This is a genomic window from Streptomyces sp. NPDC001348, from assembly GCF_053597535.1.
Window position 1 is genome coordinate 1 of sequence record NZ_JBSFIK010000044.1, and the last position, 55,401, is coordinate 55,401.

Consider the following 55,401-nt stretch of genomic DNA (forward strand, 5'->3'; position numbering starts at 1 on the left):
CTGGAGCCCGCGGTCGAGCGGGAGATGGCGAAGGGCGACGCCGTCATCCTGAGCGAAGTACTGCGTCCCTGGCGGCAGAAGTACCCCGACGTCGAGGTCGTCGAGCAGTCGCACTACGGCAGCCCCTCGCTCCTCCTGGTCGACGCCTCCCACGAGGCGTCCCTGGTCGTCGTCGGACGGCGCATCCGCAGGGCCTCCACCGGCGCCCACATCGGCACCGTCACCCACGCCGTCCTGCACCACTCCACCGCCCCCGTCGCCGTCGTCGCCCACGACTGACGCACCCCTGGCCTGAGAGAAGAGGAGAGAACAGACCATGAAGGCAGCGGTCGTACGAGCCTTCGGCGAGCCCCTGGTCATCGAGGAGCGCCCCGACCCCGAGCCCGGCCCCGGCCAGGTCCGCGTCCGCGTCGAGGCCTCAGGGCTGTGCCACACCGACATCCACGCCGCCCACGGCGACTGGCCGGTCAGGCCCAACCCGCCCTTCGTCCCCGGCCACGAGGGCGTCGGCACGGTCGAGTCCCTCGGTGACGGCGTCACCCACCTGACCGTCGGGCAGCGCGTCGCCGTGCCGTGGCTGGGCAAGGCCTGCGGGCGGTGCGAGCACTGCCTGTCCGGCTGGGAGACGCTGTGCGAGCAGCAGACCAACACCGGGTACGGCTGCGACGGCGGGTACGCCGAGAAGATGCTCGCCTGGGCCGACTTCGCCCAGCCCGTGCCCGAGGGCGTCACCCCGTTCGACGCGGCCCCGCTGACCTGCGCGGGCGTGACCACGTACAAGGCCCTCAAGGTCGCCGACGTCCGGCCCGCACAACTCGTCGCCATCTCCGGCGTGGGCGGACTCGGCCATCTCGCCGTGCAGTACGCGAAGATCGCCGGGGCCACTGTCGCGGCCATCGACGTCACCGACGACAAGCTGGAACTTGCCGCGGAACTCGGCGCCGACCTCGTCATCGACGCCCGCAAGCAGGACGTCGGCGAGGAGCTGAGGAAGCACGGCGGCGCCCACGCCGCGATCGCCCTCGCGGTGAACCCGGCCGCGTTCGAGGCCGTCAACTCAGGTCTGCGGCGCGGCGGCAAGCTCGTCATGGTGGCCCTGCCCGCACACGGCACGATCCAGGTTCCGATCTTCGACACCGTCCTGAACGGCACCTCGGTGATCGGCTCCATCGTCGGCACCCGCCAGGACCTCGCCGAGGTCTTCCAACTCCACGCCGCCGGCCGGACCAAGGTCATCTACGAGACCCGCCCGCTCGCCTCCGTGAACGAGTCCATCGACGCCGTGCTGCGTGGTGACATCAAGGCCCGGATCGTGTTCGACCTGGGTGCGGAAAGGTGAGCACGATGGAACTGCCCCTGGTCGTCGGCGTCGACGGCTCCGAGCCGAGCCTGCGCGCCGTCGACTGGGCGGCCGACGAGGCCGCCCTGCGCGGGCTGCCGCTGCGGCTGGTGTACGCCTCGCTCTGGGAGCGGTACGAAGGCGCCTCACTCGCTGCGGATCTCGGCAAGCCCTCCGAACAGGTGACGGCCGAGGACATCGTCGATACCGCCGCACACAGGGCCCGTACCCGCCGACCCGTCGTGAAGGTCACCACCGACGTGCTGCCCGAGGAACCCGAGCACGCGCTGGTACGGGAAAGCCGCACCGCCGCTGCCGTGGTCCTGGGCTCGCGGGGCCGGAGCAGCCTGGCCGAGGTGCTCCTCGGCTCCGTCAGCGTGGCGGTGGCCGGCCACGCGCACTGCCCCGTGGTCGTGCTGCGCGGAAACCACGACAACCAGGCCGTACCCGGCAGGCACGACCGCATCGTCGTGGGCGTCGGCGAGAAGGCGGCGGATACGGCGGCGATGCGCTTTGCCGCAGAGGAGGCACGGAGCCGAGGCGTGCCGCTGGAAGCCGTACGAGCCTGGCGCTGTCCCGCGCACGAGACGACCGACCACCCTCTGCCGGCCGGCGAGCCTGCCCGGCTGCACGAGCAACAGGCCGTCGACGCGCTGGCGGCGGCCTTGCAGGAGATCCCGGCCGACGTCGAAGTGCACCGACGCACCGTCGAGGGCCACGCCCGCAACGTGCTGCTGGACTGCTCGGCCGACGCCGACCTGCTCGTGGTGGGAGCCCGGCGCCGCGAGGGCCACTACGGCCTTCAACTCGGCCGCGTCGCGCACGCGGTGCTGCATCACTCCGCCTGCCCGGTCGCCGTCGTACCCGAGCCGGCGTGAGAGAGGCGACCGGCAGCTCAGAGACTCGCCGCGTGGTCGGGGACGCAGGTCCGCAGAACACGCGGCAAACGCTCGTAGCCGGTCGACGGCGGCCGGTGCGGCAGCTTTGCCGTCCTCGCCCGCCGCGTCCGCCCCTCGAAGACACGACCAGCCGGGCGCCCTCCGCCTTCACCCACTCCTGCAGCCTCACCAACGCCATCCGCAGGCGGAGCAGTTCCTTCTCGTACACCTCGAGCGGCACCTTCGCGCATTCTTGCCGGCCACGCCGCCTCCAGTACCGACGACTCTCGTGTCACGCACGACCACGGTGGTCCCCGACTGACCACGGTGGTCCCCGACTGTAAGAAGGAGTTCATCACCATGACCGTACGTGTCGGCATCAACGGCTTCGGCCGCATCGGCCGCACCTATCTCCGCGCGGCCCTCGACCGCGCGGAAGCGGGCACCCAGGACGTCCACGTCGTAGCGATCAACGACATCGCCCCGCCCGCCACCCTCGCCCACCTCCTGACGTACGACTCGACGTTCGGGCACATCGGACGTGAGGTCGTTCACGACGACAGCTCCCTCACCGTCGACGGTCGACGTATCACCGTTACCGCCGAGCGTGACCCCGCGGCCCTGCACTGGTCCGACTACGGAGCCGACATCGTCATCGAGTCCACCGGACGCTTCCGCGACCGCGACGCCGCGGCCCTGCACCTGAAGGCAGGAGCCCACACGGTGCTCCTGTCGGCGCCCGGCAAGGGGGTTGACGCCACCATCGTGATGGGCGTCAACGACGACACCTACGACCGTCACCGCGACCGGATCATCTCGGCTGCCTCCTGCACCACCAACTGCCTCGCACCGATGGCCAAGGTGCTCGACGACACCTTCGGCATCGACCGCGGCCTGCTGACCACCGTCCACGGCTACACCAACGACCAGTCCCTGCTCGACGCTCCGCACAAGGACCTGCGCCGGGCCCGATCGGCTGCCCTGAGCATCATCCCGACGAGCACCGGTGCCGCCCGCGCCGTCGGCCTCGTGCTGCCGGAGCTGGCCGGCGCTCTGGACGGGATCGCCCTCCGGGTACCCGTGGAGGACGGCTCGCTCACCGACCTGACGATCGTGCTGAACCGCGAGGCCACGGCCGACGAGATCAACGCGGCCTTCGCCGAGGCCGCCGACGGCCCGCTGAACGGCATCCTGCGCGTCTCGACGGCGCCCATCGTCTCCCGCGACGTCATCGGCGACCCGGCCTCCTGCGTCTTCGACGCCGCCCTGACCCAGGCCAACGGCACCCTGGTCAAAGTCTTCGGCTGGTACGACAACGAGTGGGGCTACACCAACAGGCTGCTGGACCTCACCGCGCTGGTCGCCGGTGACTGACGGCCATGGGAGCGAGTGATTCCCCTGTGCCCCGACATGGGCACAGGGGGGGCGGACCCGTTGCCCACGCAGGCATTGAGGTGAGGCACTCGGTGCCGCGGGGCAACTGACAGCAGCCCTCGACTGTCGCTGGAAGCCGGTCAACGAGAACGGCGCAGCACCCGCGCCACACGGGCCAGGTTCACTCCGTATCCGACGCCGAAGGCGTGCGGCGTGAAGAAGGCGTCGCCGTCGGGATCCAGAACTCGCGGGCGATCTACTCCGGTGCAGGGCGCAGGAAGTCGTACGGGAGCCCGAAGACGCGTCCTGTCCAGGTGCGCGCCTTTGGCGGTTTGCGTAGTTCGTTCGCCAGGACCGCGGTGACCGCGCCGACGGCAACGAACGCCACGTTGCTTTGCAGTTGCCTGTTCATGGGCGGACGCCACGCGGCGTCCAGGCGCGAGGCCAAGAGCACGGCGGAGCACGACCTGGCACCCGCGGAACAGGTGCTCCGGCCGCCTGCGCCACGAGCCGGACCTGCAGCGCCGCGCCCCTGGGAAACACACACCTTGACACCGTGGTGAAGGCGCCTGTGCGTCGTTGCCCGTCGCTGTCCCCCCGCCGCCGACGCGCAGCCGCGCGACGCGAGAAATCAGGGCCGACCGGCCCAACGCCCAGCCCCGGACAGCCCCTGGGCCTGTCCTGCCGTCAGCTGGATGCTCGAACCAACGAGAGGCTTGGAGGGGATCCCGGATGTCGGACGCCGTGCTCAACCGAGCCGACCTCGAGGGACTGGAGCAGCTGCTGTCGCGTCTGTCCCGTATGGCGGCCGACCTGCCGCAGCTCGCCGAGGTCGACTCCCAACCCCGTGCTCGCGACCACGGCCGACGTCTGCGTGCTCGACGCGCGGGTGCGGCTGGTGCCGCGCACGCACGCCCCAGGACCCCTGTCTGCGCCGACTCCGCTGAGTCGCCGAGGAGGAACCAGAGATGAAGCACAACAAGGTCGGCTCCGTGATGACCACGGACGTCGTCCGCGCCTCGTACGGCACCCCCTTCAAGGAAGTGGCACGGCTGCTCGCTCACCACAGGATCAGCGGACTGCCGGTCGTGGACGAGGACGAGAAGGTCATCGGCGTCATCTCCGAGACCGACTTGCTGGCCCGCCAGGCCGAGACGCCTGACCCGTACGAACCGAAGCACCGCTTCCGGGCCTCGGCGTTGACGCGCCGTGGCAGGCGGAGGGCCGCCAAGGCGGCGGCACGCACCGCCGGCCGGCTGATGACCGAGCCGCCCGTCACCGTGAGCGCCGAGGACACCATCACCTCGGCCGCGCGGACCATGGCCCAGCGGCGCGTCGAGCGGCTGCCGGTCGTTGACGGGGAGGACCGGCTCGTCGGCATCGTCACCCGCCGGGACGTGCTCCAGGTCTTCCTTCGGCCGGACACCGAGATCCGCGACGAAGTGGTCGAGGAAGTCCTTGTCCGCTCGCTGTGGCTGCCCGCGCGAAGCGTCGACGTCTCCGTGGCGGAGGGTGTGGTCACGCTCGCCGGCCAGGTGGAGCGCAGGAGTGAGACGGAGATCGCCGTCTCCATGACCAAGCAGATCGACGGCGTGGTCGCGGTGGTCGACAACCTGACCTACCGCCTGGACGACAGCCACGTCCAGCCCGCCGAGCCAGCTCTGCATGGCGTGGCCGATGACTGGCTGCGCAGGCTGTGAGGGGAGGCGGACCGCCATGACCGGCAAGGTCCTGGTCGCCTACGGGACGACGAACGGATCGACCGCGCGGATCGCCGAGGCCGTCGCCCAGGTCCTGTGCAAGGAGGGGCTGACGGCCGAGGCACGGCCTGCGCCGTCGGTGGCGAGCATCGAGATGTACGACGCTGTGGTTGTCGGGGGAGCACTGTATGCCGGGCGCTGGCACAAGGACGCGCGCGCCTTCGTGCGCCGCCACCGCCGCGCCCTGGCCGAACGCCCGTTGTGGTTCTTCAGCAGCGGGCCGCTGGACGCTTCGGCCGCGCAGCGGAACATCCCGCCCGTGTCCGGTGTGCAGCGAGCCATCGACCGACTCGGCGCCAGGGAGCACATCACCTTCGGCGGCTGTCTGGAGGAGGGCGCACGGGGGAGAGTCGCACGGATGATCCGGCGCAACGGCAAAGGCGGCGACTTCCGCGACTTCCCCGCGATCGAGGCCTGGGCGCAGCGGCTATCAGAGGAACTGACGGCTGCTTAGGCCATCACTTCCTCGCTCTGGCCCGTGCGCTTCACGGCACGATGGCGACCGGACACCGGGCTTCGCGCACCAAGGCGTGCACGAAGCCCGGGCCCCCGCCGAAGCCGCGCCCCACAACCAGGAGTGCGGCGCCCTCGGCATGGTGGAGCAACGCATAGGCGGGGTCGAGCAGAACGACATCCTCAAGCACCGGAACCCGCGGGTACTTCACCCGCCACGGCCGCAGCGCGTCGGCCAGCAGTTGCACTTCATGGTCTTCCCAGGTGGCGCGGTCCTCCTCGGGAATACCGAAGGGCAACCCGGCGGCGCAGGCGGGAAGTTCCCAGACGTGTACGGCGTGCAGCCGTACACCCCGGATCTGAGCGGCGTCGAAGGCGAAGTCGACGGCCGGCTCCGCCGGGTGACGGGCATCAATCCCGAGGATGATCTGCGTGGCCCGGCGTGCCGGAGCCGCGACGGGAACGATCGCGTGCGGTACGAGTACCACGGGGCACGCGGAGGCGGCCGTGCGGGCGAGTACGGCCGGGATCGTTGCCGGTCCGGTGGTGTCGTCCTGCGCCGCGGGCAGGTCGAGCACGAGCATCGCCGCGGTACTCAGCTCGTTCGGCGGTGCGCCGTACCGTACCTCGAGGGACAGGTCGCGCAACGAAGCCTCGTGCGCCGCCCACTCCACCATATGGCCACTGCCTCGCCCGTTGACGCAGGCAATGATGACTCGACTCACGACGATCCGCCTCCATGGCACACGGGTGACGCGCTCTACCTCCAACCGTGCCAAGCACGCCGGAACCGAGTGCAGGGGCCGAATGGACCTGGCAGAGCCCAGGCGGCCCATACCCGACCGCGTCATCTCAGGACGACGCTGGTAGTGCCAAGCAGAACAAGCGCAGGAGGTGCGCACCATGCTGTCGCCCGTCATCGCCGGAGTGGACGGATCGACCGAGAGCCTCGCCGCCGCCGAGTGGGCCGCCCGCGAGGCCGTACGTCATGGCCTGCCGCTGCGTCTGGTGCACGCCTGGAACTGGCATCCGCGCCAGACGGAAGGGGAGCCGGCGAATGCCGCGCAGCGGCATCTGGGGCGTCGCGTCCTGCGGCAGGCGGAGGACCGCATCCGCAGCGTCGTCCCCGGCGTGCACCTCACCGACGAGCAGGTCGAGGGCCCGGCGACCGCGGCCTTGGTGCAGGCCGCCGAACAGGCCGAACTGCTGGTCCTGGGCTCGCGCGGGCTGAGCGGCTTCACCGGACTTCTCGTCGGCTCCGTCGCCCGGGGGGCGGTCGCCAAGGCCACCCGCCCGGTGATCCTCGTACGGTCAGGGGAGGAGGCAGAGAACGAGCACTTCCCGGCGGACGACGGCAGCTCGTCCACCCGGACCGGCTACCGCGATGTGGTGCTCGGTATCGACCTCGCTGATGCCTGCGACGAGGTGATCGAGTTCGCGTTCCGGGAAGCCGAGCTGCGGCAGGCCCGGCTACGTGTCGTGTACGCCTGGCAGCCGCCGTCCGCGATCAGCCTCGGCACGGGCGACATCGCTCTGGTCAACGATCCGCAGCGGGCCGAGGAATGGCAGGGGTTCCTGCACGCGGTGCTGGCGGTGTGGCGGGACAAGTACCCCGACACCGAGGTCCTGGAGACCGTCGTGGAGGGCAGGGCCTCCACCGCGCTGGTCCGGGCCGCCTCCGCGGCAAGCCTCCTCGTCGTCGGCCGCCGCCTGTCCGAGCGACCGACGCTTGCGCGCATCGGCCCCGTCACCCACGCCGCCGTCCACCACGTCGGCTGCCCACTGGCCGTCGTGCCCCACGAGTGAGAGACCGGAGAGCCCGATGAGCACACCGACAACGTACGTGTACGCATTCGCCGAAGGCAGCCGGGAGATGGTCGGCCTGCTGGGCGGCAAGGGAGCCGGCCTGGCCGAGATGACCCGGCTGGGGCTGCCCGTACCGCCGGGCTTCACCGTCACCACGGAAGCCTGCAAGGTCTATCTCGCCACGGGTAAGGAGCCGTCGGAACTCGCCATTGAGGAGGCCCGCGCCCTGGCCGGCCTGGAACGGACCATGGGACGCACCCTCGGGGCGCCCGACGATCCGCTCCTGGTCTCCGTACGCTCCGGCGCCCGCTTCTCGATGCCCGGCATGATGGAGACCATCCTCGACATCGGCCTCAACGACCAGTCCGTCGCCGGGCTGGCCAAGGCGTCCGGACAGGAGCGGTTCGCCTGGGACTCCTACCGACGGCTCGTGCAGATGTTCGGCCACACGGTGATGGGCGTCGACGGCGACCTCTTCGAGCAGGCCATCGCCGCGCACAAGGCGCAGCGCGGAACCGGCGACGACCACGACCTCGACGCCGGGGAACTCGCCCTCCTCACCGAGGAGTTCAAGGCGATCATCCGCCGCGAGACGGGTGCGGACTTCCCCCAGGAACCCGTCGAGCAGCTCCAGCGCGCCATCCGTGCGGTCTTCGACTCCTGGAACGGCGAACGCGCCCGCGTCTACCGCCACCGCGAGCACATCCCCGACGACCTCGGAACCGCCGTCAACGTCCAGGCCATGGTCTTCGGCAACCTCGGCCCCGACTCCGGCACCGGTGTCGCCTTCACCCGCGACCCCGCCACCGGCGCCCGCGGCATGTACGGCGACTACCTGCCCGACGCCCAGGGCGAGGACGTCGTCTCCGGAGTCCGCGACGCCATACCCCTGACCGAGCTGAAGACCCTCGATCCCCGTTCGTACGTCGAGCTCGGCGACCACCTGCGCACGCTGGAGAACCACTACCGCGACCTGTGCGATGTGGAGTTCACCGTCGAGCGGGGCCGGCTGTGGATCCTTCAGACGCGGGTCGGCAAGCGCACCGCCGAGGCCGCCTTCCGCATCGCCCACGATCTGCGCGAGGAGAAGACGATCACGGCCGACGAGGCGCTGGCCCGAGTCGACGGCGCCGAACTGACCCGGCTGATGTTCCCCCGCTTCGACACCACCCCCGCCGACGTGCCCCTGGCGCACGGCGTGCCCGCCTCACCCGGCGCAGCGGTCGGCGTCGCCGTCTTCGACTCCGCCGAGGCACAGCGCCGAGCCGCTGCCGGCGAGAAGACGATCCTCGTACGGCGTGAGACGACCCCCGACGACCTGCCCGGAATGATCGCCGCTCAGGCCGTCCTCACCAGCCGTGGCGGCAAGACCAGCCACGCCGCCGTCGTCGCACGCGGCATGGGCAAGGTCTGCGTGTGCGGGGCCGAGTCGCTGACCGTCGACCCGGTCGCCCGCCGGCTCACCACGGACACCGGAGTCGTCGTCCGCGAGGGCGACACTGTGTCCGTCGACGGAACGGCGGGCACGGTGCACCTGGGCGCGCTGCCGCTCACCGCCTCCGACGTCGGTCGCGCGCTGGAGACGGGTGAGAGCACCGGCCCGCTGACCGAGGCGGTCCTGGCAGCCCTCGCGCGCGCGGACTCCGTCCGCCGTCTGGGGGTGCGGGCGAACGCCGACACGCCCGAGGACGCGGTACGCGCTCGCAGGCTCGGAGCCCAGGGCATCGGCCTGTGCCGCACAGAGCACATGTTCCTCGGCGACCGCAGGAGGCTGGTCGAGGCGATGATCCTGGCCCGGGACGACACGGCCCGCGAGGAGGCCCTCGCGGCGCTGTTGCCGCTGCAGCGCGAGGACTTCATCGGCATCCTCGAAGCCATGGACGGGCTGCCGGTGACCGTTCGGCTCATCGACCCGCCGCTGCACGAGTTCCTGCCCGACCGCACGGCGCTGGCCGTCCGACTGGCGAGCGCCGCCCACCCGGACGTCCACGACCGCGAACTGCTCGATGCCGTCGAGCGCCTGCATGAGCAGAACCCGATGCTGGGTCTGCGCGGCGTCCGGCTCGGACTGGCCGTTCCCGGCCTTATGGCCATGCAGGTCCGCGCGATCGCCGAGGCCGTCGCCCAACGGCTGTGCGAGGGCGGCCGACCGTGCGCCGAGATCATGATCCCACTCGTCGGAACGGTCGAGGAACTGCGGCTGGCCCGGACGGAGACCGAGCGTGTGCTCGCCGAGGTCGGGGCCGAGACGGGGGAGTCCCTGGACCTCCCGATCGGCACGATGATCGAACTGCCCCGCGCCGCCCTCACCGCAGCGCGCATTGCCGAAGCCGCCGACTTCTTCTCCTTCGGTACCAATGACCTCACCCAGACGACCTGGGGGCTGTCCCGCGACGACGCCGAGGCGTCGTTCTTCCCGCTGTACCTGGAGAAGGGGATCTTCGCCGTGTCGCCGTTCGAGACGATCGACCAGGAGGGCGTCGGCAGGCTCGTGGAACTCGCGGTCGAGGCCGCTCACGCGGTCACCCCCCGGCTGGAGACAGGGGTGTGCGGCGAACACGGCGGTGACCCGGCGTCCATCCATTTCTTCCACCGGATCGGCCTGGACTACGTGTCCTGCTCGCCGTTCCGTATCCCGGCCGCTCGGCTGGAGGCGGGACGAGCAGTCCTCAGGGAAACCGAGGACAGCGACAGCAGGTGACGGATCACGCTCACGCCTGGCGTCGCTGGTGGGGGCGGCCTGCGGCTCACCGCGCTCACCCGTGCCGCCGTCCTCGCCGGCATCGTCTTCGCCGCGGCACCGCTGGTGTCCAAGATCCCGCTCGCCGCACTCGCCGGTGTCCCGCTCGCCACGGCGATCCGCATGGTGGAGGTCGGCTCGCTGCGGGCGATGTTCCCGACACCACTGCCTGGACGCCAGCGGTCGCGGTCAGTGACTGTCCGGCAACCTCCCCGGCACCGGCGCGCTGATGACGTTCAAGGACTCCAACTGGCTGATGTCCATCGTCGTCCCGCACGCCCCGCACTTCGAGGGACAGCCCGAGGACGTCTACACCCTGTGGGGCTACGGCCTCTTCGTCGACAACGAGGGTGACTTCATCGGCAGGCCGATGGCCGCGGCCACCGGCCGGGAGATCCTCACCGAACTGCTGGGCCACCTCGGCATGTCGGACATCGAGGAGCAGGTCGCGGCGACCACGACCGTGATCCCGGTGATGCTGCCGTACATCACCAGCCAGTTCGCCCCACGCACCGTCCACGACCGGCCACTGGTCATCCCGCGCGGCGCCGCGAACTTCGCCTTCCTCGGCCAGTTCACGGAGATCCCGGAGGACGTCGTCTTCACCGTCGAGTACTCCGTGCGCGGCGCGATGCACGCCGTCCACGGCCTGCTCGGCCTCGACGACCACGACATCCCCGGCATCTACCACGCCCTCGCCGACCCGAGGACGGCTATCGGCGTACTCAAGGCCGCCCTGGCCTGAGCTGTACCAGTCCGCGGCTACGAGGTCCCCAGCAGGCCGGAGCCCGCGCGTCCAAGGCCTCGGCCATGAGTGCTCGGTTCGCGGCGGGGGCCGGCCGCCCCAACCGCCGTCGGGCGGACTGGCTCTCGGCCTCGGGAGCCGTCCGCCCGGCCTGGTCTGTCGCCCGAGCGAGGAGGAAAGGGAGATCCGGTGAGCGACCCGCCCATGCCCCGCACCTGCGAGACGCCGTCCGCACCCATGGCACACGCGCCCGGCCGGCTGCTCGGCGGTGGGCTGCTGGTCCCGGCCGCGCTGCTGGTGACCACCACGCTGCTCGGACCGGTCGGATTCGCGGCGATCCGGTACCCGATCCCGGACGGCGGGGCGTTCATGAGCCGGCTCGTCGCGCTGGACATCTTCGCGGTCGCGGTCGTCGCTCCGCTCACCCTGTGCGCCGCCGTCCTCGTGTTGCGCCAACGCCCCCTCGGCGGCGTGCTGGCCCTCTCTCCGAGCGTGTATACGGCGTACATGGTTCCGCAGTACGTGCTCGGACCGGAGTACCTGCGCTACGACGGCGACAGCGAGGCGTTCTTCCCGCTGCAGCCGGCGCCGTTCGTGCTCGGCTGGACCACGGCGCTCCTGGCCTGGCAGCAGATTCCCACGGTCACCTGGGCGCCGCCCGGCCGACGGGAACGCATCACGGGCGGCGTGCTGATCCCGCTTCTGGCGATCACGACCTTCACGCGGTACGTGCCGGCCCTCCTCGACGCCGCCGGCGCCCGCCCGGACTGCCGTGGCCGTCGTCCTTCGCGGCCGGCTCCCGGTTCATGTCGCTGATGTTGGAGAGCTGCTGGTGGGTCCGCTTGACCGCCCTGAACACAGGGGTCGTGCTGCTGGCGCTCCCGCTGCCCGGCGTTGTCGGCACGGTGGGCCTGCTGCCGGCCGCGGCGTCCGCAGTGGCGTTCCTCGCTCCGACGACCCGAGTCCTGGTTCGAGGCCTCGGCCGCGCCGGAGAGGGCGGCTCGTCGCGGCGGCCGGTCCTGCTGGGCTCGGCGGCGGGTGTCGTACTGATCGTGCTGGCTGTCATGGTGGCCGACAGCGGTGGGCAGCACAGACGGCCCAGCCGTCGCCGCCGGGACGGGGAGCGGCGTCGCCACCGTTTCCCGTCCCGTCAATGTCACCCTGGCCAACCTGCGTATCCAGCCCGGCCGGATCGAGGTCACCAAGGGAACCGGGCTCAAGCCGAAGGCCACGAACAAGGACGCCCAGCGTCACGACCTGAAGGTCGGCGGCGGCCCCACCACCCCGCTCCTCTCTCGGGGGGAAAGCCGCACGCTCGACCTCGGGCAGGTCACCAGGAACCGCACCGCCTGGTGCACCCTGCCCGGACACCGCGCCGCCGGAATGACCCTCGACACCGTCGTGAAGACCGGCAGCGGGGAGACCACCGCTGGACACGACGGACAGATGTCCATGGCCGCCGGCAGCGGAGGCCTGGACCTCGCAGCCGCCTTCTCGCACGGCCGGAAGTCCCGCGACGCCTCACTGGCCCCGGTGGCCGGCGGAGCGGTGCACCGGATGCCCGGGCCGTCCGGTCCGCAGGGGGGGACGGACGGCCCTCGTCATGCGTCTGTGTGACGACCGAAGGTGGAGGACAGACGGGGAGCTCCGCACACCCTTGCGGCCCGTCGAAGGAGTTGAGGAGCCGCGCATGCAGACCCGGGAGATCGACGCCGGCGTGCTGGAGACGCTGATGGCCGCTGCCGTCGCGGCACCGTCGATCCACAACACGCAGCCGTGGCGCTTCGGGCTGCGGGCGGCCACCCGTTCCATCGAGGTGCGCGCCGACAACAGGCGAACACTGCCGCTGGCCGACCCCGACCGTCGGGCCCAGCATCTGTCCGTGGGCGCTGCTGTCTTCAACCTCCGGGTCGCCGTCGCGCACCTGGGCTGGGACCCCGTGGTCCGGCTGCTGCCTGATCCCGGGGAGCGGGACCTGCTGGCCACCGTACAGCTGACCACGCCTGCTGGGGAGTTGCCGGACTGCCGGTGGCTGTACCCGGCTGTCGAGCGGCGCCACACCAGCCGGATGCCCTTCACCGGTCGCCCGGTGCCCGAAGCGGTCGTGGCGGAGATGACAGCGGCCGCACAGGCCGAGGGCGCGCGACTGTGCGTGCCGGACTTCGCCGGCACCCGTCTGTTGCTCGGGCTGACCGCGGCGGCCGAAGCGCGCAACCAGGCCCGCCCGGCACGTACCGCTGAATCGCGCGCCTGGATCACCGCACCCGGTGCCAACGTGCCGTACGGCATCCCGCTCACCGCTCTCGGCCCACAGGACGCGGACGGGCGGATTCCGATGCGTGGTTTCACCGGCCGACTGCCCATACCGCACCCGCCTGACCAGCACTTCGAGCGCCACGCCCAGGTGGCCCTGCTGTGGACGGCCCACGACCGGCGAGAGGACTGGCTGCGGGCGGGGCAGGCCCTGGAGCACGTGCTGCTGACCGCGACCGCGCACGGGGTGCGCACCTCGATGCTGCACCAGGCGATGGAGTGGCCGGATCTGCGGGCGGCGGCCTGCCTGCCGCAGCGGCGCTGCTGCCCCCAGGGGCTGATCAGGTTCGGCTACGGACCGGACGGCGGCCGCACACCGCGTGCCTCCACCCAGACGGTGCAGCCGCATGGGGATTGAATGAGCCGGTGCGACTCCTGTGGAGGGGGGCGCTGGCTGCGGTGGACGGGAAGGGGCCGGGAGCACGACCGTAACGCGGGATGCTCGGTCAGTCCGTGCCGGGCGTGCCGGTGATCTCCCGGCCGGTAACCACCTCGGCCTCGATGCGCAGGAAGATCCAGTCTTGGGAAACCACCCAGGAGAGCGGTCCGGTCCAGGAGAGGGCGCTCGTGTTCGGCGGGATCGGTCTCCGCGGTGGCGCGGCCGGTCCGCGCACGGACACGCGGTCAGGGTGCCGCCGGATCTGGGCAGCCCGGTGCCGCTGCCTGCATCACCGCCGCCCGATCCGCAGGCGGTCAGCAGAACGCTGGTGGTCACAAGGGCGGTCAGTGCCGCCCACCGAGGGGTTCTGACGTGGGGAAGTGCAGTCACGGAGGGCTTCTCCTGCTCGTGTCGCCCGGCACGGTGGTTGCACAGGACATGTCCGTGCGTGGGCGTGCGGCCTCGGTCGGCGCGATGCCGACGCCGGGGGAGAGCTGTGCAGACAGGGAACGGGGAAGTGCGAGGATCAGGCGCAGACGGACGCGGCGAGGACCGGTGCCGGACCGCGACCAGCGCTGGGAAGGCCCGTCAGGCCTGACAGAGACAGCTGGTCGAGCGCTTGAGGTCGATGTGGCGCCGACGCGAGAGTCGGGAGAACACGGTGGTGCCGGCGAAAGAGGCGCTGAGTTCACCACCGTGCCGCATATCGGGCCTCCACCTGTCCCGCCCCGGTCACGGGGCCACGCGCTTGCGGGATTTTCGGTGATCCCGCCGGGCTCTCACCTGGAGCACCCCACCGCGTGGGAGGGTTGCCGGTCAACGAGCCAGGGCTTGATGCTGACACTCAATGCCGCTGTTGATCGTACGGAGAGATCTTGCCGTTGGTCAATGGCCGAGCCCGGCTCAGGAACCGCCGCGCTCGCGGGGGATCTTCTGGCCGGCCTCGATCGCCACCGGCAGCCGGTTCTCGGCCGGGGGCAGCGGGCAGGTGGCCAGGTCCGTGTAGGCGCACGGCAGATTTGCGGCGCGGTTGAAGTCCAGGACGACCGTGCCGTCGGCGGCGGGCGGCTCCAGGGCGAGGACCCGGTTGGCGGCGTAGGTGGTGACCCCGGAGGTCGCGTCGGTGAACAGCACCATCAGCCGGCCCGCACCATGGCCGGGGAAAGTGGTCAGCGACAGCGGGCGCCCGTCCAACTCGAACTCGACCCTGCCCGGAGCGTCGTACACGTGCTCAAGGCCCTCGACGGCGGCGCACACGGTGGTGGGTCGTGGCGTGTCGAAGGGGATGTAGCGGCCCGTCACGGCCCAGCGCGGGTCGGGGGCGTAGGCGGGTGTGCCGGTGAAGGCCGTGCGCAGCGGCGCGTCCGGGTGCCGGGGGCGCACGATGTCGTTGCCGCCACGCTTGGCGACCTCGACGACGGCGTCTCCCCAGACCGCGTCGACGCCGCCGCGTTCGGGAAGCACCCCGAAACGGTGTTCCCCGTGCACCGGCGTTCCGTCGACGAGTAGTTCCTCGCCGCCGTCGAGGTCCACGACGACCCCGTCGGGGCCGGTGCGCCACGTACCGGGCGCGTCCGGGAAGCGCTGGGGCCGGTCGTCGAGCCAGTGCAGGCCGGTGATCGCCAGGAACCCGTGCGGGGCGGAGAGCCGGGCCTCTTGGGCGCGGTACCACTCCAGCCAGTTCTCGGTGAAGGCACGGAAGTCGGTCGTGGTGGCCTCGGTGGTCATGGGTTCTCCTTCGTCACGGGGTGCAGGGGGCCCGGTCGGGCCGTCGGTCCGGCCGGCGTGTTCAGCGGGCCAGTTCACCGAGGAGTCGCCAGGTGCGTCGGCGGTCGGCTTCTCCCGCGATCTCGGTGCCCGAGAACACGACCTCGGTGGCGCCTGCGTCGCGGTAACGGTGCACCTCGGCCTCGACGGTCCTCTCGTCGCCGATCACGGCCAGGTCGGCGGCCCGTCGGACGCCGGACAGTCCGATGACCCGTGCGTAGGACGGGATCTGTTCGTAGAAGGCGAGGTTCTCCGTGGCCTTGGCCCGCACCGCCTCCACGTCGTCGGTGACCACGCCGGGCACCAGGGCCACGATCCGGGGCGCGGGGCGGCCGGCGGCCTCGGCCGCGGTGGTCAGGGCGGGCACGATGTGTTCCGCCAGGGTGCGCGGCCCCGCCAGGTAGGGCAGGATCCCGTCCGCCAGCTCTCCGCTGACCCGCAGCGCCTGCGGCCCCATCGCGGCGACCAGCAGGGGGACACCGCTCTCGGCACCCGGTACCCGCGCCGGGACCGGGGTGGTCGCGGTGAGCAGCTCACCGTGGAAGTCGGCCGTGCCGGTCTCGGTCAACTGCCGCAGTGCGGTGAGGAATTCACGCAGTCGGGCGATGGGGCGTTCGAAGGGCAGGCCGAAGCCGGTCTCCGTCAGCAGTTTCGTGCCCAGGGCAAGACCGAGGTGGTAGCGGCCGTGGGTCGCGGCCTGGGCGGTCTGAGCCTGGCTGGAGACCAGCAGCGGGTGGCGGCCGAAGACGGGGATCGCGGAGGTGCCGACCTGCAGTCCGGGCACTTCGCGCCCGACGATCGCCGCGAGCTGGGGTGAGTCCGCGCCGAAGGTCTGCCCGAACCAGGCCGACGTGACACCGAACTCGGCGGCCTCTCGGGCCAGTTGTACGGTGGCGTCGACCTGGTTCGGCGCCTCCGATGCGTTGAGCGCTACTCCAACAGTCATGTCAGTCAGAACGGGCGTCGGTCGAACCCGCATTCCGGTCCGTCTGTGACAGCTTCTTGTCAGTCATGTGTACTCGGTCCTGAGCCGAAGGTCATCCGGGTACTCAGCCCGCCTGCTGTCGGTCCCGCGTGGCCCGGTGCGTGAGCGGTTCGCGCAGGCCGAGGTTCTCACACAGGGTGGTGCCGGTGTACTCGGTGCGGTAGATGCCGCGTTCCCGCAGTTCCGGGACGAGCAGGTCGACGATGTCGTCGCATCCGTCGGGGATGAGGTACGGCGTGACGTTGAAGCCGTCGATCGCGCCGTGCCGCACGAAGTGGGCGATCTTGTCGGCCAGTCCGGACGGAGTGCCGACGTGCCCGCGCTGCGGGCCGAGCGCGATGACGGTCTCGCGCAGCGACCAGCCATGCGCCTCCGTCTTCGCCCGCCATTCGGTCACGACCGTGCGTGGGTCGGCGATGCGCCGGGCGCCGAAGGAGCCGTCGTTCCCGGCGACCACCGGATCCTCCTTCGGCAGTGGCCCGTCGGGGTCACGGTCCGAGAGGTCGATGTCCCACAGCAGCCCGGCGACCCCCGACGCCGACCCTCGTCCAGGCCAGCGGACGCAGTCGTACGGACTTGCGGGGCGATCACGCCCGACCCCGTGGGCCTGCCCTCCCGGTCGTTGCTGCAGGAAGGTGGTGTGAGCGAGTCCCGAAGATGCGGAGACGTTCTCCCTGTCCGCAATGCAAGACCTGTCCGGGAAGTTCTTGACCAAACTGGTGGACATCTGCTGAACTCCCGAACCATGAACCCGCGCGTGGACCTCACTCGGCGGCGCCACATCGATCTGGCGCACGTCTCCAGCGCGTTTTGTTGTCGCTGACCCGGGAAGTGCTCCCCGGCGGCGGCCGGTGTGCGCCCATGGCGTGTGCCTGGCAGCGGCGGTGTAAAGCCGCCGACGCTGAGATGTCTCCCCGCGGGATCGTCGTCTCCACCTCCTGAGGGCTCCCCGTCTCCCCTCCTTCACGTGTGAGCCGGGAGCCTGTTCGCGCACGCCGACGCGATCCCCGAGAGCGCGGCTGTAGCGGTCCTGCGGCCACATGTCTTCTCTCCGGTCCGCCCAGCCCAGCGTTCCGCGTGTGGTCGATCAGCCCTGCGCAGTACCAGCTCATTTAGCCAACGTCCCGTTTTCCAGCACCCCTTGGCGTGCCTGTCTGCCCGGGAGGGACCCCTCATGCCTCCGTCCGTCCGCAAACTCACTGGCCGCATCGGCGCGGTCGTCGAGGGCGTCGACCTCACCGCGCCGCCCGACCCCTTGACGGTCACGGCGCTCCGTGACGCCCTCAACGAGCACAAAGCGATCGTGTTCGACGACGTGAACCTCGACAACGTCGGTCAGGAGCGTGTGGCCGGCTGGTTCGGCGAACTCACCACCGCCCACCCGACCGTGCCGGCCACCGACGGTACGACGAACGTGCTCGCCGTCGACAGCGAGACGTCCAAGGCCAACGAGTGGCACACGGACGTCTCCTTCGTGGTCAACCCGCCGCAGGCCACCACGCTGCGGTCGGTCGTGACCACGCCGTACGGCGGCGAGACGCTCATCGCGAACGCCGCCGCGGCCTACCGCGACCTGCCCGAACCACTGCGCGCCCTCGCGGACTCGCTGCGCGTCGTACACACCAACCAGTACGACTACGCCCGCCCCTCGGGCGCGACGGCGCAGCGGCAGGAGTACGACCGCGTCTTCGTCTCGACGACCTACGAGGCCGAGCACCCAGTTGTGCGGCTGCATCCGCTGACGGGGGAACGTGGGCTGTTCATCGGCGGGTTCGCCAAACGCATCGTCGGCCTGTCGAACAGCGATTCGGCGGATCTGCTGCGCATCTTCCAGTCGTACGTGACCCGCCCGGAGAACATCCTGCGCTGGACATGGTCGCCCAACCAGCTGCTGATCTTCGACAACCGGATCACCCAGCACTACGGGGTGGACAACTACGACGACCACCCCCGCCGCCTCAACCGGGTGACGATCGCCGGAGACGTCCCGGTCGGCGTCGACGGACGCCACAGCGAGCAACTCGCCGGCGACGCCTCCCACTACAGCAGCGTGCTGGCGGTGGCGGCATGACCGAACTCAGCCTCAAGGCGCCGGCCCTTACCACCAGCCCGGCCGCCGAGACGACGGGCGCGCGGGAACGCGAGGTGTTCCTGCCACGCGACGCCCGCCGCCGAACGCCGTTCAGCACACTCCGCGAGCGCCTGCGCTGGCCGCTGGGCATCTACACGACTCCCGTCGTGATCCTCATCGCCTGGGAGGTCCTCGCCCGGGCCGGAGTGCTGGCGAAGACCTACGCTCCGGCACCGACCTCCATCGTGAAGTCCGCCGCCGATCTGTGGCAGCAGGGCGTCCTCGGGCCGGACCTGGCCATCTCGCTGCAGCGAGCCGGCATCGGTCTCGCGATCGGTCTGACGGTGGGCATCGTCACCGGAGTGCTCGGCGGGTTGCTGCGCAGCGGTGAGTACCTGTTCAACGGCCTGGTGCAGGTGCTCAACACGATCCCGCTCCTCGCGGTGCTGCCCTTGATGATCGTGTGGTTCGGCATCGACGAACTCACGAAGGTGCTGCTGATTTCCTTCGGAGCCGGCGTGCCCATGTATCTCAATCTGTTCGCCGCGATCCGGGGTGTCGACCAGCGGCTGATCGAGATGGCGCGGACGACGGGCGCGGGCACCTGGCGCCTGGTGACGCGCGTGCTGGTGCCCGGAGCCCTGCCGGGATTCCTTGTCGGGCTCCGGTTCTCCCTCGCGTACAGCGTCCTGGGACTCGTCGCCGCCGAAACGGTCAACGCCGACAAGGGACTCGGCTTCCTCATCACCCAGGGGCAGACCTATCTCCAGACCAACCAGGTCTTCGTGGGCCTGGTGATCTACTCGCTCCTCGGTCTGCTCGCCGACCAGTTCGTCCGGGCTCTCGAGCGGGTGCTGCTGCGGTGGCGACCCGGTTATGAGGCGTCATGAGCAGCGCAGTCGCGACCGAGCCCCGACGGCAGACCGGGGTCGCCGTCGAGCAGGTGGTCCGTCGGTTCGGTGACCGGGTGGTGCTCGACCACCTCGACCTCACCATCGACGGCGATGAGTTGGTGATCCTGCTTGGCCCCTCGGGCTGCGGGAAGAGCACCCTGCTGCGGCTGCTCGCCGGACTGGACCGGCCCGACGGCGGGCGCGTGGAGGTCCCGGCGAAGCGTGCGATCGTCTTCCAGGCCGACCGGCTGCTGCCGTGGCAGCGGGTCCTGCGGAACGTCACGCTCGGCCTGCACGGGCCCGACGCGGAACAGCGGGCCCGCGACGTGCTGGCCGAGGTCGGCCTCTCGGGCCGTGAGAAGGCATGGCCCAAGGAACTCTCCGGCGGCGAGGCCCAGCGGGTGTCGCTCGCGCGGGCACTGGTATCGGAGCCCGAACTCGTGCTGCTCGACGAGCCGTTCGCGGCCCTCGACGCCATCACCCGGCTGCGCATGCACGACCTCGTACGCGCCCTGCGGACCAAGCACCATGCCGCCATGCTGCTTGTCACCCACGACGTCGACGAGGCGATCGCCCTGGCGGACCGCGTCGTCGTCATGAGCAACGGCCGCATCGGCACCTCGCACGAGGTGCGCCTCTCCGCCGCGGACCGCGAAGCGAGCGTCGCCCGCGAGGAACTCCGCGCCCGGCTGCTGGAAGACCTCGGCCTCGCCGGCCAGCACTGACTCCCCTCGAACCACCCTCACCCAGCACAGGAAGCACACACCATCCCATGCGTAAGAGAACCAGCAGACTCATCGGAACCGTCGGCTCCCTCGCCCTGGCGAGCACCCTCGTCGCCTGCGGATCGTCGTCCTCGGACACCGCCGCGCCGCTGAGCAACGCCGCCGACGCGAGCGACGCCAAGCACCCCGAGTGGAGCAAGTACACCTTCACCATCGGCGACAACGGCGGTGACGGCAGCCAGGAGCTGGCGAAGATCACCGGCGTGTTCGACAACGCGTCCTACAGGGTGAAGTTCGCCCGCTTCACCTACGGCCCGCCGCTCGTGCAGGCCGCCGCCTCGGGCGACATCGACCTCGGAAGCGTCGGCGACGTACCACCGATCACCGGTGCCGCGAAGGAGTACGGCTTCAAGGTCGTCGCGGTCAACCGCTCGCTCACGCCCACCCAGTCCAACGAGAACATCATCGTTCCCAAGGGGTCGCCGCTGAAGACGCTCAAGGACCTCAAGGGCAAGAAGATCGCCGTCCCGCAGGGCAGTTCGGCCCACGGCCTGGCGCTCAACGCGCTCAAGAGCGTCGGTCTCACTCCCAAGGACGTGCGGCTGGTCTTCCTCGACCCGGCGGCCGGCGCCACGGCCTTCAACACGGGCAAGGTGGACGCCTGGTCGATCTGGAATCCCCAGTCCGCGATCGCGGTCAAGAACGGCGCACGGATCCTGGCCAAGGGGCTGCCGCCGATCGACCAGACGAGCAGTTACTACGTCGCCAGTGAGAAGTCGCTCAATGACAAGACGAAGCGGGCGGCGCTCACGGACGTCCTGAAGCGCCTGGCCGGCGAGTTCGCCTGGGCGATCAAGCACGAGGACAAGTACGCCGAGGCCCTGTCCAAGGAGGAGGGCATCCCGCTGGACGACGCCAAGGCCTCCGTGAAGGCCTTCGAGACCCGCGTGACCCCGGTGGAGACCGCGGACATCGCAGCCGAACAGAAGCTCGCCGACGCCTTCCTGGAGGCGGGCCAGATCACCAAGACCGTCGACGTCAAGTCGATCACCGACAACCTCCTCCCGGCCGGCTACGACAGCTCCAAGCTGAAGGTCACCTCATGAGCGAGAGACGGCAACTCCACCTCAACGCCTTCCTCATGGAAGCGGGCCACCACGAGGCGGCGTGGCGGCTCCCGCACAGCAATCCCCGGGCGGACTTCGACCTGCGGCACTGGATCGAACTGGCGCGGCTGGCCGAGAGCGCCAAGTTCGACTCGCTGTTCCTGGCGGACGGCCCGGCCCTCATCGGCACCGGTGAGTTCCGGCCGCCGGGCCAGCTCGAACCGCTGACCCTGCTGACCGCGCTGTCCCAGGCGACCAGCAGAATCGGCCTCATCGCGACCGTGTCCTCGACGTACAACGAGCCGTACAACCTCGCCCGTCGGCTCGCGTCCGTCGACCATGTCAGCGGCGGCCGCGCAGGCTGGAACATCGTCACCTCGGCGGGCGCGGACGAGGCGGCCAACTTCGGCCTCGACGACCGTCCCGGCCACGCCGAGCGCTACGCCCGCGCCGACGAGTTCCTGAAGGTCGCCAAGGCACTGTGGGACAGCTGGGAGTCCGAGGCCGTCCTGGCGGACAGGGCCACGGGACGCTACGCCGACCCCGGGCGGCTGCACCGGCTCGGCCACCAGGGCAGGTACTTCAAGGTGGCCGGCCCGCTCAATGTCGAGCGTCCACCGCAGGGTCACCCGCTGCTCGTCCAGGCCGGCTCCTCCGAGGACGGCAAGGACTTCGCGGCCCACCACGCCGAGGCGATCTTCACCGCGCACACGACGTACGAGCGCGCGGCTGCCTTCTACGCCGACATCAAGGCCCGCACCAGGGCCGCGGGGCGTGACCCGGACGGCGTCATCGTCCTGCCGGGCATCGTCCCGTACATCGGCTCGACCGAGGCGGAAGCCCGGGCGCTCGCACGGCAGTTCGACGAGCTGCGGATTCCGGAATACGGGCTGCGCCAGCTGGCCGCCGTGTTCGAGACGGAACCGTCCGTCTTCCGACTCGACGCGCCCCTGCCGGACTTCATTCTCTCAAGGCCGAAGCTGGAGGGCTCCCAGAGCCGTTCCGACCTGATCATCGACCTCGCCATGCGCGAGCAGCTGACGGTTCGCCAGATCATCTCGCGGCTCGGTGGCGGGCGAGGGCACTTCGAGTTCGTCGGCACGCCCGAGCAGATCGCGGACACCATCATCGCCTGGTTCGAGGGCGGTGCCGCGGACGGGTTCAACATCATGGCGCCCGCCCTGCCGTCGGGCCTCGCTGCCTTCGCCGAACACGTTCTGCCGATCCTGCGCGGCAAGGGCCTGTTCCGCGAGGAGTACGAGGGCGCGACCCTGCGCGAGCACTACGGACTGCCGGTCCCGGTGAACCAGTTCCATGACTGAACCGCTTCCCGTGGGCGTTCCGCTCGCGACTCCTGCCGCTTCCACTTCCCGGAGCGGCGGGAGTCCGGCTGCGTTGCGGGTCGAGGGCCTGCGCAAGGCCACGAAGACGACTTCACCGCGGTGGCCGGGCTCGACCTGGACATGCCGGACGGCGCCTTCTTCGGGCTGCTCGGGTGAACGGCGCCGGGAAGACCACGCTGATCGGCTCGGTGCGCCCCCCGCTGCCAGTGCCTGGAGACCACCGGAGGGCCATCCGCATCCTGGACTGGACGGCCCACGCCGTCCGCCGGCCGTTCCACCTGCTGGACCGGCGTTGACACACGTTCGGGAAGTTGTCTTGACTACCGCACAGAAAGGTCATGAGCGTCAGCGACAAGCCCTGGCTTGCTGACCGGCAACCCTCGCACCGCGGTGGGGTGCCCCAGGTGACGACCCGGCCGATGAAGTTTCGGTAAGCGCGAGGCCCCTGGGGCCGGAACAGTGACGGTGACGCATGTACGCAGCTCCGAGGACGGCCGCACGCCGCTCCCGCGGCTGCGTACCGTCGTACGCGAACCTGCTCGTCGCCGACCGTGCCGTCGATCTGCTCCGCGTGAACAGCGCACTGTGTACCGCACCGGGCCGCGCCCGCTGTCGGGGCTGACACCTCCCCGCAGCCCCCGCACATCCTGACGAACACCGCGCCCGCGGTGTGCCGTTGCCCTCCCCGCCCCCGGAACCTCGCCGTCGTGTGCGTCCCCCCATGCCGCCGTGCCTCCGGGGTGCTCCCACCCAGCCGGAGCCCACCATGAGTGAACCCCCTGGTGCCACCGTCACCCTCGCCGATGCGCCGACCACCGACGTACCGGCAAAGCCCCTCACCCCCCAGCGAGTTCTTCCGCTGCGGCGGCCAGGCCGCTGGATCGTCACCGCGGTCGTGCTGGTCCTCGTCGCCCAGTTCGTACACGGGCTGGTCACCAACCCCTTCTACCAGTGGGGCCGCTGGAGCTACTGGTTCCTGCGCCCCGCCATCCTCGACGGCCTGCTGATCACCCTTCAAGTCACCGCTTACAGCGCGGTGCTGGGGCTTGCCGGAGGCATCGTACTGGCACTGGGCCGGCTCTCGAAGAGCCCGGTGCTGCGCGCGGTCAGCTGGACCTACGTCTGGGCGCTGCGCTCCATCCCGCTCATCGTGGTACTGATCTTCCTGTACAACTTCAGCGCCCTGTACAAGACGTTGAGCGTCGGCATCCCCTTCGGCCCGGCCTTCTTCTCCTTCGACGAGTCGAGACTCGCCACCGACATGGTCGTCGCGGTCGTCGGCCTCAGCCTCAACGAGGCTGCCTACGCGGCCGAGGTGGTCCGCGGCGGCATCCTCTCCGTCGACCAGGGCCAGCACGAGGCGGCCGCGGCGCTCGGTCTGCCCAAGGGGTACCAGTTCCGCAGGATCGTCTTCCCGCAGGCGCTCCGCTCGATCATCCCGAACTACGTCAACCAGCTCATCGGTCTGATCAAGGGGACCTCGCTGGTCTTCTACGTCTCCCTGCTCGACCTGTTCGGCTCCGCGCAGACCATGGGCTCCACCTACCCCGGCGACATCGTGCCGCTGCTGCTGGTCGTCACCGTCTGGTACCTGATCCTGACCAGCGTCGTGTCCGTCATCCAGTTCTACATCGAGCGGCACTACGCCCGCGGTGCCACCCGCAGCCTGCCGCCGACACCGTTGCAGAAGCTCCGCACCGGACTTTCCGACCTGAGGGCCCGTAGCCGCCGGGAGGCCGCCGTATGACCGCCGAGACGCTCGAAGCACTGGCGGACGTCGAGGCCGCCACCGTCGAGGTCCACGACGTGCACAAGTGGTACGGCACCCACCGGGTGCTGGACGGCGTCGACCTGACCGTCCGCCCCGGCGAGGTCACCGTCATCCTCGGCCCCTCCGGCTCCGGCAAGTCGACCCTGCTGCGGATCATCAATCACCTGGAGAAGCCGGAGATCGGTTACGTCAGCATCAACGGCGAACTGATCGGCGTGAAGCGGCAGGGCGACCGGCTGAAGGAGCTGAGCGAGCGGGCCATCCTGACCCAGCGCGGCCGGATCGGGTTCGTCTTCCAGAACTTCAACCTCTTCCCGCACCTGACCGTGCTGGACAACGTGGCCGCGGCTCCCGTCGCCACCGGCAGACTCGGCAAGCCCGAGGCACAGGAACTCGCCCGTGAACTCCTCGGCCGCGTCGGCCTCGCCGACAAGACCGGCGCCTATCCCCGCCAGCTCTCCGGCGGCCAGCAGCAGCGCGTCGCCATCGCCCGCGCCCTCGCCCTGCGCCCCGGCGTCGTCCTCTTCGACGAGCCCACCTCCGCCCTCGACCCCGAACTGGTGGGTGAAGTCCTCGCCGTCATCAAGGACCTGGCGGCCAGCGGCACCACCCTCGTCATCGTCACCCACGAGATCGGCTTCGCCCGCGAGATCGCCGACAGGGTCGTCTTCATCGACGGCGGCAAGATCGTCGAGCAGGGACCGCCCTCCGAGATCCTCGACAACCCCCAGCACGAGCGGACCAGGGACTTCCTCAGCAAGGTCCTCTGACCGCCGGCATACCAGACGCCCCCTGCACCACCCTCATCGACTTCAGCGACAAGGAACGGCCATGTCTGCCCACTTCTCCCGACGCAGCCTGATACGCGGCATTGCCGCGGCGACCGTCGTCGCCTCCCTGGTCACCGGGCTCGCCGCCTGCGGTGGCAACAGCGACGCGGCCACCTCCACCGACGCCGCCAAGGCCGGCGAGGTAGTCATCGGACGGGTCGCCAACGGCGCCGCCCAACAAACCACCATCAAGGTCTCCGAGGTCAAGGCGATCAGCGCCGAACTGCCCGCCGCCGTCAGGAGGGGCGGCAAGCTGGAGATCGGCATCGGTGCCCTGCCCGCCGGGTTCCCGCCGCTGGCGTACGTCGGCAACGACCAGAAGACCCTCACCGGCTCCGAGCCCGACCTCGGCCGCCTGGTCGCCGCGGTGTTCGGGCTCAAGGCCGAGGTCAAGAACTCCACCTGGGAGAACCTCTTCGTCGGCATCGACAGCGGCAAGGTCGACGTGGCCTTCTCCAACGTCACCGACACCGAGGAGCGCAAGAAGAAGTACGAGTTCGCCTCCTACCGTCAGGACAACCTCGCCTTCATCGTGCCGAAGAAGAGCACCTGGAACTTCGACGGCGACTACGAGAACCTCGCCGGCAAGACGATCGCCGTCGGCTCCGGAACCAACCAGGAGAAAATCCTCCTGGAGTGGAAGGACAAGCTGGCCAAGGAGGGCAAGAAACTCACCGTCAAGTACTTCCAGGACAGCACCAGCACCTACCTGGCCCTGAACAGCGGCAAGGTCGACGCCTCGTTCGGTCCCAACCCCGGTTTCGCCTACCACAACCGCCAGGTGGCCAACACGCCCAACGCCACGCGTACGGCGGGTACTTACTCAGGTGCCGGCGCGAGTCTGCAGGGCCTTATCGCGGCCACCGCGAAGAAGGACAGCGGCCTGGCCAAGCCGCTCGCCGACGCCGTCAACTACCTGATCAAGCACGGTCAGTACGCCGAGTGGCTCAAGGCGTACAACCTCTCCAACGAGGCCGTCGCCAAGTCCGAGGTCAATCCGCCCGGCCTGGCGCTCGACAACTCCTGACCACCAGGTGCCGGGGACTCCGCCGCCCCGCGGTGGAGTCCCCGGCACGCCGGACACCCCGAGCCGCACCCCGGAGACCGCCACACCATGTCCGTCACCACCATCGACGCAAGCTCCTCGCACATCCTGGACAACCCCGCCTGGGCCGCTCTCACCGGCCCCCACGCCCACTTCGCCGAACGGATCGGCCACGCCGCCCGCTACCACCAGGACGTGGCCCCCTTCCACGCCGTCTCCGACGAGGACGACCCGCGCGCCTGGGTGGACCTCGCCGCGCTCGTCGGCCCCGGCGGGACCGCGTCGGTGCGGGGCGTCACCGAGGCACCGGAAGGCTGGGAGGTCGTCGGCACGGGACTCGGCGTCCAGCTCGTGGACACCGGCCTGCGCGCGGAGCCCGACCCCGAGGCCGTAAGGCTCGGCCCCGTCGACGTGCCCGAGATCCTCGACCTGGTCGCCCGCACCGAACCCGGCCCCTATCTGCCCCGCACCGTCGAGATGGGCACCTACCTGGGCATCCGCCACCGGGGCCGCCTGATCGCCCTGGCCGGTGAACGCCTCCACCCACCCGGCTGGACCGAGATCAGCGCCGTGTGCACCGACCCGGCGTATCGCGGCCGGGGGCTGGCCACCCGCCTGGTCCGTGCCGTCGCGGCCGGCATCAAGGAGCGCGGCGAGCGGCCCTTCCTGCACGCCAGGGCCGACAACGCGAACGCGATCCGGCTGTACGAGTCGATCGGCTTCACCCTGCGCAGTCGTACGGTCTTCTCACTCGTACGGCCGACTGGGGTCGCCGTCCTGGAAGAAACGGCATAGCCGTGCCGTTGTCCTTGCCGAAGGCGATGACTTGGAGGTGGGCCGCGTGACACGTGTCCTGCGTGCGGTGCGCCTCCACAGCCGGCCCCACATCGATCTCCAGCGCGTGGCCGGCGCCCTCTGTTGTTGTTCCTGAGCCTCCGCCAGCCTTTGGCCGGGGGGACACCATCTCCATCTCCCTGCGGTCGCCCACCGCCGTGCGCCCCACTCTGCGGGCCGGCGCTCCAGTACGGACCTCCAGGAAGGCACCCTCGTGTCCTCAAAACCCGCTTCCCACCTGCACCTTGCCGTGGCACTCGACGGTACCGGCTGGCACCCTGCCTCCTGGCGGGAGCAAGCGGCCCGCCCCCGGGACCTGTTCACGGCCGGTTACTGGACCGATCTGGTCGCCGAGGCCGAGCGCGGCCTGCTCGACTTCGTCACCTTCGAGGACGGGCTCGGCCTGCAGTCCTCGCACTACGGCGTCCTGGACGGCCGCACCGACCAGGTCCGCGGCCGCCTCGACGCCGTACTGATCGCGTCCCGCATCGCGCCGCTCACCCGGCACATCGGCCTGGTGCCGACGGTGGTCGCCACGCACACGGAGCCCTTCCACATCTCCAAGGCCATCGCCACCCTCGACTACGTCAGCACCGGCCGGGCCGGCCTGCGCGTGCAGATCAGCGCCCGCCCGCACGAGGCCGACCACTTCGGCCGCCGCACCTTCCCGCCGATCAGCCTGGAGGAGTTGCGGACGCCGGCCGGGCAGGAGCGCCTCACCGATCTGTTCGACGAGGCCGCCGACCACGTCGAGGTCGTGCGGCGGCTGTGGGACAGCTGGGAGGACGACGCCGAGATCCGGGACGTGGCCACCGGCCGCTTCGTCGACCGGGACAAGCTGCACTACATCGACTTCGAAGGGCGGTTCTTCAGCGTCAAGGGTCCGTCCATCACCCCGCGCCCGCCGCAGGGGCAGCCGCTGGTCACCGCCCTCGCCCACCAGACCGTTCCCTACCGGCTCGTGGCCCGTCAGGCCGACGTCGGCTACGTCACCCCGCACGACGCCGAGCAGGCCCGCGCGATCGTCGCCGAGATCCGCGCAGAGCAGGAGACGGCCGGACGAGCAGGCGAACTCCTGCATGTGTTCGGTGACTTGGTGGTCTTCCTGGACGATGACCGGGCCGCTGCGGAGGACCGGCGCGCGCGCCTCGACGCCCTCGCGGGGGAGCCGTACACCAGCGACGCCCGGATCTTTGCCGGTACGCCCAGCCAACTGGCCGATCTGCTGCAGGATCTGGCAGCGGAGGGTCTGACCGGTTTCCGGCTGCGGCCCGCCGTCGCCGGCCACGACCTGCCGGCCGTCACCCGTGGCCTGGTCCCCGAACTCCAGCGCCGGGGCGTCTTCCGCACCGCCTACGAGGCCGACACCCTCCGCGGCCTGCTCGGCATGACCCGCCCCGCCAACCGCTACGCCGCGACCGCCTGAGCCGGAAGGACCGCACCCGTCATGAGCAAGCCGCTGAAGCAGATCCACCTGGCCGCGCACTTCCCCGGTGTCAACAACACCACCGTGTGGAGCGACCCGGCCGCCGGCAGCCACATCGAGTTCAGCTCCTTCGCACACTTCGCCCGGGCCGCCGAACGCGCCAAGTTCGACTTCCTGTTCCTCGCCGAGGGCCTGCGGTTGCGCGAACAGGGCGGCCAGATCTACGACCTGGACGTCGTGGGCCGCCCCGACACCTTCACCGTGCTCGCCGCGCTGGCCGCCGTCACCGACCACCTCGGCCTGACCGGCACCATCAACTCCACCTTCAACGAGCCCTACGAGGTGGCCCGCCAGTTCGCCAGCCTCGACCACCTCTCCGGCGGCCGCTCCGCCTGGAACGTGGTCACCTCCTGGGACGCCTTCACCGGCGAGAACTTCCGCCGCGGCGGCTTCCTGCCGCAGGAGCATCGCTACTCCCGCGCCAAGGAGTTCCTGGCCACCGCGAACGAGCTCTTCGACTCCTGGCACGGCGACGAAATCCTCGCCGACAGGGTCACCGGCACCTTCCTGCGCGACGCGAAGGCCGGCGCCTTCGTGCACCAGGGGCAGCACTTCGACATCCATGGCCAGTTCGACGTCCCGCGCTCGCCTCAGGGCCGTCCCGTCATCTTCCAGGCCGGTGACTCCGAGGAGGGCCGCGAGTTCGCCGCCTCGTCCGCCGACGCCATCTTCAGCCGGCACGCCACCCTGGAGGGCGGCCAGGCGTTCTACACGGATGTCAAGAAGCGTCTCGCCAAGTACGGCCGCCGCAACGACCAGCTGCTGATCCTGCCCGCCGCCACCTTCGTCCTCGCCGACACGGATGCCGAGGCCCAGGAACTGGCCCGTGAGGTGCGCCGTCGGCAGGTCAGCGGGGCCACCGCCATCAAGCACCTGGAGTTCGTCTGGAACCGGGACCTGTCCGCCTATGACCCGGAAGGGCCGCTGCCCGACATAGACCCGGACGTCAGCGACAACCACATCTCCAAGGGCCGCGCCCAGGTCCGGATGTACCGCGACCCGCTGGCCACCGCCCGCGAGTGGCGCGCACTCGCCGCCGCGAACAACTGGTCCATCCGCGACCTGGTCATCAACACCGGCAACCGCCAGACCTTCGTCGGCTCCCCGCAGACCATCGCCAAGACCATCAACGACTACGTCCAGGCCGACGCCGGCGACGGCTTCATCCTCGTCCCGCACATCACGCCGACCGGTCTCGACGAATTCGCCGACAAGGTCGTCCCGCTCCTGCAGGAGCAGGGCGTCTTCCGTACCGAGTACGAGGGCACGACCCTCCGTGACCACCTGGGTCTCGAGCACCCCGACTTCGTCGACGACCGGGTGGCGTCGTGAAGTTCCTCGCGATCACTCTGATCGTGCACCGACCGGATCCGCTCACCGGGATACAGAAGTCGACCGAGGACCGCCTAAGCGCGAAGCACTCGACAACGCCGTTCGGGCACACCGTGCTCCACCCGCACGCCGAGGCGGGCGGGCTGACGGAGCACCAGCACCGTGCCTCCCTCGAGCTGTTCCAGTCCAAGATCGCGCCCGTGCTGCGCCGTGAGATCCCGGACCCCCCGTTCGCATGGGGACCCGTGCTTCCGGCGTCACCGCTCACCCAGGAGTCCGTCCATGTCTGACATTGCCCTCGGCGTCCTCGACCTGGTCCCGATCCCCTCCGGCTCGACGGCAGCCGATGCCCTGCGGAACTCCATCGACCTCGCACAGCAGGCCGAGCGTTTCGGATATGCCCGCTACTGGTTCGCCGAACACCACCTCAATCCGGGCGTGGCAGGTACGTCCCCGGCGGTCGTCCTGGCCCTGACCGCGTCCGCCACCTCCACCATCCGGCTCGGTTCCGGTGCCGTGCAGCTCGGGCACCGCACGGCACTGTCCACCGTGGAGGAGTTCGGTCTGCTCGACGCGCTGCACCCGGGCCGCTTCGATCTGGGCCTGGGCCGCTCGGGCGGCCGCCCGCCGGGACAGCCGGCCGCACCGTTGCCGACGGCGACCCCTGTCGTCGACGGCCACACCCCGAACGGCCTGTTGATCCCGCCCCGCTTCTCCTTCGACCATCTGCTCGGTTCACCCCGCATCGCGCTGCAGCGCAGGCTGCTTCTGCTGCCGGGTGCCGAGTCACAGGACTACGCCGAGCAGATCGACGACATCCTCGCCCTGCTCGCCGGCACCTACCGCTCCCCGGAGGGCATCGAGGCGCACGTCGTGCCGGGGGAGGGCGCCGACCTGGAGCTGTGGATCCTGGGCAGCAGCGGTGGTCAGAGCGCCGCTGTCGCGGGCGGCAACGGTCTGCGGTTCGCGGCGAACTACCACGTCAGTCCGGCCACGGTCCTGGAGGCGGTGGAGGGCTACCGGTCGTTCTTCCAGCCTTCCGAGTTCCTCGACAAGCCGTACGTCAGCGTCTCGGCGGATGTCGTCGTCGCCGAGGACGACGCCACCGCCCGCGACCTTGCCACCGGCTACGGCCTGTGGGTTCGCAGCATCCGCACCGCCGAGGGCGCCATCGAGTTCCCGACGCCGGAGGAAGCGCGTGCCCATACCTGGACCGATGAGGACCGTGCCCTCGTCCAGGACCGCCTCGACACCCAGTTCGTCGGCTCACCCGGCCGGGTGGCCGACCAGTTGGAGCAACTCCAGGAGGCCACGGGCGCGGACGAGCTGCTCATCACGACGATCACCCACGACCACGCGGACCGGGTCCGTTCGTACGAACTGCTCGCGGAGGAATGGCGTCGACGGGGTCACTCCTTCCAGCCGAGCTGATGCGGTGGAGTACCCCACCGAACGCTGCACGGGACGCTTCGGCGCGGTCCGCCTTGTCACCGCGCCGACAGCGGAAGGCTTATTTGGCGGACGTACGCGACGATTTGGCCGAGCCGGGCGCTTGCACAGCCGCCCGGTACCAGTCAGGCCGACGCCAGGCCGCTGAGGAGCAGAGCCAGTGACTGGTGCGGGCTCCGTCCCGCGGTGTCGACGACGACGCGCTCGCGGTCCCACGGTTCGTACCTCCGGTCGACGACCTGCTGCCCGTCCGGCAATGGCAGACCTGGCATGTCGGCCGACCGCGAGGTCACGCGGCGCCGGTGCTCCGCCGGATCCGGGCAGACCACCTCCACCTCGACGACACGCCCGCCCGTCCCGACGGCCGTGTGCCGCCAGGCGTCACGCATCACACTCAGTGGATTGACCGATTCCGCGATCACGGTCAGCCCTTGCCGCAGATGTTCCTCGGCCACGGCATGTCCGACGGCGTAGCCCACGGAACCAACCGGGTGCCGGGCCACGCCGGAACGGACGATCGCCCGCTCGATGGTGCCGACCCGCAGAGGGACCGCATCGATCCGGGTCGCCAGGAGACGGGCGAGCGTGGTCTTGCCGATGCCGGGCAGGCCGCCCATGACGATGAGCACAGGATCACCCCTCCGTCAGCCGTCGCGAAGAAACGTCGTACGCCCGCGCGTTGCGCACGAAGAGCTCGTGCAGGTCGCGGACCGCCCGCGGAACGGAGCCGGAATGGCGGCGCTGCAGTACCAGCAGTACGTCGGTGGCATCCCCCGCGAGCGACCGCACAGTGATCGCGCCCCGTCGCTCCAGCGGGTCGCCGACGACGCTGAAGTCCGGCAGGACCGTGGCCCCGAGCCCCTCGGCCACCATCAGCTTGCCCATCTCCGCGCCGTCGGTGGAGTACGAGAACGACGGAGTCCGGCCGCGGAGCAGCCGGTGCACGAAACGGTGCATCACATAGCCGGACCGCATCACGACCAGCGGCTCGGCCAGAAGGCTGTCCGCGTCCACCGCATCCAGGGCCGCCAGCGGGCTGTCCGGACGCACGCACACCACCGGCCGGCCGCAGAGCAACTCCGTCGTCTCGAAGCCGGGCGGCATGTCGTCGCCCCGAAGGTAGTTCACAAGTCCCAGGTCGAAGGCGCCCTCCAGCAGCCCGCGGTGGATGTCGGCCTGCTGTGCGCCGACCAACTCCACCTGGGTGACCGGGTGCGAGGCCCGGAACTCGCGTACGGTCGGGATGACCAGCGGCACGGTAGCCGTGTTCACCGTGCCGAGGCGGACCATGCGGCTGATGCGGTGCTGGTCGCCGGCCGCGCCGCGCAGCCGGTCGACCGAGTCCAGCACGCTCATGATGTGCGGCAGCAGCTCGCGTCCCTCGTCACTGATCTTCGCTCCTGACCGCTTGCGCTCCAGCAGGTCCACGCCGAGCTCGCGCTCCAGGTTGCGTACGGTCTCGCTGAGCGCCGGCTGGGACAGGTGCAGCTCCTCGGCGGCCCGCCGCAGCGAACCGAGCCGTGTGACGGCAGCGATGTATTCGAGCTGTTCGATACGCACGAACAGGAGACTGCGCCTTCCTGAGGACCGGGTTCAAGGGAATCCCTGTCACAACCTCGTGAATACCGACTCTCACCATGTGGAATCTCATCCGGGCATTCTTGACCGGCCGGACTTCCTCCTGGTTCGATCGGTGGCATGAAGCGACAGGACCTCACGCGGCGGCGCCACGTCGACCTTGCGCGTGTCTCCAGTGCCTTCTGTCGCTGTCGGGTCTGAGCGCACCCGAGGGTAACCCTCCCACTCGCTCCCTCCACGACTTCCTTCCGTGAATTCCGATCCCGGCTTCTTTCCGTCGTGACGCCGGCTTTCCCGGAAACGCCGCTCCAGCGTGTCTGGTTTCCCCGAGCTCATTCGTCCTGCCGGCGCAGCATTCCCCCGCGAGGAGTTCCCATGCCCGCGTCCTCCGTATACCCCGGATCCGATCCCGTCCGTTTCGCCTACTGGGTGCCGAACGTCAGTGGTGGTCTCGTCACCAGCAAAATCGAGCAGCGCACCGACTGGGGCTACGACTACAACCGCGAACTCGCCGTCCTCGCCGAGCACAACGGCTTCGACTACGCGCTCAGCCAGGTCCGCTACATGGCCAGCTACGGCGCCGAGTACCAGCACGAGTCGACCAGTTTCAGCCTTGCCCTGCTGCTCGCCACGCAGCGGCTGAAGGTCATCGCCGCCGTGCATCCGGGCCTGTGGCACCCGGGTGTGCTGGCCAAGCTCGGAGCCACCGCCGACCACCTGTCGAACGGCCGTTTCGCCGTCAACGTCGTATCGGGCTGGTTCAAGGGGGAGTTCACCGCTCTCGGCGAGCCCTGGCTGGAGCACGACGAACGCTACCGGCGCTCCGAGGAGTTCATCCGCGCCCTGCGGCAGATCTGGACCGAGGACCATGCCGAACTCGCGGGTGACTTCTACCGGTTGCGTGACTTCTCCCTCAAGCCCAAGCCACTCATCACCCCTGAGCGCCCGCACCCGGAGATCTTCCAGGGCGGCAATTCGACCGCCGCCCGTGCCATGGCCGGCCGGGTCTCCGACTGGTACTTCTCCAACGGCAAGGATTTCGACGGTGTCACCGAGCAGATCGACGACGTCCGTGTCTCCGCCGCCCGAGCGGGCCGTACGGCACCGAGGTTCGGCCTCAACGGCTTCCTGATCGCCCGCGACACCGAGGCCGAAGCCCGCGAGACGCTCCGCGAGATCGTCGTCAAGGCCGACGCCCAGGCCGTGCACGGCTTCCGCGACGCCGTCCAGCAGGCCGGCCGGTCCACCGGCGACGGCAAGGGCATGTGGCAGGACTCCGGGTTCGAGGACCTCGTCCAGTACAACGACGGCTTCCGGACTGGTCTGATCGGCACCCCTGAGCAGATCGCCGAGCGGATCGTCGCCTACAAGCGGCTCGGGGTCGACCTCTTCCTCCTCGGCTTCCTGCACTACCTGGAGGAGGTCGAGTACTTCGGCAAGCGGGTGCTGCCCCTGGTGCGCGAACTGGAGACACAGGAAGCCGCGTCCGAGCCCGCCGCCGCCCGCGCCTGACCGCGCCCGCACACGAAACGACGAACCGAAAGGTCCCTCCCATGGCCACTGTCCTGTCCGTCTCCGGAAGCCCCTCCGCCACCTCCCGCACCGCTCGGCTGCTGCGCCACCTGGACGAGCGGCTCATCGCGCAGGGGCACGAGGTGATCGCGCTGGACGTTCGCACCCTGCCGGCCGAGGCGCTGCTCGGGGCCGACTTCGGTCACCCGGCGATCGTCCGGGCCACCGCCCTGTTCGACCAGGCGGACGGGGTGGTGATCGGTACCCCCGTCTACAAGGCCGCCTACTCCGGGCTCCTGAAGTCCCTGCTGGACCTGCTGCCTCAGTACGCGCTGGCGGGCAAGACGGTCCTCCCGCTGGCCACCGGCGGCACCACCGCCCACGTCCTGGCCATCGACTACGCACTGCGCCCGGTGCTGGCCTCCATGGGCCCTGCGCACATCACACCGGGCTGGTTCACGCTCGACAAGGACATCACGGTGGGCGAGGACGGCACACTGGCCGTCGCGCCGGGATCGGCCGCGGCCCTGGCGCAGGTCACGGACCAGTTCTCGGCGGCGCTGGGTGGCCGTACGACGCTGCTGGCGGCCGCCGGATGAGCGTCGCGCACGTCATCGCGGACGACGCCGAGGCCCTTGCCGTGGCCGCGGAGCTGGCCGCCGGCTTCCGCAAGGGCGCCGCCGAGCGGGACGCGCGGCGCAGGCTCCCGCGCACGGAGCTGGAGCGGCTGTCCGCCTCCGGGCTGCTCGCCGTGACGGTGCCCGCCCGGTTCGGCGGCGCCGATGTCCGTGCGGACACGCTCGCCGAGATCTTCCGACTGCTGGCCGCCGCCGACGCCAGCCTGGCCCAGATCCCGCAGAGCCACTTCGTGTACGTCAACGTGTTGCGCCGGCAGGGGACCCACGAGCAGCAGGAGTTCTTCTTCGGCGAGGTACTGGCCGGCAAGCGGTTCGGCAACGCCCAGTCCGAGGCGGGCACCCAGCACGTCCAGGACATCCGCACCCGCCTCGCCCGGCTCCCGGGCGGGTCGTACGTCCTCGACGGCGTCAAGCACTACTCCACCGGCGCGCTGCTCGCCCACTGGATCCCCGTCCTCGCCCGCACCGAGGACGACACCCTGCAGGTGGCCTACGTACCGCGCGACGCCCCCGGCCTCACGGTCGTGGACGACTGGGACGGGATGGGACAGCGCACCACCGCAAGCGGAACCGTCCGTCTGGAGTCGGTGGCGGTGCCCGCCGACCGTGTCGTTCCGCACCATCTCACCTTCCAAGGTCCCCAACTCCACGGCGCGGTGGCTCAGTTGCTGCACGCGGCCATCGATGCCGGGATCGCCTCCGGGGCGCTGGCCGAGGCGGTGGAGTTCGTCCGTACGAAGAGCCGCCCCTGGTTCGAGAGCGCCGCCGAAGGGCACACGACCGCCGCGGAGGATCCGCTGCTGATCCAGCGGTTCGGCGAACTGGCGATCAGTGAACGGGCTGCCGAAGCGTTGCTCCGCGAGGCCGCCCGCGCGGTCGACGACGCTCGCGCCGACCTGAACGACGACTCGGCCGCCAAGGCATCGATCGCGGTGGCCACCGCGAAAGTGACGGCGGCCGAGGCCGCCGTCGAGATCGCCAGCGCCCTGTTCGAGGTCTCCGGTACCCGCTCGGCGCTCGACTCCCTGGGCCTGCACCGCCATTGGCGCGACGCGCGCACCCACACCCTGCACGACCCGGCCCGCTGGAAGGTCCAGCACATCGGCCGTTACGTGCTGGGCGGCACCAAGCCGCCGCGACATGGCCTGCTCTGACGAACCCTCAACAAAACACCGATCGGAGCCCCCACGTGTCCCTCACCTTCCACTGGTTCCTGCCCACCAACGGCGACAGCCGCCACGTCGTCGGCGGCGGCCACGGCACCCCTGCCACGGAGTCCGGGCGTGACCGGCCGCCGACGGTCGCCTACCTGAGCCAGATCGCCCGTGCCGCCGAGGACCTCGGCTTCGTCGGCGCTCTCACGCCGACCGGCGCGTGGTGCGAGGACGCGTGGCTGACCACTGCCATGGTCAGCCAGAACAGCGAGCGGCTGAAGTTCCTCGTCGCCTTCCGCCCCGGCTTCGTGTCGCCGACGCTCGCGGCGCAGATGGCCTCCACCTTCCAGCGGCAGACCGGCGGGCGTCTCCTGCTCAACGTCGTCACCGGCGGCGAGAGCCACGAGCAGCGGTCCTACGGCGACTTCCTGGACAAGGACGCGCGGTATCGCCGTACCGGCGAATTCCTGCAAGTCGTCCGGGGGTTGTGGGAGGGCAGGACCGTCGACCTGTCCGGCGAGCACCTCCAGGTCGAGGACGCGAAGCTCGCCCGGGTGCCCGACCCGGTGCCCGAGGTGTACTTCGGTGGATCCTCGGCGATCGCCGGGGAGGTCGCCGCGCGGCATGCCGACGTCTACCTCACGTGGGGGGAGCCGCCGGCGCAGGTCGCCGAGAAGATCGCCCGGATCAGGAGGCTGGCCGCGCAGGAGGGTCGCAGCGTCCGCTTCGGAATCCGGTTGCACGTCATCACCCGCGACACCTCCGAGCAGGCCTGGGCCGTGGCGGACCGGCTGCTGGCGGGCTTCGATGCGGAGACCGTGCGGCAGGTTCAGGCGGGGCTCGCCCGCAGTGAGTCGGAGGGCCAGCAGCGCATGCTGGCCTTGCACGGGGGTGGGAGCCTCCCCCACGCTCGACTTCGCTCGCGCGGGGGGACCCCCACCGGGCTGGAGATCCATCCCAATCTGTGGGCGGGCATCGGGTTGGTGCGGGGTGGGGCGGGGACCGCCCTGGTCGGAAGTCACACCGAGGTTGCCGAGCGGATCAAGGAGTACGCCGCGTTGGGGATCGAGGAGTTCATCTTCTCCGGGTATCCGCATCTGGAGGAGGCGTACTGGTTCGGCGAGGGCGTGCTGCCGAAGCTTCAGGCGCAGGGTCTGTGGCGGCATCCGTACGGGCAGGAGGCAGCCCCCGCCGCCCAGGTCCCCTTCGCCGGTGCCGGGAGCGCGCGATGACCCAGGTGATCGCCGACGACGCCGGGGCGGTCGCCAAGTGCCCGCGAGCCCACCCTGCGCGACGCTGACGGCGTCCTGCCGTGCATGCCGATGCGGCGAACGGTCGGACGACTGGAGCGCTGGGGCGAGGAGGCTGACATCGACGGCTTCAACCTCGTCTACGCCACCACCCCCGGCACCTCCGTCGACCTCGTCGTCCCGGAACTGCGCGCCCGCCGGCAGCCTCCGGGGCAGGGACGAGCACCCGGCCGCCCGCCATCGCGAACTCGCCACCCGGGCCTGTGAATCAGCCGGAACAGGCCGACTTTCCTAGTTTTCCTATCGAATTACTAGGGAAACCGTTGACGGTGGTCGAAGAGGTGGGTGAGGATGATGAAGCCGACGCGTCACTGCGCACGCCGCGCTCCCGCGCCGCATTCGCCGGTCACCGCGTCGCCCTCGGCCCCCTGGAGGAAGACGCCATGACCACAGCGCTCGCCGCAGCGACAGCCGCAGTCGTATGAAGCGGGTGAGGGTGTGACGGTGACGGCGGACGAGGTGACCGACGCGGGAGCCGGGCAGGTCGACTGGCTGCACATAGCCCGTGAGCTGGCGGACGACCTGGCCACGGACGCGGTCGAGCGTGAACAGGCCGGCAAGGCACCGTTCGACGAGGTGGCGCGGTTGCGCGAGTCGGGACTGCTGACACTCCCGGCACCGGCGGAACTCGGGGGAGGCGGCGGGGACTGGCGCACGGCCTGTGCGGTCATCCGGACCGTCGCCGCTGCCGACGGGGCCATCGGCCACCTGCTGGGCAACCACTACTTCCTGTCCTGCACCCCCCGGTTCTTCGCCGACCGCACCCGTGCCGAGCGTATCGAGCGGGAGTCGACGGCGGGGCGGTGGTGCTGGGGAGGCGGTATCGGCTCACCTGAACCACCACTGATCCTGACCCCCACGCCGGGGGGCCATCTGCTCACCGGCTACCAGAGGTATGCCACCGGAGTCGGGGTCGCCGACCGGCTGGTGGTCCGAGCCGCGAAGTACGGCACCGGTGAGCCGTTGGCCGTCCTGGTCGACCCCGCCCGCCCGGGCGTCGTGAGCGGCGGCGGGGACGCCTTCGGCCAGCGGCTCGCGGCCGGCGGCGGCGTGGAGTTCGATTCCGTGCCGGTCGCGGCCGACGACGTGCTCGGCACCGTCTCGGCGGACGAGGGCGTCCTGTCACCCTTCGCCGCTCTGGCCGCGCCGACCGCGCGTCTGGTCGCCGTCCAGTTCTGCCTCGGCGTGGCAGAGGGTCTGCTGGCCGAGGTCCGCGAGTACGGAAGGGGGATGAGGTTCCCCTGGCAGCCCTTCTCGCCGCAGCCCTGGCCGGACAGTCCGCCGCGGGCTTCCTACGCGCTGACCGTGTACGGCGAGCTCGCCGTCGGCGCACGTGCCGCGTCCGCCCTCGCCGAGCAGGCGGTGGACGCCCTGGTGCGAGGCCTCGCCCGGGGTGCGGACCTCGACGACGAGGAGTGCGCGGAGATCACCGTCCTCGCGAGCGTGGCCGAGTCCGCCGCGTCCCGGGCCGCGCAGGAGATCACCACCCGTGCCCTGGACGTCATCGGTGCCGACGCCGCCTCCACACGGCACGGCTTCGACCGCTTCTGGCGCAACGCCCGGACACACACCCTGCGCGAGCCGGTCGCCCACAGACTGCGCGAGGTGGGCGACTACTTCCTCAACGGCACGCACCCACCCTTCGCCCTTCCCGCCTGACCGGGAGAGTGAGGGTGCGGGGCGGACACGACAGTGATGGATAATCGCGGCATGCGGATCTCGGCGCGGGCGGACTATGCGGTGCGGGCGGCACTGGAGCTGGCCGCGGCAGGGGGCGAGGCCTCGCTCAAGGCCGAGGCGATCGCCTCGGCGCAGGGCATCCCGCACAAATTCCTGGAGGGCATTCTCGGCGACCTGCGCCGGGGCGGTCTTGTGGTCAGCCAGCGGGGCGGCAAGGGCGGTTACCGGCTCGCCCGCCCGGCGGAGTCGATCGCCGTCGCCGACGTCATCCGCGTGGCGGACGGCCCCCTGGTATCGGTGCGGGGAGTGCGCCCACCCGAGCTCTCCTATTGCGGTCCCGCGGAGCCGCTGCTGCCCCTGTGGATCGCCGTACGCGCCAACGTCCGCAAGATCCTCGGCGAGGTCACCCTGGCTCAAGTGGCCGCGGCCAAGCTGCCCGACGAGGTCCTGAGCCTCGCGGAGGACCCCGGGGCCTGGACGAATCCCTGACCGACGTCCGGTGAACGACAGAGATCTGCCGGCGCCGCGGGTCTACGGCCACCAGCATCGACGAGTCGCCCTGCAGCCGGGTCCAGCAGCCGTTCCGCCTCCGCGCGGCGATCCGGCTCGGCGACCCGGCGCAGCTTCAGGGCGAGTTCGATGTTCTTGCCCGCCGTCAGCCACGGGAGCAGGCGTGGTCCTGGAACATCAGGGCGGGGCGGCCGTCCCTGCCGATGGAGCCGGCGGACGGCCGGTCCGGTCCGGCGACAGGTTGAGCAGCGTGGGCTCGCCTCAGTCCGAGGCCCCCAGGAGGGTGACGAACTCGCCCGGTGCGACATCGAGTGTGATGTCGTCCAGCACGAGCTGCGATCCGCCGGGCGTTGCCCGGGGCGGGGAAGGACTTCGAGACGTGCTCGATGCGGGCGGCGTGCGTCACCGCCGCGGTGTCCTCGGCCGTATTGGTGACCGTGGTGGCCACGGTCGCCACCTCCTGGGAACTCAGCGGGGCCTGCCGGTCGTTACTCGGCGCCGAGACCGGCGTCGTCGACCGCGTCCTTGTCTTCGGCCTTGAGAACCTTGTTGAGCAGCGTGAGGTCGTAGATGCCCTTCAGGTCGGGCTTGTCCAGCAGGCCGGCCTTCACCGCGTGCTCCGCCTCGGTGTTGAGCGTGGAGGCCAGCGGGTCGTCGAGGAAGGTGATGGACTTCCAGGCCGGGTCGATGACCTCGGCGGGCAGCGCCTTGCCCGACAGCTTCTCCAGCGCCGTGTTGGCGGCCGCCTTCGCCTTGTCCGGGTTCGCGTTGATCCACGCGTTGGTCTTCACGGAGCCGCGCAGTACGGCCTCGACGACGTCGGGGTGCTCCTTGAGGAACTTCTGCGACACGATGATGTTCGTGATCACGAACTTCTTGCCGGGCCACAGCGTCGACTCGTCGAGCAGCACCTTGCCGCCCTCGGCGACCAGCTTCGACGCGGTCGGCTCCGGCACCCAGGCGCCGTCGATCGAGCCCGCCTTGTAGGCATCCGGGGTGATCTTGTTGTCGGTGCGGACGACGGAGACGTCGCCCTTGCCGCTCTCGGCGTCCACCTTCCAGCCCTGGTCCGCGATCCAGTTGAGGAACGCGACGTCCTGGGTGTTGCCGAGCTGCGGCGTGGCGATCGTCTTGCCCTTGACGTCCTTCAAGGACTTGATCTTCTTCGGATTGACGACGAGCTTCACGCCACCGGAGGCGGAACCGCCAACGATCCGCAAGTTCTTGCCGCCCGACTTGGTGTAGCCGTTGATCGCCGGGGACGGGCCGATCCAGCCGATGTCGATGGACCCGGCGTTCAGCGCCTCGATCTCGGAAGGGCCGGCGTTGAAGGTCGAGGCCTTGATCGTGGTGCCGCCGAGCTCCTTCTGGAACAGACCCTCCTGGACGCCCACCAGAGCGGTGGCGTGGGTGAGGTTGGGGAAGTAGCCGATCTTCACTTCGTCGGCGGAGAGCTTTTTGGCGCCTGCCGCGGCAGCCGGGGTCTGCTTGCCGTCGTCGGTCGATTTGGAGCCGTAGCCGCATGCGGTGAGCAGAAGCGGAAGCGTAGCCATGACGGCGAGGGTGCGCAGGGTGGTGAGCGGTCTTGCGGCAGACACGGAGGTGTCCTCTCAGGGAAGGAGGGGTGATCGAGGAGGTGTGGAACGGCGTGCTGAAGTCTCAGACCGGCTGACAGATGGAACTGGACGTACGGCCGAAGTCGATGTGACGACGCGAGGTCAGCACGGGCAGCACCCGGTCAGCGCAGCTGAGCACTCCCATGGCCACCCCCTGATTCCTAGTTTTCCTACCTGACCGCTAGGGATCGTGGCAGAAGGTGGCACCCACCCCAAGGGGGCATTCACATGATGGACGTGGTTATCTCAATATTCGGGATCAAAGGTGATCGGCCCAGTGTGTCAGCGGTTTCCCTGGACGCTCGGGATCGCTCACACGCAGCGGTGAACTGATCGGCGACCCGCTCGATGTGCCGACCAGACGCTCCCGGTGCTCACCGGGGCCGTACAGGAAGTGCGCCCGGGGGCGAATCGACCGCTCGGCCTGGCTGCCGAACGCTGTCGACCGCGGTGAGATCGACCTGGCTGTCCACGTCACCGAGGTGACCGCCGCGGCGGTCACCGCCGTGGGCGATGCTGCGCTGGTACGCCGCCCTCGGCTGGAATCCGCCCGCCGCCCCGGCCCCGCTGCCTCTGGTCGCCGTCAATGACCCCGGTGTCATCACCGCCGTGCGCTTGCCGCCGACCACACCCCGGCCACCGCCGTCGAGGCCGGCTGTCCCGCGGTCGTCCTCGACGACGGTGGCCGGACTGGGCGTCGCGCTGCTCAGGCCGACACTCCGAAGGCCGAACCTGGTCGGCGGCCTGTCCGCGGTCGCTCCGGTACGGCTCAGCGCGAGCGCCCGGCGTGGCGCCGATCCCTCACTTGCCGGCGCCGCCGTCGAGGCGGTCCGGCGCTGTTCGTCGCCTGCGCGACCGACTGTTTGCCTGGCCGCACGGGCGGGCCTGGCGGGCCTTCACGCGTGGTGAGACGTTCTGGTGCGGGTGCAAGGCGCCCACTTGACGGGACTCGGCCGCGCCCTGACACTCCAATACGGGAACCATAGTGGATCGGTAGGGAAAGATGGACTGTCCAGTGCTGGGCCTCGGCCGTCGAGCCGTCCGCATCTCCGTCCGTCCACTGCTGCTGCTGCTGACGTCCCGCCGCCACATCGACCTGCTGCGCGTCTGCAGTGCGGCGAGTTCCCTGCGCAGTGAATGCTTTACGCCCATCAGCGTCTGATCCCACGCCAGCACCGCATCCCGGCCGTGCCGAAGCCGCCGCGAGCCGTCACTCCCGTATGCCTGTATGCCTGCGACCCAGCACCCCAGGGAGACGCATGTCCGCCACATCCCCGACAGCCGTGCCGTCCTTCCGGAGCAGGATCGGCCATGACGCGCGCAGCGGCTACTACGCCGCGCCGCAGCGGTACCGACTGCACCTCTCGCTGTCCTGTCCGCACTGCCTGCAGATCGCCGTCACGCACAGCCTGCTCGGCCTCGACGACATCCTCCCGGTGACGCTGCTGCCCGCCCTGCCCGACACCTCGGACGGCGGACACCTGGCACTGCGCCCGTTGTACGAAGCCAGTTCGCACCAGCACCCCGGACCGGCCGTGGCACCGGTCCTCAGCGACAACTGGACCGGAACGATCGTCAGCACCCACACCCCCGACATCCTGCGGGACCTGGCCCGGCGGTTCGGCGGACACGGCCCCGATCTCCACCCCCGCGGTGCCGAGAAGGCCATCGAGACCGTTGGCCGACTCTGCGAGCAGGGCATCACCTGGGCCGCCCAGCGCGCGGGGCAGTCCGACGGCGACCCGGCGGCACGCGACACCGCACTGGCCACCCTGCTGCGCACGCTGGATGTGCTGGAGTGGAGGCTCGCCTCCCAGGAGCACGTGCTGGGCGGCGAACTCACCCTCGGCGACGTCCAGTTGTGGGTGACGCTCGTGCAGCTGGACACGGTGCACCGCCACCACCTGGACGCCGCCGCGGTGCACCGCGTCACCGAGCACCCCCGCGTGTGGGCGTACGCACGGCGGCTGGCGGCACACCCCGCCTTCGGCTCCCACCTCGACCTGGACGGCATCGCCCGGCGGCACCACGCCCACTGCCGGGGCACGGAGGCCGCCGGTGCGGCGGTACAGATCGTGGACTGGATGGCGTACGCACCGCGCAAGGAGCCGGAGGGCGTGCGACAGCCCGGCTGACCGGATACGCACAGTGGGAGAGCCCGGGGGGCCGCGGTCCGATAGCCGAGGCGCTGAACCGAAACCCCTGCAGGACCGGAGAGGCGGGGGTGGCGGACACGCCGTCGGTTGATGAGGCGGCGAGCAGCTGACGCAGGCGCTCGGCTGGGGTTTCCAGTCGAGCGTTTTGCGTCTGTGTCTTGGTTCGGCAGGCCGTCCGGGCTGCGCGCTGATCTTGTGCCTATGGACGGCTGCCCCGCCGAGACCGGGCTGTTCATCCGCCAGACGAGCGGAACGACATCACGAGCTCAAACCCAGTAACCGGCGACCAGTGGTTGACCTCCACGCTGCGGGTTTGGAGACCGCGCTGTCCGTCGGGGGGCGTCTTGTAGGCGCCATTGCCCACGCTGATCCACCGTCCGCGCGGGGCGGCACGGAGAGTGATGCGGCCCCCGAAACACGCCTCAGCACCTCTGAGCAAGCGTCAGGAAAGTCAGCAAACGGTCAGCCCGAGGCCGCAGCTGCCGGACAGTTCGGCGATGTCGCCGCGTTTCATGACTCCGCCAGCAGTCCACGCAGGCGGGTGCCCGTCAGTCGCCCGGCCAGCGACTCCGCACGCCTGCGCACGGCCGGCATGACGAGCAGCACGGTCAGGACACCGACCACGACTCCTGCCGCCACGTCATGGGGGTAGTGTGCGCCGACCCAGACCCGCGAGGCCACCATCGCGCCGGCGGCGACGACGGCGACCGAGCCCAGCCGCCGGGAGACGAACAGCAGGGCGATGGCCGCGGCGGCGGCGATGGCCGCGTGGTTGCTGGGAAAGGACCAGTCGCCTCGTGCCGGACACGCCTCCAGCGTGACCACCCGCAGGCTCTGGCAGGGCCGGTCCTCGCGCACCAGCAGCTTCAGTGCCGCGTCCACTCCGTAGGCCACGATCACGACGAGCGGCACGGCGAGCGCCGTCACCGAGGCGGTGGCGCCGGCCCGGCGGGCTCGCCACCAGCCGACGACCATGAGTACCGCGAACAGGGCCAGACCGTACGTCGACCACACCGACACGGTGTCGTTCAGCCAGGCAGGAGCGCGCCGGGCGAGATCCACCACATCCGTGTAGGCCGCGCCGTCGACCGACGAGCCGTCGAGGGCGAGGATCATCCCCGGGCCTCCTTCGCCTTCGATTCCCGCCGCGAGCGCAACATCTCGGAGACGAGCGGGATCAGTGACAGGGCCACGATCACCGCGACCATCGGCAGCAGATACCGGTCCACGTTCGGTACGGAGGAGCCCAGCGCGTAACCCGCGAGTGTGAGACCGAGGCTCCACCCCAGCCCGCCGATCACCTGCCAGACGGTGAACGTCCGCACCGGCACCTGCAGGGCGCCCGCCATCGGGTTCAGGACCGTACGCACCACCGGAACGAAGCGGGCCAGCACGATCGCCTTCGCATGCCCATAGCGCTCCAGCAGCTCCTCCGCACGCTTCGCTCCCTCGAGCAGGCGGGCCGAGCGGCTGCGGGCGAGCAGGGCGCCGCCCGCTCTTCGGCCCAGGAGAAATCCGCACTGCGAGCCGGCCAGTGCCCCCACCGCCGCCGCGACAAGGAGCGGGGCGAGCGACAGCTTCAGGCCGCGGTCGGCGCTGCCGGTGCACAGCAGACCGGCGGTGAACAGCAGCGAGTCGCCCGGCAGGAAGAAGCCGATCAGCAGCCCGGTCTCGGCGAACAGCACCACACACACGCCCAGCACGCCGAAGGCGGACAGCAACGACCGCGCATCCAGCACATTGACGGCGAGCTGCGACGGCAGGTGCGTTGCTGTGGTCAACGTCGGGAGCCCTTTCATCGTTCTTCCTGACAGTCGGGTGCGGCGGAAGAAACAGCACCCGACAAGTGACTACAATGATGTAGACGGTCTACTCACTGTAGACGACAGCGGAGTGAGGAACGTTCCCATGACCGACGGACGGGACGTGAGGCGGCCGGCCGGTGAGCTGGAAGCGGCCGTCATGGTGGCGCTGTGGGCTGCTGGGATCCCGCTTACGCCCGGTCGGGTTCAGAACGAACTCGGCTCCGGCTTGGCCCGGACAACGGTGGCGACGATACCGACCCGTCCGCACGGAAGGGCGTGGGCAGTCGCGAACGGCAGGGGCGCGGCTACGCCTACGTTCCCGTGCAGGACGCTCAGGGTCTGACCGCCAGGCGCATGCACACCGAACTCGACCGGGACGCCGACCGGGAGACGGTCCTGGCCCGCTTCGTCGCCCAGCTCGGCCCCGGCGACGAACAGGTCCTGCGTCAGCTCCTGGACGGTGACGATCCATGACGGCTCTGCTGTTCGTACCGATGATTCTGCTCTTCCTCACGTCGAGGCCGGCCCGCGACCGCTCGACCGTCTCGCCCCCGCCGCCGCGCTGTGGGTCCTCACCGCATCGGATCTCGCGCTGGCGGGAGTCTGCGTCGCCGTCCTCGGCGCCCTCATCCTGACCAGGTTGCTCAGGCTTCCCCATCGGCAACTCCGCCGCCCAGGGCGAGCTCTCCCTCGCCCTCCTGTTGATCATCGGGTTCGGCCTGCACAACGCCACCGAGGGCTTCGGCATCGTCGCCCCCCTGACCGCCGAGGGTGAACGCCCCTCCTGGCTCACCCTGCTGTGGCTCGGCCTGACCGGAGGCGGCCCCACGTTCCTCGGCACGCTCGTGGGCCAGCACCTGGTCAACGACACTCTGTCGATCGCCTTCCTCGGCCTCGCCGCCGGTTCGATCCTCTACGTGGTCATCGAGCTGCTGGCCGTCGCCCGCAGGAACGGGCTGAAGACCCTCACGACCTGGTGCATCCTGCTGGGCCCCCTGCTCGGTTTCGCCACCGACGCCGTCGTCACGGCGGCCGGTGCCTGAACGCCCGGCGACACTTCCGCGCCGGCGAACACGAGCCTCTGTTGCCCCGGCTGCTCCACCTGCAGCGTCGCAAGACGCGAGTCGAGCCCGGGTTCCTGGTCGGCCGACCCGGCACGGGCGAGGTGGGGTGGGCCCGCGCGGCTGACGGGGTGTTTCCGGGTGCGGGTGACTTGTGCGGGCCGGAGCCGGATGCGGGCGTCGAGGCCGCCGTGGGGTGCGGCGTCGAGTGTGACGTCGCCACCGCTGGCCTGGGTGAGTCGCTGGACCATGGACAGGCCGAGGCCGGTGCCGTCGTGGTGTGCGTCTGGGGCACGCCAGAACCGGTCGAAGGCGCGTTGCCGTTCGGTTTCGGTCATGCCAGGGCCTTGATCGACCACGTGCAGTTCGGCCATGGGTGGGGTACGGCCGTTGTCGGTGGGTGCCGGAGTGGTTGCGAGGGTGATGGTGGTGCCGGGAGGGGACACCCGCAGTGCGTTGGAGAGCAGGTTGTCGATGATCTGCTCGAGTGCTCCCGGGACTGCCCACACCGGTCCGGCCCTGGTTCCGGCCACCGCGATGTCGACCCGCTGTTCACCGGCGAACGCGGTCCAGATGGCCGCGCGGTCGGTCACGACGGCGTCGAGGTCGACGACCTCCGGTGTGGTCGCCGAGTTCTCCAGCCGGGCCAGGGCGAGCAGCCCCTGCACCATGCGGCTGAGCCGTCCCACTTCGCCGATCGCTTCGCCCAGGCTGTGCTGGGCGCAGGGGGCGAGATGGGGCTCGAAGTTCTCAAGGCGCAGGCGCAGCGAGGTCAGCGGGGTCTTCAGCTGGTGTGACGCCTCGGAGGCGAAGGCTTCCTGGGCGCGGAGCAGGTGCTGGAGCCGGCTTGCCGTGCAGGTGAAGGAGGTGGCCAGTTGTCGCAGTTCCGGCGGCCCGCGGTCGGTGGCGGGAGGGTCGGTGAGGCGGCCGTCGGCGAGTTGCCTGGTGGCGTGATCCAGGGCCCGGAGGGGACGGGTGACCCAGCGGGCCAGTGCGAAGCCGATGAGAGCGACCACGGCCAGCACGCCCAGCCCGACGAGGGCGAGCGCGATCCAGGTGGCGTGGACTTTCTGAGCAAGTGGGTCAAGGGAGTACAGAGTCCGTACGACGCAGGGCACTGTGTCGCTGGAGGTGCCTGGCACGGTGGCGAACAGGACTTTGCCGCCCGGGGCGAGGTCGTGGCTGATGCCGGTGGCGGGCCGGTCGCTCAGGGCGGCGGCGATGTCCGGTTGGGAAGAGAAATTCCTCCCTACGGTGGTGGCGGTTGTGGTGTCGGTGAGGACGATGCCCCTCCGGTCGGTGACGACCACGCCGCTGCCGGTGCGTCGAGCGTAGCTGCGGGCGAGTTGGGGCAGGTCGGAGGCCAGTCCGTGCTCGAGTTTCTCCTCGCACACCGCGGCGAGGGTTACCGCGCCCAGTTCCGCGGTGTGGGAGAAGCGGTTCAGCTCGCTGCGGGCGTAGACGAAACCGAACGGCACTTCGAGGGCGAGGAGGACGAGCGCCATGAGGGTGAGGTAGCTGAGCAGGAGGCGGCGGGTCATCGAGTACCTGTGCGGGGCTGTTCGGGCGGTACCTGGGAGGGGGCGCCGGCCCTTTCCGGCGGCGGTACGAGACGGAAGCCGATGCCGCGGATGTTCTCGATCCAGGAGGGATCACCGAGTTTGCGGCGCAGGGCGGAGATGTGGACGTCAAGCGTCTTGGTCGGGCCGAAGTAGTGCGGCTCCCAGGCGGTGTCGAGGATCTGCTGGCGGGAGAAGACGGCTCCGGGATCCTCGGCGAGGCAGACGAGGAGGTCGAACTCCCTGGGAGCCAGGGCGATGGGCGACCGGTGCAGGTGCACTTGACGGGTGCGGCGGTCGATGGTCAGGGGCCCGATTCGCCGGGCGCCCGGTACACCGTCCCGGTCCGGGCCGCCGGGCTCCGTCAGGGGACCTCCCGGGTCGATGGATGGAGCGCCGGTCCGGCGCGTGACGGCGCGGATACGGGCCACCAGTTCCCGGGTTCCGAACGGCTTGGACAGATAGTCGTCCGCGCCCAGTTCCAGGCCGAGCACGCGATCGACTTCGGAGTCCCGGGCAGTGATCATGATGATCGGGACGGCGGAACGGGCCCGCAGTTCCCGGCAGACGTCGATGCCGTCCATGTCGGGCAGTCCCAGGTCGAGCAGCACCATCTCCGGTTCCCCGGCGGACAGGCCGTCGGCACCCGTCCGCGCATGTTCCACGGTGAACCCGAAGCGGCACAGCCCTTCCATCAACGGTGCGGCCACCCGGTCGTCGTCCTCGATCAGCAACACGTGCATACCGTCAGGCTCACAAACGGCATGCGCATCGTGCGGGGAAATCGCCGGTGCATTCCCCCGTGCAGGTGAACCTGTCCGAGGCGGTCCTGTGGCGTCGGGGCAGGTGAGGTCCCCGATGGGCTCGTTGGAATTCCACCGGATGGCGCAGTCGCGGGCCAGGAGTGTGCGCGGACATCCAGTGTGTCGACAGCGGATGGACAGGAAACAGTTAAGAACCCCGGATGTCGGTCGCGTCGAATGGAGTGTGACCAAGAGCTGCTGGCCGGCAGGGTGCCGCTCGCTTACCGGGCTTGACCTCATGGAACAGTCGCGCTGCTCCACTGTCTGTTCTTTGCTGCGGAGTGACGGTTGCCTTAAGCCGAACGTGGGACGGGAAAGTTCCGGAGTTCAGGCGGTTCTCCCGGCCGGAACCCTTCCTCGCGGCGCTCCGCTGTATGTGCGTTGGAAATTCGCTTACACGCTTCCCCGTAGTGTCGATGTGCGGGCGGGCCACAGGCGCGCCGAGCCAAATACCCCCCACACAATTTCTGGAAACATGCATGTCAAACACAGACTCAGACGCAGTCGAATCGGCCGTCTCCTTCCGCTCTTCCGGGACGGTGATGACGTCTCAGACCGCAGTCGAAGAGCTGCGCCTGGTTCGCCCGGATCTGGTGGAGCCGTTCACGCAGGCGCTCCCGGCCGCGCGTGCCACCGTTCTCGGCCGGTTGTGGGGCGCTCTCGCCCGGGAGCCGGTTCCCGGAGTGACCGGCCGACGGCGGGAGGCGGAGGCACTGGTGGTCACTCTGGACAGCGGAGGCCGTCTCGCCGCCCCCGACGCGTGTGCCCAGCGGTTCGCCCGGATTCCCGAGGACTTCACCGTCATGGGGCCCGAAGGGCCGCTGCGCGGCCCGGCAGAGCTGCTGGCCCAACTGAAGTCCCGAACCTCCGCGGCGAGCCGGCTCGCCGCGGAGCTCGACAACAGTGTCGTCAACCTTGCCCTGGCCCGTGCCGCGAACGCCGGAGGACCCCCTCCGCTGAGCGATTCGGCCGACGCGGAGCAGGCGGTGATCGACGGCCACCCCCAGCACCCGTGCTGCCGCACCCGCACCGGCATGTCCGTCGCCGAGGTACTCGCGTACGCGCCCGAACACCATCCGGTGATCCAGCTGGCGCTGCTCGCCGTCCCGGCCGACCGCCTGCAGAAAGCCGGTACATGGCCCGCGGAACTGCGTGACGGGGACACGTTCCTGGTCCCGGTACATCCCTGGCAGCGGGACCACGCGCTGGTACGTCACCGCGACCTCACCCTGACGCGGCGCACACTCCCGGCCCGGCCGCTGCTCTCGCTGCGCACACTGGCGCCGTTGGCCGGTCTCGCGGGCTGCCACATCAAGACCGCACTCGACGTACAGGTCACCAACTACCGCCGCACCATCTCACCGGTCGAGGTCGCCGACGGCCCGCCCCTGTCGGAGCTGGTCTCCGCGGTCGTCGACAAGGCCGGGTTCGGCAAAAGCCTGCGAGTCCTGCGCGAGCTGGGCGGCGGCGCGGTACGGGTGGGCGGCCAGGCGTCCGCGAGCCTGGCCGCGATGGTCAGAGAGTCCACCGAGTGCCACCTCCACGACGGCGAGATCGCCGTTCCGCTGACCGCGGTGCACGCCACCGGCGCCGCCGTCGTGGCAGGTGATCCCGTGCGCTGGCTGGCGGACTTCGCCGCGCTCGTGCTGCCTCCCGCGCTGACACTGCTGTCCATGGGGGTGGCCCTGGAGGCCCACGGCCAGAACACCCTGGTAGTACTACGAAACGGTCGGCCGGTGCGGGTGCTGTACCGGGATCTGGACGGGGTACGGATCAGTCCCCGCCGACTGGCCGCCTGCGGGTTCACGCTACCGCCGCTGGAAGGCACCCGCGCAGGCGACGACCTGGACGCGCTGCGCACCAAACTGTTCGGCGCCCTGCTCAGCGGGGTCTTCGGCGAACTGGTCGACGTCCTCGCCCGCAGAGGGGCCGCTGATCCCGGGACGCTGTGGGAGACGGTGGCGGAGGCCGGCCGCCGCGTGTACGACGATCTGCCCGACGACGGGGACGCGGCAGCTTTCTTCGGCGACACGCTGCCACTGAAGGCCACCATCGCCATGCGCCTGGCCGAGGACACCGGCACGGCGCAGTGGACTCCCGTCCCCAATCCTCTCGCGCAGTACCGCTGACCCCCGCAGCCCCGGGTGCGGCCACGGCGACCGGTCCCACCGGTCCTTCCATGGCCGCACGACGGCCGGCCGAGGACCGACACATGACTTCGGACGTACTGGAGCCACCGCATGACCACCTCCACCACTGCCCCCAACGACGCAGCCACGACCCTCTCCGCCGCCACCGCAACCGACAGCTCCGCGCAGACGGCCGACATCGTCACCGCTCACACACTGCTCAACTGCCTGATCCGCGAGGTCTCCGCGCCTGAGCACCAGGTGACCGTGGACCAGGACCACCTCTTGCTGCGCCTGCCCCGACGTGGCCTGCTGTTGCGCACCCGACTGCGCAGGGTCTCGCTGATCGGCGCCCACCGTTTCCAGGGCCCGGCCGAGCGGCTCGACAGCGACGGCTGGGTCACCATCGGCTGGCAGGAAATGGCCGGCTATGTCCAGAACGAACTGGAGCAGCGCACCGGTACGACCAACGACGAATTCCTGGACCAGGTCCGCGACAGCCGCGAGACCATTCGCACCGCCCTGGAGCACCGGGCCGACGCGACGCCGCACACCGACCTCTACCTCGCTTCGGAACAGGCCCTCGTATTCGGCCACCGCTTCCACCCCACACCCAAAGCCCGCACCGGGGACCCAGCGGACTGGCTGGCCTACGGGCCGGAAACCGGCGCCTGCTTCCGGCTTCGCCATCTGGTCGTGCACCGCCACCTGGTGCGGGAGGAGGGCGACCTGAGGGATCTCGACGCGCTGTGCCCGGGGACGGACCCGGACTTCGTGACGCTGCCGATGCACCCCTGGCAGTTCCGGCTCCTGAGTGACCACCCCCGGCTGCGTGCGGCGATGGATACCGGTGAAGTCGTGGACACCGGCCTGGGCGGGCCGGAGTGGGTGCCCACCGCATCCGTGCGCACCCTGTACCAGCCGGACGCGGACACCTTCCTGAAGTTCAGCCTGAACGTCCGCCTCACCAACTGCGTACGCAAACACGCCCGTTACGAACTGTCCGGTGCCGTCGCCCTGAACCAGCTCATCCAGCCCGCCATGGCTCGGCTCGCCGACCGTTTTCCCGGCTGCGCGCTGCTCGCCGAGCCGGGTTATCGCACACTCGCCGCCGACGACGACACTGCCCTGCTGGAGGGTTTCGGCGTCATCGTCCGCTCCGGCCTGCGCCCTCACCTGCGTCCCGGCGTCACACCCCTGCTCGCCGCCGCGGTCGCGGACGAGTACCCCACCAGCGCAGCCCACGTCTCCCACCTGCTCGCCCGTGGCGACGGAGACGTCCTGACCTGGTGGGACGCGTATCTGCGGCTGCTGCTGCCGCCGGTCCTGGCCGCCTACTTCGAACACGGCGTCGTCCTGGAACCCCACCTGCAGAACGTCATCGTCGGCGTGAACGCCGATGGCATGCCCGCCCAGATGCTGTTCCGCGACCTGGAGGGCACCAAACTCCTGCCCCGCCACCACCGGCGCGCCCTCGCCACTCTGCCCGAAGACGTCAGCGGGCCCCTCGCCTACGACGCCGAACGCGGCTGGAACCGGGTCGCGTACTGCCTGCTGGTCAACCACGTCGCCGAAATGCTCGGCTCCCTCGCCGACCTCCAGCCGGCACTGGAGCCGGCCCTGTGGGGCCTGGTCCGTGACCACCTCGACACCTACGCCCGCACTGCCGATGAACCGCCACGGCTGCGCGCCCTGCTCTACGGGGTGCCGCTGCCGGCCAAGGCCAACCTCCTTCTGCGCTGGGCCCGCCAGGCGGACCGGCACGCCACCTACGTTCCTTTGACCAGTCCGCTCGGCGCGGACTTCCCCCGCGAGGTCGCCCTGTGAGAGCCGCCGTGCTGCACCACGTCCACCAACTGGCCGACGATGACCTGCCCGCCTACGTTTACGACCTGCCTGGCCTGCGCGAACACACCCGCACCATCCGGGTCGCGCTGCCGCAGCGCGTCCAGTTGCTGTATGCCGCGAAGGCCAACTCCGACCCCCGCGTGCTGCGGGTCCTGGCCGAGCACGTCGACGGGTTCGAGGTGGCCTCCGGCGGCGAGATCCGCCATGTCCGCGGACTCTTTCCCGGCGCGTCGATCGCCTTCGGCGGCCCTGGCAAGACCCCGGCCGAACTGACCCAGGCCCTGGACGCCGGGGTGGAACGCCTCCACGTCGAAAGCGAACACGAACTGCGCACCCTGACGACCGTGCTGGGCGACCGCATCGCCGACGTCCTCCTGCGCGTCAACGTACCCGTGACGACCCGGCCGGTCGCGCTGGCCATGGGCGGCGGGCCCAGTCCCTTCGGCCTGGACCCCTCCCAGCTGGACCGATGCCTGGACATCATCGCCGCCGACGGGCGTCTCCGGTTGCACGGGCTCCACGCCCACCTGGCCAGCGGCCTCGACGCGCGCGCTCACCTGGCTCTCGTCGACCAGATCATGAGCTGGGCAGACCGCTGGGCGCACCAACGGGGAATCACCCTGACCGAGGTCAACATCGGAGGCGGAATGGGCGTCGACTACGCCGACCCCCGCGACGTCTTCGACTGGCCGGCCTTCGGCATCGGACTGCGGCGGACACTGGAGCGCCACCCCGACCTGACGCTGCGAATCGAACCGGGCCGCTCGGTCACCGCCTACTGCGGCTGGTACGTCACCCAGATCCTGGACATCAAGTTCAGCCGCGGCGAAGCGTTCGCCGTCCTGCGCGGAGGCACACACCACCTGCGCACACCCGCCGCGAAACAGCACGACCAGCCCTTCGAGATCGTCCCCGACGACTCCTGGCACCAGCCATGGACCCGACCCGAGGCCCGCGGTGAGCCGGTGACCCTGGTCGGGCAACTCTGCACGCCCAAGGACGTCCTGGCCCGCCGCGCCATGGTCGACCGGCTGCGGGTGGGCGACCGGATCGCCTTCGCGATGGCGGGCGCCTACGCATGGAACATCTCCCACCACGAGTTCCTCATGCACCCCCACCCGACCTTCCACCACGTCGACGACGCCGACGCTCCCCTCGCGGACACCCATGCCGTCCAGACGGCATGAACACGGATCACCAAGTCGGCGTACGGAGGGGAAGCAAGGCCTCCGGCATGGCGCTCGACACGCTCGCCGTCCGACCTTTCCGCCGCTATCTACTGGGCCAGCTGACCTCCAACATCGGCACCTGGATGCAGCGTGCCGCCCAGGATCTGCTGGTCCTGCACCTCACCGGAAACAGCGGCAGCGCGGTCGGTGTCGTGACCGCGCTGCAGTTCCTGCCCCAGACGCTGTTCGGCCTGACCGGGGGCGTCCTCGCCGACCGGTTCCCCAAGCGTCGGCTGCTGCTGATCACGCAGACCGCCATGGCGGTGCAGTCCCTGCTGCTGGGGCTGCTGACCGTCACCGGGGCGGTGAACCTGTGGCTCGTGTACGCGCTGGCCCTGGCCCTCGGCAGCGCCACCGCCGTGGACAGCCCCGCCCGCAACGCCTTCATCGCCGAACTGGTCAGCCGGGAGCGAGTGCCCGCCGCGGTCGGCCTGAACTCCGCCCAGTTCAACGTCGCCCGCATCATCGGCCCCGCCGCGGCCGGCCTGACCGTCGCAGCCATGGGCATCGGCCCGGTGTTTCTCAGCAACGCCGTCTCCTACCTGGCGGTCCTGTACGGGCTGATCAGCGTTCCCCCCGGCGCCCCGCGCGAGCCCAGCGGTCCTCAGCGCGGCGGTCGACGGCTGACCGAGGCGCTCCGTCACATCACCTCCACCCCGGAACTTCTGCTGCCGATCGCTCTCATCGCCGTCGTCGGCACCTTCGGGTTCAACTTCCAGGTCACCCTCTCCCTCGTAGCCGTCAAGGTCTTCCACTCCGGCGCCACCGCCTTCGGCTGCCTCTCGGCCGCCTACGCCGCAGGCAGCCTCATCGGCGCGGCGCTTGCTGCCCACGGCGGTCAGCCTCCCACCGCACGGCGCCTGGTCACCGCAACCGCGGTCTTCGGAGTGCTGGAAGCGGCGCTGGGCCTGATGCCTGGCTACGGCACTTTCATGGCGCTGCTGATCCCCACCGGCTACGCCGCGGTCACCGTCACCACCACTGCCAACGCACTGACCCAACTGCGCAGCGAGCCGTACCTGCGCGGTCGAGTGCTGTCCGTGTACTTCCTCGTACTCCTCGGCGGCACACCCATCGGCGCCCCCCTTGTCGGCCTGGTCTCCGACGCCTTCGGTACCCGCTCCAGCCTGGTCCTCGGCGGTATCGTCTCGACGGTCTCCGCGCTCGCTCTCTCGGCGTTGATCACCGAGCGCCGACGGCTCGATCGTCCAGGGCAGGCTGCCGGAGCGGTCGGTGCACCGCTTCCCGACGCGCCTCCGGCCGGCACATTCGGCAGGTCTCCCTCGACCGGTAAGGAGCGCTTCGCTCGATGACGTGCCCTTGAGCCGGCGAGGGCACTGCTCCGCTTGGCCCTGCCCCTGCCGAGATGGAGCAGGGGATGTCCGGCAG

At 70.3% G+C, this 55,401-nt stretch carries 54 protein-coding genes, 5 pseudogenes and 2 riboswitches; of the genes and pseudogenes, 43 read left to right on the forward strand and 16 right to left on the reverse strand.

Annotation, left to right across the window (positions count from 1 at the left end):
• From ACWC21_RS33550 to gap, 4 genes are all read left to right on the forward strand, one after another.
• Positions 1-279, forward strand: a 279-nt coding sequence (locus tag ACWC21_RS33550) for a universal stress protein (RefSeq protein ID WP_450887410.1), incomplete at its 5' end; no start/stop codon positions are given.
• A gap of 37 nt (positions 280-316) precedes the next feature.
• Complete coding sequence (adhP, locus tag ACWC21_RS33555; RefSeq protein ID WP_450887412.1) at positions 317-1,339, forward strand: alcohol dehydrogenase AdhP; 1,023 nt, start codon at positions 317-319, stop codon at positions 1,337-1,339.
• A 5-nt stretch (positions 1,340-1,344) separates the two neighbouring features.
• Positions 1,345-2,217: a universal stress protein gene (locus ACWC21_RS33560; RefSeq protein WP_450887414.1), complete on the forward strand. Its 873-nt coding sequence runs from the start codon at positions 1,345-1,347 to the stop codon at positions 2,215-2,217.
• A 360-nt stretch (positions 2,218-2,577) separates the two neighbouring features.
• Positions 2,578-3,591 (forward strand): type I glyceraldehyde-3-phosphate dehydrogenase, encoded by a 1,014-nt coding sequence (gene gap, locus ACWC21_RS33565; protein WP_450887417.1) that lies wholly within the window; start codon positions 2,578-2,580, stop codon positions 3,589-3,591.
• 140 nt (positions 3,592-3,731) lie between these two features.
• On the opposite strand, the gene ACWC21_RS33570 is transcribed toward gap, so the two are convergent.
• Together ACWC21_RS33570 and ACWC21_RS33575 are read right to left on the reverse strand one after the other, a co-directional pair.
• Positions 3,732-3,905, reverse strand: coding sequence for a DUF5808 domain-containing protein (locus ACWC21_RS33570; protein WP_450887542.1), 174 nt, complete (start codon positions 3,903-3,905; stop codon positions 3,732-3,734).
• Entirely contained in the window at positions 3,848-4,003 is a 156-nt protein-coding gene (locus tag ACWC21_RS33575; protein WP_450887549.1) for a hypothetical protein, read from the reverse strand. Before ACWC21_RS33575 ends, ACWC21_RS33570 begins: the two co-directional genes overlap by 58 nt.
• Positions 4,004-4,350: 347 nt before the next feature.
• Here ACWC21_RS33575 and ACWC21_RS33580 point away from each other — a divergent pair.
• The 3 genes and pseudogenes from ACWC21_RS33580 to ACWC21_RS33590 all read left to right on the forward strand — a co-directional run.
• Positions 4,351-4,538 (forward strand): annotated as a pseudogene (locus ACWC21_RS33580) (acetate--CoA ligase family protein); the annotation flags it as partial.
• A gap of 21 nt (positions 4,539-4,559) precedes the next feature.
• Positions 4,560-5,291, forward strand: a complete 732-nt coding sequence (locus ACWC21_RS33585) for a CBS domain-containing protein (protein WP_450887419.1) — start codon at positions 4,560-4,562, stop codon at positions 5,289-5,291.
• Positions 5,292-5,307: 16 nt separating this feature from the next.
• The gene (locus tag ACWC21_RS33590; RefSeq protein ID WP_450887421.1) at positions 5,308-5,805 is read left to right on the forward strand and encodes a flavodoxin domain-containing protein; all 498 of its coding nucleotides are present in this window, start codon (positions 5,308-5,310) and stop codon (positions 5,803-5,805) included.
• A gap of 31 nt (positions 5,806-5,836) precedes the next feature.
• On the opposite strand, the gene ACWC21_RS33595 is transcribed toward ACWC21_RS33590, so the two are convergent.
• Complete coding sequence (locus ACWC21_RS33595; protein ID WP_450887423.1) at positions 5,837-6,583, reverse strand: universal stress protein; 747 nt, start codon at positions 6,581-6,583, stop codon at positions 5,837-5,839.
• Between the two features lie 124 nt (positions 6,584-6,707).
• Between ACWC21_RS33595 and ACWC21_RS33600 the strand changes: the two genes are divergently transcribed.
• The 7 genes and pseudogenes from ACWC21_RS33600 to ACWC21_RS33630 all read left to right on the forward strand — a co-directional run bounded on the left by ACWC21_RS33600 (position 6,708) and on the right by ACWC21_RS33630 (position 13,766).
• Positions 6,708-7,610, forward strand: coding sequence for a universal stress protein (locus ACWC21_RS33600; RefSeq protein WP_450887425.1), 903 nt, complete (start codon positions 6,708-6,710; stop codon positions 7,608-7,610).
• A 16-nt stretch (positions 7,611-7,626) separates the two neighbouring features.
• Positions 7,627-10,311, forward strand: a complete 2,685-nt coding sequence (gene ppdK / locus ACWC21_RS33605) for a pyruvate, phosphate dikinase (RefSeq protein WP_450887427.1) — start codon at positions 7,627-7,629, stop codon at positions 10,309-10,311.
• Positions 10,312-10,332: 21 nt separating this feature from the next.
• Positions 10,333-10,503, forward strand: a pseudogene (locus ACWC21_RS33610) (sodium-independent anion transporter); the annotation flags it as partial.
• A 43-nt stretch (positions 10,504-10,546) separates the two neighbouring features.
• Positions 10,547-11,095: an oleate hydratase gene (locus tag ACWC21_RS33615; protein ID WP_450887544.1), complete on the forward strand. Its 549-nt coding sequence runs from the start codon at positions 10,547-10,549 to the stop codon at positions 11,093-11,095.
• 189 nt (positions 11,096-11,284) lie between these two features.
• Positions 11,285-11,911: a hypothetical protein gene (locus ACWC21_RS33620; protein WP_450887429.1), complete on the forward strand. Its 627-nt coding sequence runs from the start codon at positions 11,285-11,287 to the stop codon at positions 11,909-11,911.
• A 264-nt stretch (positions 11,912-12,175) separates the two neighbouring features.
• On the forward strand, positions 12,176-12,712 hold the full coding sequence (locus ACWC21_RS33625; protein WP_450887431.1) for a hypothetical protein: 537 nt from the start codon (positions 12,176-12,178) through the stop codon (positions 12,710-12,712).
• Positions 12,713-12,785: 73 nt separating this feature from the next.
• Complete coding sequence (locus tag ACWC21_RS33630; protein WP_450887433.1) at positions 12,786-13,766, forward strand: Acg family FMN-binding oxidoreductase; 981 nt, start codon at positions 12,786-12,788, stop codon at positions 13,764-13,766.
• Between the two features lie 88 nt (positions 13,767-13,854).
• Here the strand turns inward: ACWC21_RS33630 and ACWC21_RS33635 are convergent, their stop codons facing one another.
• From ACWC21_RS33635 to ACWC21_RS33655, 5 genes are all read right to left on the reverse strand, one after another.
• Positions 13,855-14,028 (reverse strand): hypothetical protein, encoded by a 174-nt coding sequence (locus ACWC21_RS33635; RefSeq protein WP_450887435.1) that lies wholly within the window; start codon positions 14,026-14,028, stop codon positions 13,855-13,857.
• A 347-nt stretch (positions 14,029-14,375) separates the two neighbouring features.
• Positions 14,376-14,492, reverse strand: coding sequence for a putative leader peptide (locus ACWC21_RS33640; protein ID WP_450887437.1), 117 nt, complete (start codon positions 14,490-14,492; stop codon positions 14,376-14,378).
• 34 nt (positions 14,493-14,526) lie between these two features.
• Positions 14,527-14,639, reverse strand: a riboswitch (SAM riboswitch).
• A gap of 51 nt (positions 14,640-14,690) precedes the next feature.
• Positions 14,691-15,515, reverse strand: coding sequence for a DUF1684 domain-containing protein (locus ACWC21_RS33645; RefSeq protein ID WP_450887439.1), 825 nt, complete (start codon positions 15,513-15,515; stop codon positions 14,691-14,693).
• 61 nt (positions 15,516-15,576) lie between these two features.
• A complete protein-coding gene (locus tag ACWC21_RS33650; RefSeq protein WP_450887441.1) occupies positions 15,577-16,500 on the reverse strand; it encodes an LLM class F420-dependent oxidoreductase in 924 nt (307 codons plus the stop codon).
• Between the two features lie 103 nt (positions 16,501-16,603).
• Positions 16,604-16,996, reverse strand: coding sequence for a hypothetical protein (locus tag ACWC21_RS33655; protein ID WP_450887443.1), 393 nt, complete (start codon positions 16,994-16,996; stop codon positions 16,604-16,606).
• A gap of 717 nt (positions 16,997-17,713) precedes the next feature.
• Here ACWC21_RS33655 and ACWC21_RS33660 point away from each other — a divergent pair.
• The 14 genes and pseudogenes from ACWC21_RS33660 (at position 17,714) to ACWC21_RS33725 (ending at position 31,406) form a co-directional block, all read left to right on the forward strand.
• Entirely contained in the window at positions 17,714-18,610 is an 897-nt protein-coding gene (locus ACWC21_RS33660) for a TauD/TfdA dioxygenase family protein (RefSeq protein ID WP_450887445.1), read from the forward strand.
• A complete protein-coding gene (locus ACWC21_RS33665; protein ID WP_450887447.1) occupies positions 18,607-19,500 on the forward strand; it encodes an ABC transporter permease in 894 nt (297 codons plus the stop codon). The genes ACWC21_RS33660 and ACWC21_RS33665 overlap by 4 nt, the downstream gene beginning before the upstream one ends.
• Entirely contained in the window at positions 19,497-20,228 is a 732-nt protein-coding gene (locus ACWC21_RS33670) for an ABC transporter ATP-binding protein (protein ID WP_450887449.1), read from the forward strand. The genes ACWC21_RS33665 and ACWC21_RS33670 overlap by 4 nt, the downstream gene beginning before the upstream one ends.
• Before the next feature lie 47 nt (positions 20,229-20,275).
• Positions 20,276-21,334: an aliphatic sulfonate ABC transporter substrate-binding protein gene (locus tag ACWC21_RS33675; RefSeq protein WP_450887451.1), complete on the forward strand. Its 1,059-nt coding sequence runs from the start codon at positions 20,276-20,278 to the stop codon at positions 21,332-21,334.
• The gene (locus ACWC21_RS33680) at positions 21,331-22,656 is read left to right on the forward strand and encodes an LLM class flavin-dependent oxidoreductase (protein WP_450887453.1); all 1,326 of its coding nucleotides are present in this window, start codon (positions 21,331-21,333) and stop codon (positions 22,654-22,656) included. The genes ACWC21_RS33675 and ACWC21_RS33680 overlap by 4 nt, the downstream gene beginning before the upstream one ends.
• 355 nt (positions 22,657-23,011) lie before the next feature.
• A riboswitch (SAM riboswitch) is annotated at positions 23,012-23,120 on the forward strand.
• Between the two features lie 323 nt (positions 23,121-23,443).
• The gene (locus ACWC21_RS33685; RefSeq protein WP_450887455.1) at positions 23,444-24,424 is read left to right on the forward strand and encodes an amino acid ABC transporter permease; all 981 of its coding nucleotides are present in this window, start codon (positions 23,444-23,446) and stop codon (positions 24,422-24,424) included.
• Positions 24,421-25,218, forward strand: a complete 798-nt coding sequence (locus ACWC21_RS33690) for an amino acid ABC transporter ATP-binding protein (RefSeq protein ID WP_450887457.1) — start codon at positions 24,421-24,423, stop codon at positions 25,216-25,218. The genes ACWC21_RS33685 and ACWC21_RS33690 overlap by 4 nt, the downstream gene beginning before the upstream one ends.
• A gap of 61 nt (positions 25,219-25,279) precedes the next feature.
• Entirely contained in the window at positions 25,280-26,305 is a 1,026-nt protein-coding gene (locus ACWC21_RS33695; protein WP_450887459.1) for a transporter substrate-binding domain-containing protein, read from the forward strand.
• 87 nt (positions 26,306-26,392) lie between these two features.
• On the forward strand, positions 26,393-27,118 hold the full coding sequence (locus ACWC21_RS33700; protein ID WP_450887461.1) for a GNAT family N-acetyltransferase: 726 nt from the start codon (positions 26,393-26,395) through the stop codon (positions 27,116-27,118).
• 67 nt (positions 27,119-27,185) lie between these two features.
• The gene (locus tag ACWC21_RS33705; protein ID WP_450887546.1) at positions 27,186-27,254 is read left to right on the forward strand and encodes a putative leader peptide; all 69 of its coding nucleotides are present in this window, start codon (positions 27,186-27,188) and stop codon (positions 27,252-27,254) included.
• Positions 27,255-27,371: 117 nt separating this feature from the next.
• On the forward strand, positions 27,372-28,583 hold the full coding sequence (locus ACWC21_RS33710) for an LLM class flavin-dependent oxidoreductase (RefSeq protein WP_450887463.1): 1,212 nt from the start codon (positions 27,372-27,374) through the stop codon (positions 28,581-28,583).
• 21 nt (positions 28,584-28,604) lie between these two features.
• Positions 28,605-29,975 (forward strand): NtaA/DmoA family FMN-dependent monooxygenase, encoded by a 1,371-nt coding sequence (locus ACWC21_RS33715; RefSeq protein WP_450887465.1) that lies wholly within the window; start codon positions 28,605-28,607, stop codon positions 29,973-29,975.
• Between the two features lie 98 nt (positions 29,976-30,073).
• A pseudogene (locus tag ACWC21_RS33720) lies at positions 30,074-30,265 on the forward strand (LLM class flavin-dependent oxidoreductase); the annotation flags it as partial.
• Positions 30,258-31,406, forward strand: a complete 1,149-nt coding sequence (locus tag ACWC21_RS33725) for an LLM class flavin-dependent oxidoreductase (RefSeq protein WP_450887467.1) — start codon at positions 30,258-30,260, stop codon at positions 31,404-31,406. The pseudogene ACWC21_RS33720 and the gene ACWC21_RS33725, both read left to right, overlap by 8 nt.
• A gap of 143 nt (positions 31,407-31,549) precedes the next feature.
• Here ACWC21_RS33725 and ACWC21_RS33730 read toward each other — a convergent pair whose 3' ends face one another.
• Positions 31,550-32,053 (reverse strand): AAA family ATPase, encoded by a 504-nt coding sequence (locus ACWC21_RS33730; RefSeq protein WP_450887469.1) that lies wholly within the window; start codon positions 32,051-32,053, stop codon positions 31,550-31,552.
• Between the two features lie 4 nt (positions 32,054-32,057).
• Complete coding sequence (locus ACWC21_RS33735; protein WP_450887471.1) at positions 32,058-32,984, reverse strand: LysR family transcriptional regulator; 927 nt, start codon at positions 32,982-32,984, stop codon at positions 32,058-32,060.
• 138 nt (positions 32,985-33,122) lie between these two features.
• Between ACWC21_RS33735 and ACWC21_RS33740 the strand changes: the two genes are divergently transcribed.
• The 8 genes from ACWC21_RS33740 to ACWC21_RS33775 all read left to right on the forward strand — a co-directional run bounded on the left by ACWC21_RS33740 (position 33,123) and on the right by ACWC21_RS33775 (position 39,785).
• Entirely contained in the window at positions 33,123-33,203 is an 81-nt protein-coding gene (locus ACWC21_RS33740; RefSeq protein ID WP_351225063.1) for a putative leader peptide, read from the forward strand.
• A gap of 174 nt (positions 33,204-33,377) precedes the next feature.
• Positions 33,378-34,514 carry a dimethylsulfone monooxygenase SfnG gene (gene sfnG, locus ACWC21_RS33745; RefSeq protein ID WP_450887473.1) on the forward strand — a complete coding sequence of 379 codons (1,137 nt, stop codon included), beginning with the start codon at positions 33,378-33,380 and terminating at the stop codon, positions 34,512-34,514.
• A gap of 41 nt (positions 34,515-34,555) precedes the next feature.
• Positions 34,556-35,113 carry an NADPH-dependent FMN reductase gene (ssuE, locus tag ACWC21_RS33750; RefSeq protein WP_450887475.1) on the forward strand — a complete coding sequence of 186 codons (558 nt, stop codon included), beginning with the start codon at positions 34,556-34,558 and terminating at the stop codon, positions 35,111-35,113.
• The gene (locus tag ACWC21_RS33755) at positions 35,110-36,306 is read left to right on the forward strand and encodes an SfnB family sulfur acquisition oxidoreductase (RefSeq protein WP_450887477.1); all 1,197 of its coding nucleotides are present in this window, start codon (positions 35,110-35,112) and stop codon (positions 36,304-36,306) included. The genes ssuE and ACWC21_RS33755 overlap by 4 nt, the downstream gene beginning before the upstream one ends.
• Positions 36,307-36,341: 35 nt before the next feature.
• Entirely contained in the window at positions 36,342-37,538 is a 1,197-nt protein-coding gene (locus ACWC21_RS33760) for an LLM class flavin-dependent oxidoreductase (RefSeq protein WP_450887479.1), read from the forward strand.
• Between the two features lie 84 nt (positions 37,539-37,622).
• On the forward strand, positions 37,623-37,823 hold the full coding sequence (locus tag ACWC21_RS33765; RefSeq protein WP_450887481.1) for a hypothetical protein: 201 nt from the start codon (positions 37,623-37,625) through the stop codon (positions 37,821-37,823).
• A gap of 231 nt (positions 37,824-38,054) precedes the next feature.
• Positions 38,055-39,275, forward strand: coding sequence for an acyl-CoA dehydrogenase family protein (locus tag ACWC21_RS33770; protein WP_450887483.1), 1,221 nt, complete (start codon positions 38,055-38,057; stop codon positions 39,273-39,275).
• A 51-nt stretch (positions 39,276-39,326) separates the two neighbouring features.
• Positions 39,327-39,785, forward strand: coding sequence for an RrF2 family transcriptional regulator (locus tag ACWC21_RS33775; RefSeq protein WP_450887485.1), 459 nt, complete (start codon positions 39,327-39,329; stop codon positions 39,783-39,785).
• 41 nt (positions 39,786-39,826) lie between these two features.
• Here the strand turns inward: ACWC21_RS33775 and ACWC21_RS33780 are convergent.
• Both ACWC21_RS33780 and ACWC21_RS33785 read right to left on the reverse strand, forming a co-directional pair.
• A pseudogene (locus ACWC21_RS33780) lies at positions 39,827-40,254 on the reverse strand (ATP-binding cassette domain-containing protein); the annotation flags it as partial.
• 40 nt (positions 40,255-40,294) lie between these two features.
• Entirely contained in the window at positions 40,295-41,404 is a 1,110-nt protein-coding gene (locus ACWC21_RS33785; RefSeq protein ID WP_450887487.1) for an aliphatic sulfonate ABC transporter substrate-binding protein, read from the reverse strand.
• 1,021 nt (positions 41,405-42,425) lie between these two features.
• Here ACWC21_RS33785 and ACWC21_RS33790 point away from each other — a divergent pair.
• Positions 42,426-42,584, forward strand: coding sequence for a hypothetical protein (locus ACWC21_RS33790; RefSeq protein WP_450887489.1), 159 nt, complete (start codon positions 42,426-42,428; stop codon positions 42,582-42,584).
• A gap of 97 nt (positions 42,585-42,681) precedes the next feature.
• A complete protein-coding gene (locus ACWC21_RS33795; protein ID WP_450887491.1) occupies positions 42,682-43,557 on the forward strand; it encodes a glutathione S-transferase C-terminal domain-containing protein in 876 nt (291 codons plus the stop codon).
• A 531-nt stretch (positions 43,558-44,088) separates the two neighbouring features.
• Here ACWC21_RS33795 and ACWC21_RS33800 read toward each other — a convergent pair.
• Together ACWC21_RS33800 and ACWC21_RS33805 are read right to left on the reverse strand one after the other, a co-directional pair.
• Positions 44,089-44,694, reverse strand: a complete 606-nt coding sequence (locus ACWC21_RS33800; RefSeq protein WP_450887493.1) for a phosphatase PAP2 family protein — start codon at positions 44,692-44,694, stop codon at positions 44,089-44,091.
• A complete protein-coding gene (locus ACWC21_RS33805; protein ID WP_450887495.1) occupies positions 44,691-45,377 on the reverse strand; it encodes a DedA family protein in 687 nt (228 codons plus the stop codon). The genes ACWC21_RS33800 and ACWC21_RS33805 overlap by 4 nt, the downstream gene beginning before the upstream one ends.
• A gap of 109 nt (positions 45,378-45,486) precedes the next feature.
• Between ACWC21_RS33805 and ACWC21_RS33810 the strand changes: the two are divergent.
• Positions 45,487-45,857 (forward strand): annotated as a pseudogene (locus ACWC21_RS33810) (BlaI/MecI/CopY family transcriptional regulator).
• Between the two features lie 439 nt (positions 45,858-46,296).
• Here the strand turns inward: ACWC21_RS33810 and ACWC21_RS33815 are convergent.
• Together ACWC21_RS33815 and ACWC21_RS33820 are read right to left on the reverse strand one after the other, a co-directional pair.
• Complete coding sequence (locus tag ACWC21_RS33815; protein WP_450887497.1) at positions 46,297-47,985, reverse strand: sensor histidine kinase; 1,689 nt, start codon at positions 47,983-47,985, stop codon at positions 46,297-46,299.
• Positions 47,982-48,746 (reverse strand): response regulator transcription factor, encoded by a 765-nt coding sequence (locus tag ACWC21_RS33820; RefSeq protein WP_450887499.1) that lies wholly within the window; start codon positions 48,744-48,746, stop codon positions 47,982-47,984. The genes ACWC21_RS33815 and ACWC21_RS33820 overlap by 4 nt, the downstream gene beginning before the upstream one ends.
• A gap of 602 nt (positions 48,747-49,348) precedes the next feature.
• Here ACWC21_RS33820 and ACWC21_RS33825 point away from each other — a divergent pair.
• From ACWC21_RS33825 to ACWC21_RS33840, 4 genes are all read left to right on the forward strand, one after another.
• Complete coding sequence (locus tag ACWC21_RS33825) at positions 49,349-50,935, forward strand: IucA/IucC family protein (protein ID WP_450887501.1); 1,587 nt, start codon at positions 49,349-49,351, stop codon at positions 50,933-50,935.
• 111 nt (positions 50,936-51,046) lie between these two features.
• Positions 51,047-52,762, forward strand: a complete 1,716-nt coding sequence (locus ACWC21_RS33830) for an IucA/IucC family protein (RefSeq protein ID WP_450887503.1) — start codon at positions 51,047-51,049, stop codon at positions 52,760-52,762.
• Positions 52,759-53,970, forward strand: a complete 1,212-nt coding sequence (locus ACWC21_RS33835) for a type III PLP-dependent enzyme (RefSeq protein WP_450887505.1) — start codon at positions 52,759-52,761, stop codon at positions 53,968-53,970. Before ACWC21_RS33830 ends, ACWC21_RS33835 begins: the two co-directional genes overlap by 4 nt.
• A gap of 47 nt (positions 53,971-54,017) precedes the next feature.
• A complete protein-coding gene (locus tag ACWC21_RS33840; RefSeq protein ID WP_450887506.1) occupies positions 54,018-55,325 on the forward strand; it encodes an MFS transporter in 1,308 nt (435 codons plus the stop codon).
• Positions 55,326-55,401: the final 76 nt, after the last annotated feature.

What these genes read in the sequence shown, in the direction of transcription:
- adhP (WP_450887412.1), top strand. Translation starts at nt 317, where the DNA reads ATGAAGGCAGCGGTCGTACGAGCCTTCGGCGAGCCCCTGGTCATCGAG.
- ACWC21_RS33560 (WP_450887414.1), top strand. Translation starts at nt 1,345, where the DNA reads ATGGAACTGCCCCTGGTCGTCGGCGTCGACGGCTCCGAGCCGAGCCTG.
- gap (WP_450887417.1), top strand. Translation starts at nt 2,578, where the DNA reads ATGACCGTACGTGTCGGCATCAACGGCTTCGGCCGCATCGGCCGCACC.
- ACWC21_RS33575 (WP_450887549.1), bottom strand. Translation starts at nt 4,003, where the DNA reads ATGAACAGGCAACTGCAAAGCAACGTGGCGTTCGTTGCCGTCGGCGCG.
- ACWC21_RS33585 (WP_450887419.1), top strand. Translation starts at nt 4,560, where the DNA reads ATGAAGCACAACAAGGTCGGCTCCGTGATGACCACGGACGTCGTCCGC.
- ACWC21_RS33590 (WP_450887421.1), top strand. Translation starts at nt 5,308, where the DNA reads ATGACCGGCAAGGTCCTGGTCGCCTACGGGACGACGAACGGATCGACC.
- ACWC21_RS33600 (WP_450887425.1), top strand. Translation starts at nt 6,708, where the DNA reads ATGCTGTCGCCCGTCATCGCCGGAGTGGACGGATCGACCGAGAGCCTC.
- ppdK (WP_450887427.1), top strand. Translation starts at nt 7,627, where the DNA reads ATGAGCACACCGACAACGTACGTGTACGCATTCGCCGAAGGCAGCCGG.
- ACWC21_RS33630 (WP_450887433.1), top strand. Translation starts at nt 12,786, where the DNA reads ATGCAGACCCGGGAGATCGACGCCGGCGTGCTGGAGACGCTGATGGCC.
- ACWC21_RS33640 (WP_450887437.1), bottom strand. Translation starts at nt 14,492, where the DNA reads ATGCGGCACGGTGGTGAACTCAGCGCCTCTTTCGCCGGCACCACCGTG.
- ACWC21_RS33645 (WP_450887439.1), bottom strand. Translation starts at nt 15,515, where the DNA reads ATGACCACCGAGGCCACCACGACCGACTTCCGTGCCTTCACCGAGAAC.
- ACWC21_RS33650 (WP_450887441.1), bottom strand. Translation starts at nt 16,500, where the DNA reads ATGACTGTTGGAGTAGCGCTCAACGCATCGGAGGCGCCGAACCAGGTC.
- ACWC21_RS33660 (WP_450887445.1), top strand. Translation starts at nt 17,714, where the DNA reads ATGCCTCCGTCCGTCCGCAAACTCACTGGCCGCATCGGCGCGGTCGTC.
- ACWC21_RS33665 (WP_450887447.1), top strand. Translation starts at nt 18,607, where the DNA reads ATGACCGAACTCAGCCTCAAGGCGCCGGCCCTTACCACCAGCCCGGCC.
- ACWC21_RS33670 (WP_450887449.1), top strand. Translation starts at nt 19,497, where the DNA reads ATGAGCAGCGCAGTCGCGACCGAGCCCCGACGGCAGACCGGGGTCGCC.
- ACWC21_RS33675 (WP_450887451.1), top strand. Translation starts at nt 20,276, where the DNA reads ATGCGTAAGAGAACCAGCAGACTCATCGGAACCGTCGGCTCCCTCGCC.
- ACWC21_RS33680 (WP_450887453.1), top strand. Translation starts at nt 21,331, where the DNA reads ATGAGCGAGAGACGGCAACTCCACCTCAACGCCTTCCTCATGGAAGCG.
- ACWC21_RS33685 (WP_450887455.1), top strand. Translation starts at nt 23,444, where the DNA reads ATGAGTGAACCCCCTGGTGCCACCGTCACCCTCGCCGATGCGCCGACC.
- ACWC21_RS33690 (WP_450887457.1), top strand. Translation starts at nt 24,421, where the DNA reads ATGACCGCCGAGACGCTCGAAGCACTGGCGGACGTCGAGGCCGCCACC.
- ACWC21_RS33695 (WP_450887459.1), top strand. Translation starts at nt 25,280, where the DNA reads ATGTCTGCCCACTTCTCCCGACGCAGCCTGATACGCGGCATTGCCGCG.
- ACWC21_RS33700 (WP_450887461.1), top strand. Translation starts at nt 26,393, where the DNA reads ATGTCCGTCACCACCATCGACGCAAGCTCCTCGCACATCCTGGACAAC.
- ACWC21_RS33715 (WP_450887465.1), top strand. Translation starts at nt 28,605, where the DNA reads ATGAGCAAGCCGCTGAAGCAGATCCACCTGGCCGCGCACTTCCCCGGT.
- ACWC21_RS33725 (WP_450887467.1), top strand. Translation starts at nt 30,258, where the DNA reads ATGTCTGACATTGCCCTCGGCGTCCTCGACCTGGTCCCGATCCCCTCC.
- ACWC21_RS33740 (WP_351225063.1), top strand. Translation starts at nt 33,123, where the DNA reads ATGAAGCGACAGGACCTCACGCGGCGGCGCCACGTCGACCTTGCGCGT.
- sfnG (WP_450887473.1), top strand. Translation starts at nt 33,378, where the DNA reads ATGCCCGCGTCCTCCGTATACCCCGGATCCGATCCCGTCCGTTTCGCC.
- ssuE (WP_450887475.1), top strand. Translation starts at nt 34,556, where the DNA reads ATGGCCACTGTCCTGTCCGTCTCCGGAAGCCCCTCCGCCACCTCCCGC.
- ACWC21_RS33755 (WP_450887477.1), top strand. Translation starts at nt 35,110, where the DNA reads ATGAGCGTCGCGCACGTCATCGCGGACGACGCCGAGGCCCTTGCCGTG.
- ACWC21_RS33765 (WP_450887481.1), top strand. Translation starts at nt 37,623, where the DNA reads ATGCCGATGCGGCGAACGGTCGGACGACTGGAGCGCTGGGGCGAGGAG.
- ACWC21_RS33775 (WP_450887485.1), top strand. Translation starts at nt 39,327, where the DNA reads ATGCGGATCTCGGCGCGGGCGGACTATGCGGTGCGGGCGGCACTGGAG.
- ACWC21_RS33790 (WP_450887489.1), top strand. Translation starts at nt 42,426, where the DNA reads ATGGACTGTCCAGTGCTGGGCCTCGGCCGTCGAGCCGTCCGCATCTCC.
- ACWC21_RS33795 (WP_450887491.1), top strand. Translation starts at nt 42,682, where the DNA reads ATGTCCGCCACATCCCCGACAGCCGTGCCGTCCTTCCGGAGCAGGATC.
- ACWC21_RS33800 (WP_450887493.1), bottom strand. Translation starts at nt 44,694, where the DNA reads ATGATCCTCGCCCTCGACGGCTCGTCGGTCGACGGCGCGGCCTACACG.
- ACWC21_RS33805 (WP_450887495.1), bottom strand. Translation starts at nt 45,377, where the DNA reads ATGAAAGGGCTCCCGACGTTGACCACAGCAACGCACCTGCCGTCGCAG.
- ACWC21_RS33815 (WP_450887497.1), bottom strand. Translation starts at nt 47,985, where the DNA reads ATGACCCGCCGCCTCCTGCTCAGCTACCTCACCCTCATGGCGCTCGTC.
- ACWC21_RS33820 (WP_450887499.1), bottom strand. Translation starts at nt 48,746, where the DNA reads ATGCACGTGTTGCTGATCGAGGACGACGACCGGGTGGCCGCACCGTTG.
- ACWC21_RS33825 (WP_450887501.1), top strand. Translation starts at nt 49,349, where the DNA reads ATGACGTCTCAGACCGCAGTCGAAGAGCTGCGCCTGGTTCGCCCGGAT.
- ACWC21_RS33830 (WP_450887503.1), top strand. Translation starts at nt 51,047, where the DNA reads ATGACCACCTCCACCACTGCCCCCAACGACGCAGCCACGACCCTCTCC.
- ACWC21_RS33840 (WP_450887506.1), top strand. Translation starts at nt 54,018, where the DNA reads ATGGCGCTCGACACGCTCGCCGTCCGACCTTTCCGCCGCTATCTACTG.